This is a genomic window from Microbulbifer maximicatervae (SeqCode), from assembly GCF_052468155.1.
This window is the reverse complement of sequence record NZ_CP174335.1, coordinates 4945001-5002337: the sequence shown is the minus strand read 5'-3', so window position 1 is coordinate 5002337 and position 57337 is coordinate 4945001. Positions and strand designations below refer to the sequence as shown.

Here is a 57337-nt window from a genome sequence, read left to right as displayed (position 1 = left end):
CGCTCGGCAGCCAGGTCGCTGGAAGCGGAGATGGCTTCGAAGCTGATCGCTTCCATGGTGTTGTCGGCAAAGGCGACGGCTTCATCGCTAGCGTAGGCGATGCCGGCTTTGTACAGTGCGTCCTGGAAGCCCATCAGGCCCATGCCCACAGGGCGGTGACGCATGTTGGACTGACGTGCACTTTCAACTGCGTAGTAGTTGATGTCGATAACGTTATCGAGCATACGCACCGCAGTTTTTACGGTATTGGCCAGCTTGGTGCGGTCGAGTTCACCGTTCTCACCAATGTGTTGAGCCAGGTTGACGGAGCCCAGGTTACACACGGCGATTTCGTCGTCGGCCTTGGTGTTGAGAGTGATCTCGGTGCACAGGTTGGAGCTGTGAACCACACCGGCGTGTTGCTGCGGGCTGCGCAGGTTGCAGCTGTCTTTAAAGGTGATCCAGGGGTGGCCGGTTTCGAACAGCATGCCCAGCATCTTGCGCCAAAGGTCTAGTGCGCGGATCTTCTTGAACAGACGCAGCTTGCCTTCGGCAGCCAGTTGCTCGTAGTGGTTGTAGCGCTCTTCGAATGCGGTGCCGAACAGATCGTGCAGGTCCGGGCAATCGGCCGGGGAGAACAGGGTCCACTCTTTATCTTCGAACACGCGCTTCATAAACAGGTCGGGGACCCAGTTGGCGGTGTTCATATCGTGGGTGCGGCGGCGGTCGTCACCAGTGTTTTTGCGCAGCTCTAGGAATTCCTCGATATCCAGGTGCCAGGTTTCCAGGTAGGCACAGACAGCGCCTTTGCGCTTACCGCCCTGGTTGACGGCTACTGCGGTGTCATTGGCCACTTTCAGGAAGGGCACAACACCTTGGGACTTGCCGTTGGTGCCTTTGATATAGGAACCCAGGGAGCGCACCGGCGTCCAGTCATTGCCGAGACCGCCTGCCCACTTGGACAGCATGGCGTTATCGCGGATCGCGCCGTAAATGCCGTGCAGGTCGTCCGGTACCGTGGTCAGGTAGCAGGAGGACAGCTGCGGGCGCAGGGTGCCGGCGTTGAACAGGGTCGGGGTGGAACTCATGTAGTCGAAAGAGCTCAACAGGTTGTAGAACTCTACCGCGCGCTCGTTTTTGTTCTCTTCATTGATGCTGAGGCCCATGGCGACGCGCATAAAGAAGATCTGCGGCAGCTCGAAACGAATATCGTCGCTGTGCAGGAAGTAGCGGTCGTACAGAGTCTGCAGGCCCAGATAAGTGAACTGGTGATCGCGCTCGCCTTTTAGAGCTTCGCCGAGTTTTTCCAGGTCGAAGGTGGCCAGCGCAGGGTCCAGCAGGTCCAGCTCGATACCCTTTTTCACGTAAGTGGGCAGGGTAGAGGCGTACAGCTTTTCCATCTCGTGCTGGGTGGCGCGCTCGGCAACACCGAGGAAGCGCAGAGCTTCGGAGCGCAGCTTGTCCAGCAGCAGGCTGGCGGTAGCGAAGGTGTAATTGGGCTCCTGCTCAACCAAGGTGCGCGCAGTGATTACCAGCGCGGTATTGATATCGTTTTCGGAAACACCGTCGTACAGGTTTTTCAGGGCTTCGTTAAGAATTGCCGCGCTGTCGACATCTTTCAGGCCTTCACAGGCTTCTTTGACAACGGTGCGCAGGCGCTCCATATCCAGAGGTGCAAGGCTGCCATCGTCCTGCTTTACACGGATGCTGGGGTGGGCATCGACGGCTTGCTCGGCAATTTGAGCAGTTTTTTCTTTCTCTGCGCGCAGGCGGGCGTGTTCTTCGCGGTAGAGTACGTAGTCGCGGGCAACCTTTTGTTCACCGGCGCGCATCAGGGCCAGTTCTACCTGGTCCTGGATCTCTTCAATGTGGATAGTGCCGCCAGAGGGCATGCGGCGTTTGAAGGTGGCACTGATCTGGCTGACCAGTTCTTCAACTTGCTCGTGGACACGGCTGGAAGCAGCGGCGGTGCCGCCTTCAACAGCGAGGAAGGCTTTAGTCACGGCGACGGCTATTTTGCTGTCGTCGTAGGGTACAACGGTGCCATTGCGCTTGATTACGCGGATCTGGCCCGGTGCAGTAGCGGCCAGAGTCGTGCCGCCAGTCGCCTGGTCGCTGGAGGTGCCTGATTTTTCCGCAGGCACGGCTTGAGAGCGCCCTGTCTCTGTGTGCATGTAAATCTCCGAAAGGTTTGTTCTGTTGTCTGTCCGCGTGCGTTCAAAAGAACGGCGGCCACATGACTGTGTGGCATGGCGGAGCGTGTCCTTCGCTTTGCCAGTGTTTATCCACAGCTGTGGACACTGGAAACAGGCGGCTTGTCACCGGCTATCTGAAAAGGTTTGCCAGCTGCTGCCTGTGGCGGAAATTCCATTCCGCCCGCTTACCTCTGATTCTGCTTTGAAAAAAGCAGCGCCTGACGCCCACCGCCAAAAAGTGTGGTGGTGCGCCGGAATTTGCCCCACATAATGGGGGTGCTCTTGAGCCTCTACCCCAATATATAGGGGGTCGGCCTCGAGTGCGCTACAAGATAATGCGGTAGGCGGGTCAGTTCAAGGCGAATAACTATGTAGTTGTTTGTGGATAAATTGTGGGTAGAGGTGCTGAGTCAGTAGCCACTTTCGCGGCAGAGCCCGCCAGCCCTGGGCTGCAAAGGAGTGGGTGCCGGGAAAGAACGCTGGGTACAGTGTCTTACAATTTTTTTTAATAGCTAGAGCGCTGTAAATTAACAACGGCAATAACCATTTGCAAATGGCTGCTCTTTGAGCAAAGTGGTACTCAATTGCTCAATTTACTGACGCTTATTTAACTCGGACATCTTGGCTGGCTGTAAATTAGTCGTTGGCGCCGATTGCTAAATTTAGTGATCTCTTGGATTTTTTGTCGCCAATCGCATCTTTTATACGTTGTCGGGAGGAGAGGAGCAGGGGAGTGAGTACAGGTAGCAGGGTACAACCGCAGGAGTGGCTGTACCCTTTTAGGGTTTATCGACTGTGGTCTTGGAGGAATTCCATCAGGGCTTTTTGCGCGTGAAGGCGGTTTTCAGCCTCATCCCATACCACCGAGATGTTGCCATCCTCTAAAAGTTCGGCACTCACCTCCTCTCCACGGTGGGCGGGCAAGCAGTGCATAAAGATGGCATCGCTATTGGCGTGGCTCATCAGCTCATGGTCCACCAGGAAGCTCTCGAAGGCTTTCAGGCGGATCTGTTGTTCAGTTTCCTGTCCCATGGAAGCCCACACATCGGTGGCCACCCAATCGGCCCCTTTAACAGCCTCCACCGGATCGTGTACTACGGTGACCCGATCACTTGCCGAAGCGAGGATATTGGCGTTGGGCTCGTAGCCGGGCGGGCAGGCTATACGCAGCTCAAAATTGCACAGGCGGGCAGCATTAATATAGGAGTGGCACATATTGTTGCCATCGCCGACCCAGGCGACCACCTTGCCCTCAGGGCTGCCGCGGTGCTCCACAAAGGTTTGGATATCTGCGAGCAGCTGGCAGGGGTGGTAGCTGTCGGAGAGGGCATTAATCACCGGTACCTTTGAATATTCTGAGAAGCGCTCCAGTACCTGGTGGCCAAAGGTGCGAATCATCACCATATCCACCATGCTGGAAATTACTCGGGCGCTGTCTTCAACGGGCTCCCCGCGGCCTAACTGAGTATCGCGGGGAGATAGGAAGAGGGCGCTTCCCCCCATCTGTGCCATACCGGCCTCAAACGAAACGCGGGTGCGAGTAGAGGATTTTTCAAAAATCATCCCCAGCACTTTGCCGCGAAAAAGGTCGGTATTTATTCCTTGAGCGCGCAGTGTTTTGAGTTCGATCGCGCGCTCAATAATTTGCTTGAGCTCTTCCGAAGACAAGTCTGTAAGGGTGAGAAAATGTCTGATCGCCATAAGCTGTTCTCCTTTTTTTGCATCAGACTGCTTGCAGTGCAAACTGGTGAATCAGTGAGCTGACATCGTTTGCCAATTGATGGCACTCGTCGTCGCTGAGTGTGAGTGGGGGGAGCAGGCGTACTACATTGCCGGCGGTAACATTAATCAGCAGTCCGCGCTCGCGGGCTATGTCCACCAGTTTGGCACAGGGCTGCTGCAATTCTATTCCGATCATCAGCCCCAAGCCCCGCACCTCTTTGACCTGGTCGCAATCGGATAACTGTTGTTTGAGTTGATGCAGCAGGCGTTGCCCCAATGCCTCGGCGCGCTCTAACAGCCATTCACTTTCCAGCGTATCGATCACTGCCAGTGCGGCACTGCAGGCTAGAGGGTTGCCGCCAAAAGTGGAGCCGTGGGTGCCCGCAGAAAATAATTGAGCGGCAACTCCCCTGGCCAGGCAGGCTCCGATGGGGACACCGTTACCCAGTCCTTTGGCAGTGGTCACCACGTCGGGCAATATGTCCGCATGCTGGTAGGCAAACATTTTGCCGCTGCGGCCGTTTCCGGTTTGCACTTCATCCAGCATCAGGAGCCAGTTATGTTGATCGCAGAGTTCGCGCAATTGCCCCAGGTAGTTGGAAGTGGGCACGCGTACACCGCCCTCTCCCTGAACCGGCTCAACCAGCACTGCGACAATATCGTTGCGCTCACCTGCGAGCTTTTCGATGGCTGCAGTATCGTTAAACGGCACACGCAAAAAACCCTCGGGCAGAGGACCGAAGCCCTCTTGGATTTTTTCATTGCCGGTTGCTGTCAGGGTAGCCAAGGTGCGGCCGTGGAAAGCGCTTTCCATTACCAGGATTTGAGGGGTCTCAATATTGCGGCTATTGCCTAGCCGCCGCGCTAGCTTAATCGCTGCTTCATTGGCCTCAGCTCCGGAATTGGAGAAAAACACATTGTCCATGCCGGATAGCTGTACCAGCTTGTCTGCCAGTTTCTCCTGCGCAGGGATATTGTAGAGATTGGATACATGTAACAGGGTCCGAATCTGCTCGTGCAGGGCCAGGGTAACTTTGGGGTGGCAGTGGCCAAGGCCGCAGACGGCGATTCCAGAGATTGCATCCAGGTATCGTCGGCCCTGATCATCCCATACATAATTGCCTTCACCCCGCACCAGTGTGAGGGTTCGATCGCCATAGTTTTGCATGAGTGTCGGGGTGGCCACCGGGGCATCTCCTTAAATATTGACTATTTAGATTGTTTATTTTCCGCAGAAAATTCTGTTTAAGCTTTTTAATCTGCACTTTATATCGATTGGAGCAATGGTAACACAGCCTTTATAAGCTGTGTGCTATCTGGCTGGCTGAATTTTCAACATGGTATCCGGTGTTGTAGATCTGCGGTTTTTGCTTTCATCGAGGGGATGGTGTACTTATTGCCGGCCCCACTGGGGTACAATGGATGCCGGTGCGCTATATCAGATGATGGTATGGTGCCTGTACACTTACTTTTTGCTTCGACCACCTGAGGTTTTTCACGCTTATGGATACACTGGAGAACATCAAGCAGCAGATCGCTGATAACACCATTCTGCTTTATATGAAAGGTAGCCCTAATGCCCCCCAGTGCGGCTTTTCCATGCGGGCCTCCCAGGCGATGATGGCTTGCGGTAAGCGCTTTGCCTACGTTGATATTCTGGCTAACCCGGACATCCGCGCTGAGCTGCCTAAGTACGCGAACTGGCCGACGTTCCCCCAGCTGTGGGTTAAGGGCGAGCTGATCGGTGGCTGTGACATCATTATGGAAATGCATGAGAACGGTGAGCTGAAAACCTTGATTGATGAGGCATCAGCGGAGAGCGAAGGCGAGGATTAATTTCCGCTTTTGCTCCAATATGTCTGCTGCTATAGATGGTAGGCATACTGTAGAAACAAAAAAACCGCAGCGGAAGCTGCGGTTTTTTTATGCCTGTGAGAGGACTTAAGCTACTTGCCAGAGTGGCCGGCTGCAGTTTCCATTTGAGTTTGCAGGTAGTTTTGAATGCCAACTTTGTCGATCAGCTCCAGCTGGGTTTCCAGCCAATCTACATGCTCTTCCTCAGACTCGAGGATTTTCTCCAGCAATTCACGACTGCCGTAATCCCGAACGGACTCGCAATAGGCAATGGCTTCACGCAAGTCGGGAATGGCCTTGGATTCAATTTTCAGGTCGCACTTGAGCATCTCTTCGGTATTTTCGCCGATCAGAAGTTTGCCCAGATGCTGCAGGTTGGGAATACCTTCGAGGAAAAGAATGCGCTCGATCAGCCAATCGGCGTGCTTCATTTCATCAATGGATTCGTGATATTCCTGTTTGCCCAGCTCTTTTAAACCCCAATTGTCGTACATGCGGGCGTGTAGGAAATACTGGTTAATAGCTACCAGTTCATTACCCAGTACTTTATTTAAATGCTCAATTACCTTGGGGTCGCCTTTCATAGCCTGTGCTCCTGAAGCCCTGCCAACTCAATAAGGTTTGCAGAGAGTTCCTATTTGTTAGTCGCTAGAGATTAGTTGATATTTTTAGTTACTAAAGTTTATTAGTCACTAAAGTCTGCGGCTGCCTGATTTACCTAATTTTATTTTAGGATTTCAGCTGCAATCGGGGCCGAGTTTGCGTTGCGATTTGCGGCAAGTCAAGGAAAAATTTTTCTTGCAGAATGCAGAAAAAACAAGGGTTTTAACGCAAATTTAGCCGAAAATAGCAACGAAAATAATTCTCATTTAGGTTGCAGGACTATATTTCAGCTTTTTAGTTTTTCTCTAATAAAAACTAATTTGTCATTAATGATTTGTTGATCGATTTTGCTTTTTATAAAAACTGAGTTATCGTCATTCAGGCGCTTTAAATAGTCCTTTAATGCCTGTTTATCTGTTTTCCTATGGCAAACCTCAACAAGTGTTTCTAGTGCGTTGAGTAAATGGCACATAAATACACTACTTGATCTGCCGTGTTCGACAATTTCGTCGAGAGAAGCTTGGAGCAGTTGAGAAAACTCAAGCTTACTGCAAATTATTCGCAATTCCCCCGATGAGTCGGTAAAACAATTTGCGGGCTCAGGTCGATATAATACAGTACCAAGCCCCTCAATCAGGCGATCAACGCAGGAATAAGCAGTAAATGGGTCATTAATGCCTGGAGATAAAGCTCGCACAGCAATTTGTGAAAGCTGCTGGATAGAAAAGACCACATCTTGTTCTGCCGTTGGCTGGGTGCCGATCTGTATTGCAGACTGAATTGCAGGAATTACTCTTTCTGGGTTATTTGCCGGATAAACCTGGCCGATCATCTCCCAGTGATGCAGGTAGCTTCCCGGGTGGCAGTTCAGCTTTAGGCAGCATTGGAAATTCTGGGTTGTGCGAGTAATTCTTTGCTTATCGATAAATTGGACATAACCGCCCTTTGGGGTGGGGATGTCGATCCAACTTGAGCCGAGGTCCAGGCGTTTAGTATCGAATACTTTTTTGTTCGTAGATTCATGGCAATCTGGATATTCACGCTCTATCGCCTGCTGAAACTCGAGATTAATACGGTGGGTAATGTTATCGACCTGAATTGACTGTGCGACATTGTGAATAAAGTAAATAAGGTAGATAACACTGATTAAAGTCAGCACCAAAGCCGTGAGCACGCTAATGCCATAGTTAGCTATTTCGTTTTCCGCTGTGCCAATCGAACGCATAGTGACAATGGCATAGACATAGGTCGCCAGGAAAATCCCGAGGGATATCTGGGTCGCTCGGTCCCGGATAAAATTTCTGATCAAATGGGGGCCGAATTGATTAGAGGCGAGGGAGAGGGCAACCATTGTTATTGAGAATACCGTTCCGGCTACCGTGATAGTGGAGCCAGCAATGACTGACAAAAGGGCTCGAGCATTTTCGATATTACCCAAATTAAACCACTGCAAACTGCCCCGGAATAAAAGGGGAGGAGCAGGAAGTGCTGTGTCCAGGTGAACGGTAAGGGCGCAGAGCGCTAGCGCCGCTAGGATCATAATCAGCGGGACGCTCCAGAAACTGGAGTGGAGGCGTTCATAGAGGTGTATAAGATACTGCTTCATAGATGGAGAAAGGCACGCCAGCGTGCTATCAGCTTAGTCTATGAGCTTTAGAGGGAGCATTCGGGAAGGTAACTTAGTGGTTATAGATTGTGGTAGCCGGGATTCGGGGTCAGCTTGTGAAGTAGAATCGGCGGTAGTTAGCTGAGTAGACCATACTCCCGCTCATGGTCTATTCGATAAGCTCATTCGTTTATTCGGCCTCCCGCACAGGGATGAGACCGCCAACTGGTGCCCCAAGGCCCTTACTGAGATAGCACCACCATAGATTATCTCTTTGGTCTGGCGGTCTGCTAAGAACTTACAAATACATATTTCTGGTTCAGTTCACTGCACTTGTTGTTGTCAGTGGGCGGTACAAAAATGTATGGATCAGGAATATTGCTATATCTAAATACAATCGTTTTTGTGTGTAGCAGGGAAAACTGAGGCACCATTTTTGAATTTCAGTTGAACCGCGCTAAGCCGTTAAAGGGAAGAGCCTGACTCAACTAGCAGGTGTTGAGTGGAAGCTGAGATATAAGAAGAGGGGAGGCGATCGCCAGGGACACGATCGCAGGTCAAAAGCCAAAATCAGCTGGCGGAGTAGAAGAGGCCGTTGTTGGCAGAGGATACCATCCCACCGCTCATGGTCTCATCGATGATCTCCTTGGTCTGCTCGGCACAGCGTCCACATTGAGAAGAAACGCCCAGCTGGCGTCTCAACGCCTTCACCGAAGTGGAGCCATCATAGATCGCCTCTTTAATCTGGCGGTCAGTTATGCCCTTACAAATACATACATACATGGCGGTGGCTCTGTTCAACTCTTACTCAATAGTAGTCAGGTAGGAATCCTATTGCAATTGAGAATGAGTGTCAATAAGATTCCGGAGTGGTCGCATTTTACCCTCTTTGTTTGCTATTTGTACATTTTTGCGGGTAGGTCATCCTATTTTGGGTGTTAGTTCACGCATAGCCGTTCTGCTATCAGCCTGATTTAAAAAATTTATGGGCCTGAAATAAGTGGGTGTGTATCATAGCGGCCCACTATTAATTCCCATTCGATTTATAGCTGTTGCTCATAAATTGAACACTCTACGTATCATCAACAACCCATCATTGGATTGAGGAGGTTTTCATGGCAGTTCTGGTAGGCAAGCCGGCTCCGGATTTCACCGCTGCAGCGGTATTGGGTAACGGCGAGATCGTCGATACTTTTAACCTGAAAGAAGCAATCAAAGGTAAGAAGGCTGTAGTTTTCTTCTACCCGCTGGACTTCACCTTCGTATGTCCTTCTGAGCTGATCGCTTTCGACCACCGTTTCGCTGAGTTTGAAAAGCGCGGTGTTGAGGTAATCGGTGTATCCATCGATTCCCAGTTCTCTCACAACGCATGGCGTAACACCTCCGTCAACGACGGTGGTATCGGCCCGGTTAAGTACACCCTGGTTGCAGACGTTAAGCACGAAATCTGCCAGGCGTACGACGTAGAAGCTGACGCTGGTGTTGCTTTCCGCGGTTCCTTCCTGATCGACGAAGAAGGCAATGTACGTCACCAGGTAGTTAACGATCTGCCGCTGGGCCGTAACGTTGACGAAATGCTGCGCATGGTTGACGCTCTGGCGTTCCACCAGGAGCACGGTGAAGTTTGCCCCGCCGGCTGGCAGGAAGGCGACAAAGGTATGAACGCTTCTCCGGAAGGTGTAGCGGCTTACCTGAGCGAGAACGCTGAGAAGCTGTAAGACGCTTTTTGCGCTGGGGTCTCCGGACCCCAAAAAGAAGAACCGCCGCAAGGCGGTTTTTTTGTTTGTACAAGCCTTGTTGCGCTGACCTGCGCTGATTGGCATGGCCGTCCCCGCGCCGGAGAAAAGTGCAGACTAGAATTCAGCGGTCAGTCCTGCGTGGCGCCTAAATAGAGTTTTTGCCCGCTGGCTGCTAGTCTTATCTGCAACTACCGGATTGCTTTGGCGGCTCGATTTGCTTATGAGACCTGCAATTCTTTCAAATATCGTCTACGTCATGCGCGCCTCTATGGCACGTTTTTTTCTCTTCCTGGTGATTCTGGGGAGTCTGTCCCTGCCTGCGCAAGCGGCTGATATAGACGACAGGGCCAAACAGTTTGGCCGATACTTCAAACAGATGATGGCGGGTAAATCTATACCCGGCGGCGCCTATGTCATCGTGGATGGCAACCGGGTGGTCGCGATGGATACCTATGGCGTCAGGGTCAGGGGTAAATCCGGCAAGGTGGATCAGGACACGGTGTTCCGTCTGGCCTCGGTATCCAAGACCTTCGCTGCCAGTATGGCCACTATGTTGGAGCATGAAGATCGCTTCAAATGGGATGACAAGGTGGTCAACTATGTGCCGGACCTGAGCTTTAAGACGCCTTCACTGTCTCGCCAGCTTCAGGTGGAGCACCTGCTCAGCCATTCCTCGGGCCTGACCCCCAACGCCTACGACAACTACCTTGAGGACAACAAGCCTCTCAGCAAGATATTGCCCAAGTTTGCCAATATCGATCCGCGCTGCACGCCGGGAAAATGCTACGGCTACCAGAATGTGTTGTTCAGCCTTATTGAGGATGTGATTTTTGAGGCGACCGGGGTTTCCTTTGCCAGCCAGCTTAAGAAGAGAATTTTTGTCCCGCTGAAAATGCAGAATGCATCGGTTGGCTGGGAGAGCTTTATGGCCTCCGACAACCGTGCGGCACCCCATATCCAGACTGGTAGTGGTTGGCGCCCAGTGAAAGTGGAGAAGGAATACTACTTTGCTGCACCGGCGGCGGGAGTGAATGCCAGTATCTCTGATATGGCCCAGTGGCTGAAAGCCCAGATGGGCTACTACCCGAAGGTACTGTCACCGGAAGTGATCGCCGATATGACTACAGAGCGAGTCGCTACCCAGCGCCATATGCGCCATCGTATCTGGAGAGACTACCTGTCTCATGCAGGCTACGGCTTGGGCTGGCGCCTCTACACCATCGGTGATGACCGCATTATTTATCACGGCGGTTGGGTTGCGGGCTTCCGTGCGGCGGTGGCCTATTCGGAAAAGTTGAAAGTGGGTATTGCCATCCTGATGAATGCGGAGTCCCGAGTGATCTCAGATCTCACAGCCAATTTCGTGATCGATATTACAGGCAAAGGTAATCTCGCTACCGCTCAAACCAGTGGAGATCGCTGATCTCCACTGGTAAGTGATTGTCCTTCCCCCCTTGAAACCTGCTGGCTGATCCCAATATTTGCTCCCTGTTCCGATTGACGTTTACGGGGAGACCGAATAGATGACCGTTGAGGCCCAAAAAGAGAGCCATGGATTCCAGACGGAAGCCAAGCAGCTACTGCACCTGATGATCCACTCGCTCTACTCCAACAAGGAGATTTTCCTGCGCGAGCTGGTATCCAACGCTTCTGATGCCGCCGACAAGCTGCGTTTTGAATCGCTGTCCAAGCCCGAATTACTGGGTGAAGATGCAGACCTGCGCATTCGCATCGAGTTTGACAAGGAAGAGGGCACGCTCACCATTACCGATAATGGTATTGGTATGAGCCGCGATGAAGTTATCGAAAACCTCGGTACTATCGCCCGCTCCGGCACCTCTGCATTTATGCAGCAGCTGACCGGAGACCAGAAAAAAGATGCGCACCTGATCGGCCAGTTCGGTGTGGGCTTTTACTCCGCCTTTATCGTCGCTGACAAAGTGGACGTATTCACCCGTCGCGCCGGCTTGAATTCCGACCAGGGTGTGCACTGGGAGTGTCACGGTGAAGCGGAATACTCCGTAGAGACTGTTGAATGGCCCCAGCGCGGCACTCGAGTGGTTCTGCACCTGAAAGAAGAAGCAAAAGAGTTTGCCGATAACTGGCGCCTGCGCTCCATCATTAAAAAGTACTCCGATCACATCGCCATTCCGGTGGAGATGTTGAAAGAGGAAATGCCGGCAGCGGAAGAGGGCGAAGAGCCGAAGGAAGAGAGGGCGCCTGAGTTTGAAGCAGTAAACGCTGCCCAGGCCCTGTGGACTCGTCCCCGCTCCGATGTGAAATCTGAGGAGTACAAGGAGTTCTACAAGCATATCTCCCACGATTTCGACGATCCCTTAACCTGGAGCCACAACCGCGTAGAGGGCAAACAGGATTACACCAGCCTGCTTTACATCCCTGCGCGCGCACCGTTTGATCTGTACCAGCGCGATGCCGCTCGCGGCCTCAAGCTGTATGTGCAGCGCACTTTTATCATGGACGATGCGGAGCAGTTCCTGCCGCTGTACTTGCGTTTCGTGAAAGGTGTTCTGGACTCCAATGATTTGCCGCTGAACGTATCCCGTGAAATCCTGCAAAAAGATCGCAATACCGATGCGATCAAGAGTGCGCTGACCAAGCGTGTTCTGGATATGCTGGATAAATTGGCGAAAAAAGATGGAGATGAATACCAGAAGTTCTGGGATCTGTTCGGCAATGTATTAAAAGAAGGTCCGGCTGAAGATTTCTCCAACAAAGAGAAAATTGCCAAGCTGCTGCGCTTCGCCAGCACCCATACCGATACCGAGAAGCAGGATCAATCCCTGGAAGACTATGTGGGTCGCATGAAGGATGGCCAAAAGGCGATCTACTACGTGTGTGCCGACAACTTCGCTACGGCCAAGTCCAGCCCCTACCTGGAAGTATTCCGCAAGAAGGGTATCGAAGTGCTGCTGCTTACCGATCAGGTGGACGAGTGGTTCGTGGGCCATATGAACGAGTTCGACGGCAAGCAGTTCCAGGACGTGGCCAAAGGTGCGCTGGATCTGGGTGAAGCCGAGAGCGATGAGGACAAGGCAGAGCGCGAAAAAGTTGAGCAGGAGTCCGGTGCCCTGGTTGAGCGGGTACAGGAAGTTCTGGAAGGTCGCGTTGAATCCGTACGCGCAACCACTCGCCTGGTGGACTCCCCAGCGTGTCTGGTGGTGAGCGAACAGGATATGGGCCCGCAAATGCGCCGCATCCTGGAGCAGGCCGGCCAGGCCCTGCCAGATGCCAAGCCGATCTTTGAAATCAATCCGTCCCACCCACTGGTACAGCGTCTGGACCAGGAGGCGGATGAAGATCGCTTTGCGGATCTCACCAATATCCTGATGGACCAGGCTAATCTGGCTGCCGGTAACCAGTTGGCAGATCCGGCGGATTATGTGCGCCGCCTGAACACGCTGTTGCTGGAAATGCACGGCTAAGTCAGCGCTATTGATTGGTGCTAAGCGATGGCCAGTGGAGTTGTTTTAGACTTTGCTGGTCCCAGAAGCGGCCCCTGCCGGATCGAACGGTGTTTTATCGGTTGGTCAAGGCAGAGGGCCGTTTTTGCTATTTACTGTGCCGTTTCGCACAATTGGCAGAAGTTTAAAACAAATTGACCCCATTGGGCTCAGCGGGTCATGCCTCTATAATCCGCAAGTCTTATAAGAAGCTTTATCGGTGTGACAATGCAAAAAGAAACTTCCAACCCCCTCGCTATTGCCGTATTGGGCGGCGGCAGTTTCGGAACCGCGATTGCTAACATTGTGGCGGGCAACGGCCACGACACCCGCCAGTGGATGCGCAATGCGGAGACGGCGGCTGAGTGTCGCGACACTCGAGAAAACCATAAATACCTGCCCGGCGTGCCGCTGCACCCGGAATTACAACTTACCAGCGACCTGGAGCAAGCGGTCGATGGTTGCAGTATCGTTTTTGTTGCGATACCCAGTAAGTCCTTTCGCGAGGTGGTAAAAAAAGTAGCCCCGTTGTTGGCGCCGGGCACCATGCTGATCTCCACCACTAAGGGAATCGAGCATGACAACTTCCACTTAATGAGCGATATCCTGCGCGAGGAAACCACCGACATGCGTGTCGGGGTCTTGAGCGGACCAAATTTTGCAAAAGAAATTGTTGCGGGGCACTACACTGCAACGGTGGTGGCCAGTGAAGACGAGGCACTTTGCAAAGCGATTCAATCGGCACTGCACTCGGAGACTTTCCGGGTTTATTCCAGTAGCGATGTGTTTGGAGTAGAGCTTGCCGGTGCGCTAAAAAATATCTACGCGATCATCACTGGTATGGCTGCGGCACTGGAGCGCGGGCAAAATACCATCAGTTTATTGATCACCCGCTCCCTGGCAGAAATGATGCGTTTTGCCGAAGCGATGGGTGCCGATCCCATGACGTTTATCGGTCTAGCTGGTGTCGGCGACTTGATTCTGACCTGTTCCTCAGACCTCAGCCGAAATTATCGGGTGGGGTATATGGTCGGTAAAGGCAAGCCGCTCGATCAGGCTGTCGCAGAAATCGGTCAGGTGGCCGAAGGTGTGAATACGGTTCGTCTGATTAAACAGAAAGCTGACGAAATGGGTGTCTACATGCCCTTGGTTTCCGCGATTCACGCCATATTATTTGAACAGCGGCCGATTCCTGAGGTGATTCGCAATTTGATGTCGGGCGCACAAACTTTTGATGTGGCCTACTCGGCCAAGCCTTAAATGGAAGCCTCATATGAAAAATGACGATCTAAAGCGCAATCTTACTTCCGGCAACCAGTGGGTGCGCCTTATCTATATGGTGCTGTTTGCAGTGTGCCTTCAGGTTGCCGCGTGGTTACTGATGGCGGTAGTGATACTGCAATTCCTGTTTTCGATTATCAGCGGGAAATCCAACGATAATCTGCGTCGCTTTGGCGATCAGCTCGCCTCCTATGTTTACCAGGCGATCCAGTTCCTGATCTACAACTCCGACGAAAAACCTTTCCCGTTTGCCGAGTGGCCTGAATCTGAAGTAGAGGATTTGTCCGGTTACGAGGGCGCCGAAGATGTTTCTGCAGAAGTGGTTTCTACAGAAGTAAAGCGTGAAAAGGACAAGACTGAAGACGAAGCCGAGGATGCCATTATCCTGGGTAGCTCCGAGCCCGAGAGCAGTGAAAAGCCCGAGTTGGTTGAGGAAAGTGCCGACGACGCCGACAAACCTGTCGACAAGAACTAATTGCTTTTCCTATCGCTAATTTATCCGGTGCCTTATCCATGGGTACCGGATAAATATCCGCAGCCCTCCCTACGAATATTCCCGCAGATATCGATAAAGTAACAACCCATCCTTGAGGAAGCCCCATGCAGCTGTTTATTTTGCGTCACGGTAAAGCGGAGCCCATGCTCGCCAATGATGCAGAGAGAGCCCTGACAGAGCGCGGGCGCAGGCAGGTTGCACAGGTTTGTAAAAAGCGCGCCGAGGAACTGGCGGCGGTAAAGGCTATTTGGGCCAGCCCATTTGTACGCACCCAGGAAACCGCTGAGATTGCTGCCGCTCAACTGGGGTTGCCTGTTATTACCGAACCGCTGCTGATCGGCAATACCCACCCACAGCAACTGCTCGACCATTTGCAAACCCAGGATACCTTCCCGCTTCTCCTGGTTAGTCACCAGCCTCTGGTGGGCAGCCTGCTCAATGGCCTCTGTGGCAGCGGTAACGAACACCCGATGGGCACTTCCAGCCTCGCCTGCGTTAGTGCGGATGTATGGGCTAATGGCTGCGCTGACCTGGAGTGGTTGCAGCACGCAGAGTAATTTTTCCGGTCGTGTCTGCCAGTAAATCCCTATTGCGCTGATCACAACTGTCATTGCGGATGTTGTTGGTGGGCCGCACCATTTCACCACCTGTTTTAGTCACTATCCGGTGGATATCACTTTGGCGATAAATCAAATCACTCCCCGTGAAATCACCCTTGAGTTTGATCACAAGTCGATTGCCGCACGCCAGTGGGGCGACCCGGAGGGAGAGCCGGTAATTGCTCTTCACGGCTGGTTGGATAACTGTGCCACCTTCAGTCGGCTGGCTCCCCTGCTCAGCGGAATTAATCTGGTAGCGATAGATATGCCGGGCCACGGACACAGCTATCACCGCTCACTCGATGCCAACTACAACATCTGGGAAGAGGCGGAAGATATTTTGGGGGCGGTGCACGCGCTGGGCTGGCGCAAGTTCTCCATTGTGGCGCACTCCCGAGGTGCTATTGCCGGGGTGATTACCGCTGGTGCTTTTCCCGATCGGGTAAAGCGCCTGGCACTGATCGATGGCCTTGTGCCCCCCTCCACCGAAGATGAAAAAGCTCCGGAGAACCTGGCCAAGGCTATTGCCCAGAGAGCCCGTTATGGCACGCGCAAGCTGCGGGTTTACGGTACCTTCGAAGAGGCGGTCGAAGCGCGCAAAAATGGCATGTTCCCGCTAACTGAGTGGGCAGCGCAGGTATTGACCGAGCGGGGCACCCGGGAAGTGGAGGGAGGTTATATGTGGAGTAATGACCCCCGGCTGATGGCGGCTTCCACAGCCAAGCTCAATGAGCCACAGATTAAAGCTTACTTATCCCGATTGAAGATGCCGGTGCAGCTGGTTCTCGCTGAAGACGGTATTGCAGATATGCTCAAGCGCCTACGCCCTGTACTGCAAGAGTTTCCGGGTATTGAGGCGCGTGAGATTCCCGGAAGCCACCACTTACACCTGGAGGAGAGTGGTGCCCGGGCGATTGCAGAGTGGTTTGGGCCTTTCTTGCGCGGTGAAACCGCTTAGAAGGGAACCCGTTTGGAATAGCAGCTGGCATCCATCTCCCGCACCTCTACCGAGACTGCGGGAACTCCTTCGGCAAATTGGCACAGGCTGTTAAAAACCGCCGAGCTCAATGCCTCCCTTTCCCGCGTAGAGCGCCCTTCAAGCAAGCGGATCTCTGCGTGGATAAAGCTGTTGCCATTGTCCCCAGCGATAAATTGGTCGTAGGACTTGGCGCGGGTCTTGATATTGTGGGAGGCGAACAAACCGGAACGGTGCATCGCCTCCTGAGCCGAGCTGACCAGTGCAGCGACAGAAATCTTCTCTTCCAGATTTTTCGCATACTCTATGATCAGGTGAGGCATAGCGGTCACTCCTCGGTCAAAGCGGCCCTGGCGGCCGCTGGGTACCTGTGGCGTTTACTGGCGCAGCAGGGAGAGGAACTCGTTGCGGGTGGCCTGGTTGCTGCGGAAAGTACCGAGCATAGCCGAAGTCTTCATCACAGAGTTCTGTTTTTCCACACCGCGCATCATCATGCACATATGCTTGGCTTCGATGATCACGCCGACACCGGCAGCACCGGTAACGTTTTGCAGGGTCTCGGCGATCTCTACGGTCAGCTGCTCCTGGATCTGCAGGCGGCGCGCAAACATATCCACAATGCGTGCTACCTTGGACAGGCCAACGACCTTGCCATTGGGAATATAGGCTACGTGGGCGCGGCCGATAAACGGCAGCAGGTGGTGCTCACACAGGGAGTAGAGTTCGATATCCTTAACCAACACCATTTCGCTGCAGTCGGACGGGAAGAGCGCGTCGTTGACTACATCTTCCACGGTCTGTTTATAGCCGCGGGTCAGGTATTCCATGGCTTTGGCGGCGCGCTCCGGGGTGTCTTTGAGCCCAGGGCGTTGCGGATCTTCGCCGATTGCTTCAATAATTCGCGCGTAATGTTCGTTCATGCTGCTCTTTCCAACATCTCAGCCCGAAGGGCGGGTGCGCTACCCTAAGCGTTTGTAACCCGAGAGTAAAGATCCACGCGGCCCGAGGAGCTTGTTAGCTGTTATTTGACGACCACTGACGAAGGCTATTTTGTTAGCAGGGCGGAGCGAAGTTGGGCGGAAAAATGGCTTAGGGCCTTTAGGTAGCAGCTGTAAAATGGCCACTTAACCTTACTCGTCGCTTATTTGGTGTGAGCAAACTACACTCCCCGGGCATTGACTGGCCCCTCTGCAGCAGCAACAGAGGGCACCCGCTAGTGACAGTGGGCCCCGACGAGATACAAAGCACTTAAGGATAGATTGATGATAGAAAGGCGTGAAACAAGCCTCCACGAACTGACCACGGTTTTGGACTATATCCGCTGGGGGACCAGTCGATTCAATGAGGCCGACCTCTACTACGGCCATGGCACCGACAACGCCTGGGACGAGGCCGTTTTACTGGTAACCCACGCCCTGCATCTCCCCCCTTACAGTAAGCCGGAGATACTCCAGGCCCGTTTGACCATGGAGGAGCGCCGCGACGTACTCACTATCCTGGAGCGGCGCTTTAGCGAGCGGGTACCGGCGGCCTACCTGACCAAGGAAGCGCACTTCTGCGATATGACATTTTATGTGGACGAGCGGGTACTGGTACCCCGTTCACCGATTGGCGAGATGATTCGCCACAACTTCCAGCCCTGGCTCAATGTTGAGCCCCTAGCGATTCTGGACCTCTGTTGTGGTAGCGGTTGTATCGGTATCGCCTGTGCCGAGGCCTTCCCGGAAGCGCGTGTCGATGTGAGCGATATTTCCGAGGACGCGATCGAAGTTGCACAGATCAATATCAATCGTCACGAGTTGAACGAACGCGTGCGCGCAGTGCAGTCGGATCTATTTTCCGGCCTGCACGGAATGAGTTACGAGTTGATCGTGTGCAACCCGCCCTATGTCGATGCCCGCGATCTGGCCGAAATGCCCAAGGAATACCACGCTGAGCCGGATATAGCCCTGGGCTCTGGCGATGACGGTCTCGATTTTACCCGTCGCTTGCTGCGCGAGGCTGCCAACCACTTACAGCCTGATGGCCTGTTGATCTGCGAAGTGGGTAATAGCTGGGAAGCCCTGGAAAAAGCCTTCCCTGAGGTGCCGTTTATGTGGCCCGAGTTTGAGGATGGCGGTCACGGTGTTTTTGCCATCAGCCGGGAAGAACTGCTCGCCTACCAACCCTACTTCGAAAAGGAATAATTCCTTTTGCCTCCCCGGCAATCTCGGTTGCCGGGTTATGGGCACATGCCCGGTTCTGCGGACACTTGTGCTTTTTGCCCCAGTCTGCGCACTGGGGCGGGCAGATCATTTATAATGCGCGCCCCTATTGTGGGCCATCCTGTTTTACTACCTACTAGCTGGAAAAGTCGTCTATGTCGGGCAATACCTTTGGCAAGCTGTTTTGTGTCACCACCTTTGGCGAAAGCCACGGCCCCGCGCTCGGTTGTATCGTCGATGGATGCCCTCCGGGTCTGGAGATTAGTGAAGAAGAAATTCAGCGAGAGCTGGACCGCCGCAAGCCCGGCACTTCCCGCTATACCACCCAGCGCCGCGAACCCGACCAGGTAAAAATCCTTTCCGGTGTTTTCGAAGGAAAAACCACCGGCACGCCCATTGGTCTGTTGATTGAAAATACCGACCAGCGCTCCAAGGACTACAGCAATATCGCTGAACAGGTAAGGCCAGCCCATGCCGATTTCACCTATTGGCAAAAATACGGCATTCGCGACTACCGTGGGGGTGGTCGATCCTCCGCCCGTGAAACTGCCATGCGGGTTGCCGCTGGGGCCATCGCCAAAAAATGGCTAAAACAAAAATATGGCATTGAAGTGCGCGGTTATCTCTCGCAATTGGGCCCGATCAAAGTACAAAAGCTGGATTGGGACCAAGTAGAGCAAAACCCCTTCTTTTGCCCGGATGCTGATCGGGTCCCCGAAATGGAGACCTATATGCAGGAGCTGATCAAAGAGGGGAACTCCATTGGTGCGCGTATCTCAGTACACGCCAGCGGCGTCCCAGCCGGACTGGGTGAACCTATTTTTGATCGCCTGGATGCAGATCTGGCCCACGGCTTAATGAGCATTAACGCGGTAAAAGGCGTGGAAATTGGAGCTGGCTTTGACAGCGTGGAGCAAAAGGGCACTGAGCACCGAGATGAGATCACTCCAGAAGAGGGGTTCCTGTCGAATAATGCCGGTGGTGTGTTGGGTGGTATTTCCAGTGGCCAGGATATCATTGCTCATATCGCCCTGAAGCCGACTTCCAGTCTGCGTATTCCCGGCCGCAGCGTTGACCGCTCCGGCAATCCCATTGAAGTCGTTACCAAAGGCCGCCACGACCCCTGTGTTGGTATTCGAGCAACGCCTATCGCAGAGGCCATGATGGCCCTGGTTCTGATCGATCACGCACTGCGCCATCGCGCGCAGAATGGCGATGTAACACCGGGATAATTCGATCGGCTTTTTTCTATTAGATACCGGCGGGAGCCGGTATCCGGTCTCCGCACTACTAAGATGCAGCCAATAAGCTAAGCCCCTGTACTTCCCCAACTTTACTCCCAACAAAATAGTTAGCTCCATCCTCCTCAATTTTATTAATGTTGCGCAGTCGATCTGAGGGGCTTAAAACGCCTTTATTTCCCCGATTTACGACATGGGTATAAATTTCAGTAGTACTAACATCCGAATGCCCTAGCAACTCCTGAATCGTACGCAAGTCATAACCCGCTTCGAGCAAGTGAGTCGCAAAGCTATGGCGAAATGCATGGCAACGAGCCGGCTTGTTGACTCCCGCTAGCTTGACAGCTATACGAACCTGGCGCGCTAAAGTTGACGCGTGCATATGGTGCCTTCTGTTTTCACCGGAGCGAGGACATTGGCCGATGGTGCTGGAAGGGAAAAGGTATTGCCAAGCCAGTTGTCGGCTTGCACTTGGATACTTTCTTTCCAAAGCGTTAGGTAAATAAACCGAACCAAAACCAGCCAAAATATCTTGTTGGTGTAATAGGGAAACAGTCTCTACCTGCCTATGTAGCTGCACAATTAACCCGTTAGGTAATATCGTAGTGCGATCCTTATCCCCCTTACCACCTCGAACAAAAATATTATTGCTGTCGAAGTCTATATCCTTTATACGCAAAGAAAGCAGTTCGGCGCTGCGAAGGCCACTACCGTACATTAGCTCAACCTGTAATCTGTAGGTGCCTTCAAGGTGATCCAAAATTGCTGATATTTCTCTACGGCTATAAACCACGGGCAAGTACTTTTGTTGTTTTGCCAGTTTAAAGTCCAGAGCCTGAATATCCCTACCTAAGAATCTCTTGTACAGATATATCAAAGCGTTCAGAGCTATTCTCTGTGTATTTGCGGAGCAAAGACCCTGAACTGCAAGGTGAGAGAGAAACGTCTCAATCTCAACAGCTCCCATATCGTCAGGGTGCTTCTTTTTATTGAAATGAATGAAACGTTTAACCCAATGGGTGTAAGTTTGCTCTGTTCGGTACGATAGTCCCTGCTTTCGAATGTGAAATCGCAGATTGTCCATAAATCGTTCAGGCTTACCTGGGATTTTGTGGCGAATGTCGTCCATGATATTGCTCTTAGACTGTTTTTATATACAGTATTTACTCTTTTGTCCTGCTGTCAATATCAGAATTCAAGAGAAGCTTCTCCTATTTCTGGGGGGTGGCGATCTATCTCTTTGATTTTTATAGGGTCGGTAATGTTATAAAGAGCAGAAAAAGCAGGTAGATATATAGCGCCTGCTATATATCTACCTGTTGAGAAATATGCCAAATTTCTTAACTTTTTGATATTATTGGGTTTTTGAGGTTATCTTGAAAGAAGTGAGTAGAATTATATAGAAGGGTGATATAAAGACGCTTCTTTTGAATTAACTGTTATGTGAGCAGGAAATAGAGCATATGGACATCGCGATACAAATGATTGATCAAGCTTGGCAATTACTTGTGCGTATTCCATTTTGGTTGTTGTTGTCCACACCATTGATAATCGCTCTCTACTTTTATGCAAAGAAAATCAGAAGCGTGCAGTGGAATATGGCAATAAAACTGTTGCTTTTTGTTCCACTTTCGGCCGTCTTACTTGCTCCAATGCCGGTTGGCATGTTCATAGCACTCGTGCCTAATGGTTTTTTGCTCTTTAGTGGCCTTGAGTACTACAGTAGGGTTTTTGCCTGGTGTGTTTCATCCATACTCATATCAATGATAGTTTGTTACTTCGTAGGCAAGAAATACCTGAGACCCACATAACAAGGTGCGGCAGCTGACATCTTACTTTGTGCACGGCGTTAGAAATATATGAAATTTATACCAATAACACTAATTCTAGTTCTCCTAAGTGATGCGGTATTTTCTGTAGATCTATCAGCTCTTGTAACACCTATATCTGTCAAGTCTTCGAACTATTCTGAAGGTGAGACATGCGCCCCGGAAGATGAGTGTATGCAAATGGGTTGGTGGAGAGAGTATGAGGTTACAAACATTAAGCCAATCTATGGCTCTATAGATGAAAAGACCATTTCGGTATTACTATTTAGCCACTCAAATTGGTATTACGAAGAAAAAGATCAAATGCAGTGGTATGTAGAGCTGGAACGTATGCCGGAAGCAAAAAACAAATTTATAGTGATAAATTGGTCTATCGAGCAGTCTATCATCTGCGTGGGTCATAAGATCGACAATTACGATGTTGTTGCGCTTTCTAGTTCGGAAGGTACGCAGTTTTGCTACGATACTTACGATTTTGGTGGAGAATAGAATTTCTAACAAAGCCATCAAAAATCGCGCTTTCAGCGCTGGACTCGCAACAAGTTGCTCGCCTTTTATGGCGACGTTAAATTATGAAGCCAAAATCTGCACTTATTACTTGTATTTTTATGCTTTCTGGCTGTGTTACCACTGTAACCTGGGATGGATTCACCCCCTCTAAAAGCTACGAAATTACTTTTAAAGATCAAGATGCAAATCCCGTTGCCGGAGTAGGTGCTAGTTGTAACGGAAATGGGGTGTGGCCAAGTGAAAAAATTGCCCAAGAAATTAATGAAACCTACCAAAAGTCCGACCAAACTGGATTGTTAAAGCTATCACATGGTGGGTACGAGATGGGCGGGACCTATAAGGAATTCGGGCCATTTACTTGGGGTGGCAATGAACACTGGAAGGTGTATTGCACATTCATACATCGCGGTTCAATCATCGAGTCCCGGGAGTTGGCCAAGTTCAATCAGCCAGTAGAGATCACGGTGCCAAGACCAATTTAACAAAGCAATGCAGCCGACGTCTTACTTTGTGCACTTTTTGCACGGTCGTTGCGCTCCTATTTTCGTGCAAAATGCACACAAAGTAAGCCGCTGCTGATTGCGGCGTTATACGCAACCAATATGAAATACAGTGCAGCCGAATACAATGTTCTCAGCTATCTCTTGAAGAAGCATGTAATGTCTTACGAGAAAGCTATTGAGTGGGCGTACTCCCAACACACCGATGAAGGTGTTGATCCATTTATTGAGAGCATATCTTTGGCAGCGGATGTTTCTGAGATACTTGAGTTAATAAGCAGCGAATTCCAAGTTTATGGAGAGCCAAGTCAAGACTTTATTGCAGGAGAAGCTGCGAGTAAATATTCAAAAGAACAATTGTCTTTGTACGATGCTATAGCACGAATTCTCTTTGACCTTGACTTAGGGTTGCCCGAAGAAGAACTGCAGAAACTATATATAGCTGAAGACTATTTTGGCTGGCACGACCAAGCAGAGAAAGAAGCGGTTAAGCATGTGCTACCAATATTTAGTAAATACAGGCCCGTTTATGAGCACGCTGTTGCAAAGTTCGGCGTATAACAAGCGCATGTTGTCGCCCTTCGGGCTGGGACGGCTTACGCTGCGCTTCAGCCGCCCCAAATGCGGGCGTTAGGTGCACAAGGAGTATGAGTGTTATTTAAGTATCTTCCGAAAGAGAGAGTTGATGTTTTAGAAAATCTAAAGATACGGTTTTCTCCGCTTAGATCACTCAATGATCCTTTTGAGTCTTTGCCGTTAATAGATATCGAAGATAAGGTTGAGACTGCTGTAGAGGATCTTTTAAAAGAGCTTGATCAAATTTGGGAAAGAACTCCTATATCTGAAAGGACTCCTGAGAATAAACAGCTACTAGAGGAAAATAGGCAGGCAGTTTATGATGGGGCACGATCTGCCATGGAACCATCAGTAGTTGGCCAAGGACTAATGGACATCATTAGTGATAACCTTGGAGTTCTATCACTATCGAGATCAAATACTAGCTTACTAATGTGGTCTCACTATACGGGCAGTAGCACGGGGTACGTTATTGCTTTTGATGAAAGCCATGACTTTTTCAGGCAGCATGACCTTAAAGGAAATATAGTGAGGCCTAGGCCTGTAATATATACAGAAAAAAGATCTTACGTAAGTGAAAAACACCACAACTGGTATCAAAAGCTGTTATGTGAAAAGCCACTAGAATGGGCCTACGAAGAAGAAGAGCGTTTATTTCTTACCCATATAGATAAAAATTCATCTATCGGAAAAGATGAATACGAAATGGATATCATATTGACTAGTTTTCCTAAGGAAGCCATATCATCAGTGTACTTGGGCTATAACTGCTCACCGGATACGCAAAAAAAGATAGAAGCAGCTTTAGATAGCAATAATATTGACAAGCCAGTATATAGAGCTGCGATGTCAAAAAGGGAATATAAAATTGAGTTTGAAGCAGTGCAAAGCACCTAACAAGACGCTCAAGCGGGACAAAGTGCTGCGCACTTCGCCCCTTAGCTGAGCGCTAAGTTTTATACACAAGTTTTTTTAAGTTTTATTATGTAAATCAATAAGTTACAGTTTAGCCCAGTAAGAACTACAGATTTGGCTGGATTATTATGCAGGACTGGGTCATGGACGAAGTAAAAAATCAGGTTATGGGTGATACACGCTTGAATAAGCGCTTGTCTAATATTCTCAGTAATTTAAGTTCAGACCCAAACAATAGCATTCCTTGTGCAAACAAAACTTGGGCAGAAACGTTTGCAGCTTATCGCTTTATAGAAAATGATAAAGTCAACTTTGACTCTATTATGAGCGGTCATAAATCGGCAACTCTTGAGAGAATCAAAGCGCAGCCTGTTGTTCTTATCCCACAAGATACTACCTTTCTAAATTTTGCCACTGACCTAGAAAGTAAAGAGATGGGAACTCTTAGGCGTAAAGAGACCAACCAACAACTCTTGCACACCTCCATCGCGATAACACCATCCAGAGTTAATTTGGGTGTTGTTGAAGGTAGTATGTGGCAGAGAGATAAGGAATCAAGTTCTAATTCCCGCTATACCAAGTCGATAAAGGATAAGGAGAGTCGACGCTGGCTAGACCATTACGAAACGGCTTGTCAGATACAAGAGCACTGCCCTGAAAGCACAATTGTGAGTATTGCTGATAGAGAGGGTGATATTCATGAGTGGTTTCAGCTGGCTGAAGAGCAAAGTGAACAGCGGCGGGCGAGCTATATCGTTCGAGCTAAGGCCAATCGCACTTTAGAGCTCGATGGAGAAGAAACGGTTTTGCTTTGGGATCATATGAACGAGCAGAAATCTATTGGTCTATACGCGGTAGACATTCCCAAACGGAATGGGGAACCTGGAAGAAAAGCCAAAGTCAGCGTATCCACTACTGAGATACGGCTACTTGGAAAAGGAAAATCTAAACGACCACTTTCTCTCTATGCTGTATTGGCTAAGGAATTAAACCCACCAGAGGGTGAAAAAGGCATTGAGTGGATGCTGTTAACTGATCTTCCAGTTGAAGACTATAAGCAGGCGAGAGTCATCATTGAGTGGTATCGAAGCCGGTGGGAAATTGAAACCTATTTTCGGGTGGTAAAAGGCGGATGCCAGATAGAAAGTAATCGTTTTAGAACAGAGCAGCGAATGTTGAACTGTATTGCGATCTATATGATTATTGGATGGCGACTACATTCGATAACTACACAAGCAAAAAGTCTTCCTGATGAACCATGTACGAGTGCTTACTCTGAAAAAGAATGGCGCATGGTATGGATGATGCGAGATAAAAGTTCCCCACCGAATATACCTCCAAGCATGAGAGATATAACGCGTATGCTGGCAGGTCTAGGAGGATTTCTAGGGCGTAAAGGCGATGGCGAGCCAGGGGTTAAAACTGTTTGGCAAGGATATGCTAAGTTGCTCCATTATGTTGAAGCAGCAGAGGTTTTAAATGGACTTAAATAATGTGTATAAAACACAGGCTGAGCGTTACGTGTCATCGAGATCGAGTGAGATATTTAGGTGAATCCAAAATTTGAAGTACAACCGAAAATTGGAATTGGCCCTGTTAAATTAGGTATGGACCGTACTTCTGCAATTGCAAGCATGGGCCTCGAACCGAATAGCTTTATGAAAACACGAATTAGTCAGCATCCAACTGATTCGTTTTATGAGGCAGGCTTTCAAATATTCTACGAAGGCGATGAGCCAAAAGTAGAAAGTATCGAGCTATCTCGCGGTTGTAGCTTCGAGGCTATGTTTTCTGGCGAAAACATCCTTAATCTATCGGTCCCTGAAGCGCTTTTAAAAATAGAGAGTACAACTGGTCTCAAGCCAGAAACAGAAGATGATGGCTATACCTATGAGATCCCAAGTCTCGGTCTGTGGCTTTGGCGGCAATCAAATGAGGCAAATGATGAAGAAGGTTTATATTTTTCAACAGTCGGCGTTGGTACGGTCAACACGTAACAAGTCAAAGCACTCGGGCTTGGTAAAGCTGTCACCTTTTTTGTTCCAAAAAAGCCGCCAACTTCACCAAGCCGGTGTTTGAGGCGTTAAATTTCAATATGACCAAACCACTGATAAAAACTGCTAACAAGAGTAACGCCAGAATTTTGCTCACAATAGTTATATTGGGAGCGCTACATTTTTTCATGCTAGGAAAGTTGTACTCTCATTTTGGCCCACAAGAAGCGGGCAAGTTTATAGCTGGCGTTGTTCTTCTATTGGTGTCTTTCTTTTCAATGATTTCGGGCATCAATAATTTCAGGTTTAAGCGATTTAATTGTCCAGATTGCTTGGTTCGTATAGGAAGAATAGAGCCACATGGAAAAGAGCCTGGCACTCCGTTTTACCAATTCTGCAGCAGCTGTAATATATTGTGGCTAGTAGGGAAAGCCCCCAAAAGAATGCTGGCTGCAGGAGACGGTATCTCTGATTCTGGGGCTGATGGAGAATAAATTTAACAAGGCGAGGCAGTTCGTTCCGGCCCTGCGGGCCTCCGCCAGACAGCTTACTTTGTGCACTTTATGCGCAAGTCGCTTCGCTCCCATTTTCGCGCATAAAGCGCCCAAAGCAATCTGCCGCTGCTCGCGGTGTTAGCTCACCAAGTATTTAGAAAATGAAGTTAACGGATAGATTAAGAAAAATATTTAGAGAGTCAGAAGAAGCTTTTGGCCATTCAGATTCCGCTGGAACGCCTTGCTTGGTTCCGTATTGTGAGCAGATTGTTGAGTTATACCGAGCAAACTCGATGGAGAAGGGTAACGTAGAAAAAGCATTCATTGATGACTTTGAGCATCATCATGAATGCACCTGGGAGCTTGCCCAAGTTTGTATGTACCATTTAAAGCTTCCCAAGTATAAAGATTATCTGCAAGAAAAACTAAAAGTTGCTCACGACAAAAACGACTGGCGCAGTACGGCAGTGATATCCAATATCCTGAATGCTTATGAGGAGCCTTTTGAAGATAAGGCGTTGTTTTATGGAGCACAAAGCTAACAAGTTGCTCAAATTCGTTCCGGCCACAAAAGGCGTGGCCTCCACCGGACAGCCTACACTACGTTTCGGCTGCCGTTTAGCAAAGCGTTATGTGCAAGAGAGAATCAGATGAGTAGAACGGCAAAAATAGTGGGCTCCATAATTTTCTTGGTGATCTTGTTCTGCATGCCGCTTGCACTTTATGCATACCAATTTGGCTTCGGTATTTGGGAGAATCATGGTGAGTGGGCGGAAATGGGTTCAGCATTATCTGGTATCTATTCACCGATTATTGCTCTTCTAGCCTTCATTATCTTGGTTGGCCAATTTTTCTCCCAATATACGATGAATAAATTTCATTTCGACCAGTCATTTATTCAAAAGAGTCAGGAAGAGTTAAACTTTTATATAGAACAGCTCGATCATTATCTGAATGATGAAAGCGAAAAAACTGAATCGGTGAGAGAGTTGCTTCGAAGATTTTCAGCATTGAGTGAAGCAGAGCTCAGATCAGATCTTGGAAAGCGTGTAGTTCAAGAGTTCATTGGTGAGCATAGAAAAATTCATGATATATGGGTGGCGATCTATCCATCGCTCAAAGGATTGGGCGTGCACGATCACTATCCCTATGTTAATAGCTACCAGGGTTCCAAGGTGAAGCTAATGGCTGTACTTTCTCTGAATACATGTATTGCGCTAGATAAAGTCTACTTCTCCTCTAATTCAAAAATTGATAGGGGAGAAGCTCAAGTTCTGGGGCCCGGAACGCACATAACAAGTGACTATGGTTGTTCGTCAAGTTATTAAGCCATACTTTCATCCCAGTAGGTGTTATTTTTCACCATCGTATTCAGGATCGTAATCTGCTTTCTCATGCAGGCAATCAGAGCGACCTTTTTAGGTTTGCCAGCGTCGACCAATCGCTTGTACATCGGCTTTAGTTTGGGATGATGCTGTATAGCCGACATTATGGAAACAAACAAAACCGTTCGTACACGATGCCTTCCACCCCGAATATATCTCTTTCCCTGGAAGCTGCCGCTATCACGGTTCATCGGGGCGATACCGACAAGTGCAGCGATTTCTTTACGGTTCAATTTTCCTAGCTCGGGAAGTTCACTCATCAACGTATAAGCCAATACATTTCCGACCCCTTTAGCACTCAACAATAGGTCGCGCCTTTGCCGCCACTCAGACACACTGTTAACCAGTTTATCCAGTTGCTTGTCGATACCTTGTAGCTCTTTTTTGATGGTGTTTAGAATGGTCTGTATAGGTTTGTGTACTGATTTCGGCATTCTCTGAAGCCGATTCTTTTGCATTGTGCTCATCTCTAAACACTGACTTCTTACCGCCAGTAAGTCACTGATCTCCCTAAGCTTTTCTGGCTTTAGCTCCGATAGTCTTGGCTTCATGGCCTCACCAAAATGTGCAATATCCATTGCATCTAGCTTGTCAGTTTTGGCGAGTCGCCCTGTGGATTTAGCGAAGCTCCTTATCTGTGAAGGGTTGCAAACAACAACAGGTAATCCTGCTTTGTTAGCGGCGCAAACAAACTCTAATTCGAGTCTTCCTGTAGACTCTATTAATACTCTTTGAGGTTTAAGAGGTTGTAATTGTTTAATGGCATTCTTAATGCCATTTTTATCATTGGCAACACTAAAGAATTGGCCAGTAGGTCTCACATAAATATCGAGTTGTTTACTGCTGGTATCGATACCGACATTGATCTCTTGAGGTTCCATAAGATAAGCTATCTCCGCCTTGCTATTCGGGCTCGAGGCCCACATGACTATTCGAGTTATGCCTAGTGAGTGTCTGTCACTTTCCTACTTGTTAACAGTCTTTATAAACAGGCGCAGCAACGAACTGTGACAAACAAGGCCTTCGGTGGCCGCCGAAGGTGGGTCTCAATTTACCCGTTAGCGAAAAGGATTTTCAACATCAGAATCAGGCAAGAACAACCATACAAGTGCCGGCACAATCGCGCACTGGACTCGCAACAAGTTGCTCGCCTGTGCGGCAGGCGTTATGTGTAATTAGTAATGAACACTGAAACTATACAAAAAGAAATTGATAAGCTTGATAGCCATCAGAAGTCCGTACTTCTACTCACATATGGCCACCAATTAACGGTTATGGCTAGAGATGCGTACGAATTTCAGGGGCCAGGCGTAGACAAGCCTCGTTTACTACGCGATTCCAACGAAATAATGCATAGGGTGTTTCAAGCACTCAGAGAATTAGAAACAAAGTCAGACAAGTGCTTTTCATTGTCAAGCATTGCCCATTGGATTTCCTGCGAAGAAAAAGAAAGCGATATTGTTAATGCTAGCAAACAGGCTTTTTCTATGGCGGTTCAAAAGTGCAACACATAACAAGCAAACCAACATCGCCTTGCAGGCTGGACACGCTAACGCGCACCGTTGCTTTGGGTGTTAAGTTCCGGATATGAAAAAGCAATTAATTACATTTCTGGCAATGCTTTGTTGTTCGTTGTCCGCAAGTGGAGTAGAGAAATTGGATTGGCCATTTGATCAAGCAAAGAATGTTGCCGCGATAACGACCAAGCAGGTCGTTAAGGATTCACTCCCAGTATTAATGGTAGTGCACTACGCGGATGATGATTCATGGGCGTTCACATGCGGTACCACTAATAAATCAGAAGATCTAATGATTATGAGTATGGGCGAGATCACATCGCTTGATCCTACTTTGTATTCAATCGCAGATTTACCTCCTGGCTGGAGCGCCACAAGAACATCAATGAAGTCTCAGTGGGTTCGTACTAGAGAGGAGTGAATTTAACAAGCGCAAGAAGTTTGCTGCGGCCCTTCGGGCCTCCGCGGGCGTTAGAGCAATATCGAATTCAAGCCGTCTTATATAGAAGCGTAGAACAAGGAATCGTATGAGTAACGTTACAGAAATACTTAGTTTATTTAAAGAGCAGCTCAACAATCAGATCAAAGCATTTGTTGCAGATGAATCTTTCGAAAACGAAGGGTATGGATTCGCATATTGGTATTTTAGAAACATTAGAGCTATGACCAGTATTGAATCAAAAGATCAAATCTGTGACGGTAGCGGAGATCTTGGTATTGATGCTATTGAAATACAGGATGAAAAGGTTGTTTTTTATCAATTTAAGAACCCATCCTCGATAGATAAATCCGTTGGCGCCAGCGAAATTGATAAAATGTTATCTGGCCTTAGCTTAATCTTGAGTCGCAAACACAATGAAATAGCGAATCCAGAGCTGCTTTCTAGACTAGATGAAATCTATTCTTTCACTCCCACCGGCTATAGGGTAGTTATAGCGTCTTCAAGCCTTGCAGAACTTCCAGAAGATGCAAAAGTGAAACTTTCTAGTTTTTGTGAGAGCAACAGCGGCGCAGCGAAAGATCTATTTCAGTGGGAATACATAAGTCTTAGTGATCTTCATAATAGGTTTTATGCAGCGCATCTACCTACTCTTGATGCAACTATCGATTTTAATTTGGTTCGCCCTCCTTACATGACAAAAATTGGAGATCACGAAACCTATCTTTTCGACTTAAGTGGAGAATATCTAGCCCAACTATACGAATCACATGGAGAGAGTTTGCTTCAGCAAAATGTCCGTATGTTTGAGGGAGACAAAGGAACAAATCTAGCAATTACTCAGACAGCATCTAGTGAAACAGAGTCAAAGAACTTCTTTCATTATAATAACGGAATTTCGTTAATCTGTGATTCAGCGAACTATCAACCATTTAACAATGCGCTAAGTCTTGAAAGACCCCAAGTTGTTAATGGTGGGCAGACAATGCGAATTCTACATAAGTGTTTTAAGCTTGGAACGCTTAAGAATAACGTCCACACGGCAGTGCGCGTAATTACAACGGGAAAAAACAAAGACTTTGCTGCTAATGTAGCAGTAAACTTAAATAATCAAACCCGAGTGGATAATACGTTTCTACGTTCTAATGACCCACGTATAGTACAGCTCTTACATTCGCTTACTACACATGGATATTATTTAGAGCGCAGAGCTGGCGAAATTGAGGCGATGCTTCCTGACGAAATAGAAGATCTGGAAAATAGGTTTGGCTCCCCATTAGCAGCTCATGTGATTCCATTGAAAGATGGAATGCAAGCTTACGTTGCAACTTACTATGGTGACCCTCAGCTCGCTAAAAAGGATCCTGCAAAAATATTTACCGATGATGGTGGTAGCTTTTCAAAAATACTTCAATCTGATTTAACTGCTGAAAAGTTTAGGAATGCCTTTATTCTAAGCAAGATTGTGTCAACCGAGGTTGATGAATTCAAAAAACTAAAAAGAAAGCGATATTCAGACGAGGAGGAGAGGCGAACCGCTTATTCTACCAATATAAGCTCATTTGTTGCTCCTGTATTTAATGATATCGATGCTGCTGTTCCACAGATTACTGTATTTTCGATGGCGTTGATTTATGAAAAATACGTAAAAATATTAGGGTTTGAGTTTGAGCTTACTATAGAAGCATTGCAAGCAAAGCCAGAGCTAATTTGGAAGTCCTTCATCGATATAATCAATGCAAAAAATGAAATGAAAATAGAAAAAGGGTGGCCAACAATTCTTAAATCCGGCTCATTTTATAGAGATGTTATAAAGCATATGGAAAGCAGATGGATGAAACAGGGAGACGCTGAGCTAAGCGTTTGATGACTAAAGCTCTAACAAGCAAAGGCAGCGGATGCTCCGCACCGCTGCTTTAGGCGTTATGTGTCATGAGGTCATGTAGATAATTATGAGTGCAGGTATACCACTGTTTATTTTGAGTGCTTTAGCCACATTCATTCTTGTGCTCTGGTCTAGCGGTGGAGCTGGCACCAAAAGCAGTAGAGTTAAAATAACGGTTATTACTTTGGCTATTTTGGTTGCATCATGGGTGGCTTTATTATCTTTTGGCGTGTTCCATCCATTTGGTTCATGGGGCATGAGCGTAGGCTTTATCGTATCAATAGCCGCTTTTTTCGTGCCCGTGATTTACAACAAGGTACGCAGCAATGAAAACACATAACAAGGCAATGAAAAATTGCCCACAAAAAACGTGGGCTGGACTCGTTGACGCTCGCCTTTTACTGCGGTGTTAGGTGCAAGACTTACCCACGTTTAGTAGACACCCTGTATAGTTAGGTTTAGGCCTAACACGGAGGTGTATCATGGGTAAGAAAAGAACTCAGGCGTATACGGAGGAGTTCCGTAGAGAAGCAGTTAAGAAAGCGGAAAAGCCTGGAGCAACAACGGCTTCTGTGGCGCGAGAGCTAGGCGTCAGTGCGTAGCAAAATTGTATCTGGCAAGTTTATTTTAAGAGGCTATTTGATGTGTAATTCAATGGCATGGATCATATTGAATATTCGAAGTGATAAATAGCTGAGGTTTACTAATAAAAAGGACGTATTTAACGTTACCTTGATAAAGTCCTCTATCCTATATGATTCACGAAGAGAGTACAACGGTATACCTGATACACTCGGTATATCAGTCATTATACTACTTAGAGTTTAAAGATTTTCAATGGATAAAATTTTCACTTTGGTATGCCTGGAAGGGCCTTTGTGGATTTATTGACTTTTTATTATCACAATGAATGATAAGCTCTGATGGTCAGCATAAAAGATAAGATATATGCTACCGTCGGTAGCATCTTTAGTTAGATTAAGTATGGAAATATTGAGTCATGGAAGTAGACATAGTTACATTTATTTCTTCATTGGGGGTTTCTTCTTTTACTGCTGTCTGGCTAACAAAATTACTTGTTTCTCATCGGCTTAAAAAAGATTTGCAAGTCCATAGGGTTAAGCTTGAAAAATCACTTGATGCATTTAAAGGTGAGCAAGATGGTCAGGTTAGGAAAGATGTTGAACTATATTTAAAACAGCATGACGCAGATATTAAGTATAATTTTGAGGCCAGGGCTCGTCTTTATCACGCTATTGGGCCATTAAAATTTCAGCTTTTGTTGGCTGCTCGAGACTTTAAAGTCAGGGTATCAGAGATGCCAAGAAATCCATATAGTATTAATTTGGGTGGGCACTATGGTAAAAGTACCATATATCGTTTGGCTAGACTTCTCTGTCTTGCAGAGCTTATAGAAAGCAAGGTCGCGTATGCTGATTTCGCTGTAGATGATTCATCGATTAAGTTACTAGAATTTAAGAAAGCTTTGTTTGTTATGCTGTCTGGCTCAAAAGTTATTTGCCATCACCCTAAGGCTAATTGGAAAACACAAAAAGAACATATATTTTTTGATGTACTGTCGAATATTGGTAATGCTCTAGTTGTTCACGAAGGTCAGTCAATAATGCGATGTATGTCTTTTTCAGAATTTTCTGACGAGCTTGTGAATGTTGATTTTGTGAATAAACTTTCGCCCCTTGTTGATGTCATGTCTGGGTTTTGTCTCAAGGATACACCAATTCTTTGGGTTAGATTATCTTGTATTGCCGTACTGTGTAACAAATTAATCGATGAAATTGGCCGGCCAGTTGGGTTTAAATATACTTCTATTGATTTGGTTTCTCTTTTAAAAAACAGTGATGATAAATATATTCATTGTAAAGCTGATAAGTATGTAAGATTATGTCGTGAAACAATGAGTGAGGGACTTTAGTCGGGTACATTATAGTAGGCTCGTGTATGATGTTTTCTAAATATGATATGAGTGTTATTTAATATTAGGTTCTGCCTATGCTGCCAGATAAAATCTATTTAATTGATAAATCCAAGGAGCTTGTGAAAGATTGGAGTGAAGTATTCGAAGATGTTGAAATTATAGACGTTATAGAGGGTGATTTCTTCTCCAAGTCAACTGATGTAATGGTTAGCCCTGCTAATAGCTTCGGAATTATGGATGGTGGGTTGGATTTGCCATTTAGGGATAGGCTCGGTTTTAAAGTAGAGGATCAGGTGGAAGAGCGGATTGAATCTGACTTTCATTGCGAACTTCCGGCAGGATCAGCAGTAGTAGTACCTACCTCCCATGAGAATTGGCCATATTTAATATCAGCTCCAACTATGCGAGTGCCGGAAGAGGCTTCCAATACGCTAAATGCATATTACGTTTTTCGAGCAATCTTAAACTCTGTGCAGCTATTTAACCGATCAAACTCCTCGGAGAGAATTAACTCGATTCTATGTCCTGGCCTGGGAACAGGTATAGATAGCTTATCGGCTAGGCGTTGTACAGGCCATATATGAGCAGCCTATAACTCCTTATCCAAGCCTTTAAGAATACCCAATTATACAGGAATACATGCAACACATAGAGGGCTGTAATTAGCTTACTAGTGCATAGCAAGTATCTTTATAGAAAGTGAGTGAAAAATAGTCAGGAAAGCCTTAAGCTGCGTTGAGTTGAGAAGTACATCTTCTTTTAGCAGATTAAGACTTTAGGCATAAGTACCAGTACTAAGGGGATACTCTATGGCGTTTGATTACGGCTCGATTGATTTGGGCCTGAAGAACCCTTTTAAGAAAGAAGGCCGGGTTACCGCAATTAGGGGGGGAGTTCAGTTTCTTGTTGCCCTAATCTTGCTGTTTATCGCTGCTGGCCAAGTGAAGTCGGACCCCGTAAGTGGTTGGGTGCTTGTCGTAGTGGGGGCAATCCTGCTGGTCGGCGGTATAAGGGCTCTATCAGGCGGCATTTTGGCCTTATTGCGCTTCTTTGTTGGTCGAAATCATCCCGTATCATTAGCTTTTAACCATTCTAAATCTGAAACGAGTACGGCATCAGAAGAGAAAAATGAAGTGGCTTATACCGCTTCCGGCTTAGAAGAGATGTTAGTTGGCCGGAAGAATCCAACCTTTCTAGAGCCTAAGGGCTTCTTGGCTCGGGTATTACACAGTATCTTCCCTAAATTGCTTTATATGCCATACCCCATTCGAAATATGGCTCAGGCACAGTTTGGCGCATGGGTAAGTACATTAACTGTCTTGCTCTCTTATGTCATTGTCGCTTTTATTTGTCTCAGTGGTTTTGCTGGTGATATGGGAGAAAAGCTATTCCCGATGTACTCTGCCATCGCTTTACTTTATACATTGATTGTATGGCACTCTGCGAGTAAAGGTATTTCACGGGAAGCCCAGAAAAGTGTAGCGAGCCTTACGGGGGGAAGTATTGCAAAAACGATATTATTCTCGATTGTGGTGCCTCTGTTGCTAGGATTGGGGTTAAGTTTAGGCGTTGAGGCTTTTAAGGGGGAAGGTACTACTTCCCTAGATGAAATAATCAGTGTGTCCGGTGTATTGACTGAGGCTTTACCAAGCTTTAGCCCGTTCTTGTATATTCTTGGGGTTATATTTGTAGGCGCTGCTTGTAGTTTTGCTGTTGTCTATATGCTGCGCTTTAGAAGCGAAATTGCAAACCCGGTCACTGAGGTTTCTGAATTAAGGGATAACTGGCAGGAATCGGTTCACCCGAAGGAAATCTTTATAAACTTGGATAACCTTGTGATGGCAAATCGTCGTTATAAGGAAGTGCCTAATCGTATTTACAGAGAGCTTGATCCAAAACTTGAAGAGCAAGTGGATGGTAAAGGTTCATTCAATGGGGAAATGATCCAGGAAGTACAACCTACCGTTCGCCCTGTTGATTTGGGTGATAAATTCAAGCTGATTCGCGATATTAGTCTTTTCGCAGGTAATGCGCTCTATATCATTGTTACTGCGCTAGCTATTTGGCTTGCATATTCTTTGATTGATGTTATTCACTTCTTTCAGCCGGAATCTCTTACAGCCATTAAACAGGAGTTTGGCGCCTTAGACGAGGAAGCTGGCCGCTTAGCTCTGCTAGAACAGTATATTTCAGCAGGCGGCGCTCTCTGTATGACGCTAATTCACCTGCTATTGATAGGATTTATTCTTAATACATTTGCTCGCTTGTTGGTCAATGCGGCACATATCTTCTTTGCTGAGATGCAGTTTGAATCACTATTGGTGTATTTTAAATGCGAAGGGACATTCACTGAATCTAAGATCTCAACGGGCACTGGAATACATGACAGTACTCGTTCTGAAAATGTACTAGTCAGAAGTTCGATTACGCCTTGGGTGATAGTAACCAGGGTTGTCTCAAGTACATTTGCCGCATCTGGCATGAGAAACTTGGAGTATCCAAGGCATATACTTGAAATGCATAAGTCTGAACGCGACTTATCTGAAATCAGGGATGACGTAATTAGTTTCTTGAAAGATAGAGAGTCTATTGCCTCCATTACAAGCAGTAGAGACTTGGAAAACACTTCGAATATTCATGCTATTAATCAGCAAAGTCGTGCTCTGCCAATGACAGAACAGGGACAATTAGCTCAAGATGAAAATGCGGCTGGTTATTTGAGGCAAGAGGATAAGGACACGGTTGAGTAGGATTTACAGCCTTTTCTTTGGCTCTACTGTCACTTACCTTGAGTGAAAGTGATAAAAAAAGCTGGCAAGGTTCGGAGTCTCTGGACCAGAAAGAGAATTCCTGGTACCCCTTGCCAGCTGAGGGTACTAGGCTAGCAAATTACGTATTTTTAGTAATACTGAGCCCCTAAGATTGACCGTATTTGCTGGTAGAATTACAGAAAAGTACTGTTTTATCTTTATTGTTAGGTACACAAGACCACTTTTGTTGGTATTTAACAAGCTAGGTTATTATTCTGGAAGCAGCTCTAGCACTGTGTGAGACTCTTCTTTTGTGACTTTCAGGTTATAAGATTTACTCAGACAGAGGACGGTATCTTCTATATGATTCAGGTCATAAACCCCACTAACAAGTAGTCTACTAGTGTTCTGGTCTCTCGTCACAAGTGGTGTATTTGTAAAGCGATTTAGCGATATTAGAAGTTCTGTTAATCTGATGTTATCAGCCTTTGTAAATCCACTTCCCCAATCCTTATAGCTGGAAACCTCAAAACCTTTGATTGCACCGGTGTTGTGCTCAGTTACTTTGAGCATCTCACCCTTCTTTATTTCGGCGCGATTTTTATTTTGTTTTATCGGGCTGACAGTGATATTCCCTTCGAGAACAGTGACTTCTGTTATTCCATATCGCTGGTCAATATTGAAAGTGGCCTTATGTGTACGGATCAATGCTTGTCGTGATTCTACTATAAATGGCCAGGTTACCTCTTTACAAATGCTTATTTGGGCCTCCCCATTTAATAGACGTATGCGTCTGCGTGTCTCTGAATAATTGACGAGTACTTTAGTTGTGGCACTCAACTTTATATGGCTGCCATCGGGGAGGGTTTGTTTAGATATTTCCTTGGGCGCTGTTTGGTAACGGCATTTAAATGGCTCCCGTGTCTTTAAATCTTCCATACTTTTCCCCTCGGCTTGGCTCGAAAGCAGAATTGGTCCTTATAGGTGGGACCTTAGTCCGTTTTATATATTTTATTGTGAGCGCCTGACTTTTTATTATTCCACCTGATTGGGGAATTAATAGGGCATGCTTGTCTCCGATACTGGCTCTTATCTTGCGACGCTTTCTTTTCTTTTTTAAGGGGGATTTGTTGTGGTTTTATTAAATGGTCATGACTAGAGAGCTATTTTGCTGTGTTTTACCGTACTACGATAAATTTTATCTGCTTGGAGGTAGGTTATCTTGGCCTGAACCGGGGGATTGTTGCTTTTTTGTGAAATAAACAGGGGGCTTATTAGGGTGGCCTGGGTTACTTCGTGATAGACGATTCAGAGAGTCTCCACGGGAACACTTACTTTTTCGATGTAAAAGAGCTTTAAACGCCATCAGGGGCTAAAGTTGGAGACGTATGAGTTTGGTACATATGTGATATTTGGCATAAAGATTGCTCCTTTTATCTTGTGGGTAGAAGTTCATATTGTGGGAATCGTAAAGGAATTGTTCATCAAGGGAGCTGAAAATGTCGTCACTCTATTTTTCATCGCATGCCATGCCACTTAGAGTCCCAAGTTACTGCTGCTTTGAACTTGGGTCCTGTTCGGACATAGAGTATGAAAGTTACAAAATAGCCCTGTTTAAAAAGGGGATTGCGCTTATCCATCTCAAATTTTCTGATGATTCTGCTGAAGTGATGGAGGATATTGTCAATACCATTGGGTTGGTACATGAGCATGATTCTATGGGGCGAACGGTTTGGGATGTGAGGATTGGTGGTGAGACAGGCGATGAGGCATTGGCTATATCTCATAGTGATAGAGAATTCTTCTTGCACAATGACGGTGCTTTTGAATCGGAGATGCCTGGCTACTTTGGTCTCTTCGTTGTGCACGCTGATATGCATGGAGGCGGAGAAAATATTCTTGTCTGTGCTGACAGGATAATCGAGAGCCTCTCCGATAAAACTTTCCAGGTGCTTTCAAGTAGTAAGTTTAAACTGCGTGTTCCTGAAGAGTTTCGCAAGTCGTCTGAGTTTATAGAGGCATCCTTAATTGATGAGAGCCATGGTTTCAGATACAGGTATGATATTATCGAGCGTGAGTATTGCTCTTCAGATGAGCTTGATGCTTTACGTGAGCTGGAGCTAAAAATATCGTTGCCACATAATATGTTTAAGGTTAGGTTGAATAATAATCAGATATTGTTATTGGATAATCGACGATACCTTCACGCAAGAACAGGAATTAAGGATAGGAAAAGGCACCTTAAACGAATACGTTTTAATATGCCTGCTATATCGAGGGTTGCTTAACGGGTGGTCATAGAGATAGTTATAGTTGGGTTGTTGCTTATTTTGGTAGCAGGTATGGCTCACGGAGCATTGGGATTTGGTTTCCCAATGCTTGCGACGCCTATTCTGGCACTTGCTTATGATTTGAAAACGGCAGTGGTGTTAACCATCTTGCCGTCGCTTTTGGTAATTATATCCAGCCTTTATAAGTGCCGAGATTATAGGATTAATTTTTCTAAATATAGTTTAGTAATATTATTGGTGTCTCTTGGAAGCCTTACCGGAACATGGCTGTTAACCTGGGCAAACCCGGATATTCTCAAGTTGTTACTAGCGGTATCAATCTTGATTTACCTGTTTTCCAATCGTTTAAGGGGTTATCTGTCCAAATTCTCCAGTCGGCCAGTACTTTTTCCTGTCATTATGGGCGGCTTGGCCGGGGTGATTGGTGGCGCAACTAATGCGATTGCGCCTCTACTGATGATTTACTTATTGGAAGTTGCCAGATCATCAAAGGAAGTAATCCTTATTTCCAATATTTGTTTCTTGATTGGCAAGCTGATACAGCTTTCTGTACTTTCAGTTTACTTGAGTTTTGATGATTTGGAGTTGATGTCGCTATCTGCAATTACCGTATTTGCATATTTTGGACTAATTATCGGATTTAAGCTTCAATCGAGGATTGATGAAGAGCGATATCGATCGATTATTCGATATGCCTTATCAATTTTTATGTGCGTGCTGACCTATCAGGGGGTTTCTAATTTGATATTTCCTGATGGAGTAATTGTTTAGGCTCTCTGCTTGAGGTCTCACTGATTGTGACTATCAAATGCCCTAAGTTGGCTCTACTGAATAGCTCTGCTGTTGCAGGCTAATCATCTTTTCAAATGGTTGCAGAAGCTTGGAATACTCATTTTTATCTTCAAGCTGAGCCATAGCCAAGGCAATACTTTCAATGGTTGACAGACCATCCGCAACGGTGGTTTTCCGAATAGCGTAGTTGGATTTCAAGTCCCCACTGAGATTGACTCTTGGAAGCTGTTGTAGCTTGGGATTCAGGTGAAGAATCTTTTTTGATTTTTTCCAAGTCGCATCAATAACAATTAGCTGTTCAATCTTTTCCAGCTGATTCTGGTGGCTAGGGGTATTGTTCTCTTCAGCTAATAGGGGTGTTTGGGGTAGCCATGATAGTGACGGATAGAGTAGAGCGCTGGGTGTATCGAGTAGCCTTTCCAGCTGTTGATTAGGAAGAGTTTCAGAAATAAGCATTTCACTGTTATTTAAACACAGGTTCGCCATACGCCCGGTATTGAACGGGTGCTTCTCTTCATGTGGGTGCTGTATGATCACCACTTTTATGGTATTAGCCAAGCTCACCAACGCACTGCAGTAGCAGACATTAGGCGGGCGCAGGCAGGTGCTACAGGTCTCTCTGGGCATTTTTCTACTTCAGGGGTACAGGGGCAGGTTTATGGCGAAAACGCAGCCTTCTAATAGTGTTCAGTGGCTGGCAGATATAGAGATTCCGCTAGCGAACAAATTTTATCGCATGTATGGATTTCGTGGCAAAGCCAAACGCCATGAGGACTGCGGGATAGTACGCGGCGAACGGGGGGAGGTGATTGCCTGCGGTTATTTGCGGCGCTATGAGAACTTTAAGCTCCTGGCCGGAGTTGCTGTTGCACCAGATCATCAAGGGCAGGGTGTTGCAAGGCAGCTGTTGATGCTCCTTGCTGAACGTTTTGATAGTGACACCTATACATTTCCCTACGACCACCTAGAGCCTTTTTACTCCTCTTTGGGGTTTGAGAGGGTTGAAGTGAATGAGTTAAGTGGCCCTGTTGGGGATTTATTCCGCGGTTACGTAAAGCAGGGGCGCTCGATTCTGGCGATGGTCTACCGTTAGCCTTGGGAAGGTTATTATTTTCAGGTTGGCTTTGAATTAGAAAGAATTACTGTGCAAAGGTGTGTAGCACCTCTAGCTTTGGAATTTTAGTTCTTTCGGGGGCAGATTATAGGTAGGGCAGCACTGTAAAAGTGCTGCCCGAGTTGCTACTACCAGCTGCTATTAGTAAGTACTAATCTCCCAAATGGAGTAGCCGTACACGGTATTGCGTTCGGTGCAGTCAATCTTCAGGTAACGGTAGTTTCCCTCTACGGTGATTGCGTCGGTGCGTTCACCGGTTCCCATTCCGGAAAATGACTCAACAGTTGTCCAGTTGCTACCATCGGTACTGCCGAGCAGAGTGTAGGCAGCCGCATTGGCAGTTTCCCAGTCGATATTGAGGGTGCCAATGGACTGTACAGAGCCCAAGTCATAAGTCAGGCTGACATTGTCCACACCGTGGGCGCTCTCCCAGCGGGTATTGCTATCTCCGTCGATTGCCAGTTCAGCACTTTGCAGTTCAGAGGTTGCAGAGATACTTGAAGCCTGACCGTCGCCACCAGTTAAGCCCAGCTCCCAGATGGAGTAGCCATAGCTTGTGCTGCGCTCAGTGAAGTACAGGCGCACATATCGATAGCTTCCACTCAGGGAGTGCTCATCGGTTCTCTCTCCGGCGCTACCACCACTAAAGTTGGCCAGTGTGGTCCAGGAAATAGTGTCGTTACTGCCTTGTACCGTATAGGTCGCAGCGTTGGCTGTTTCCCAGTCGATTGTCAGGGTGTTCAGAGCTTCTGCCTCACCCAGGTCCAGTAGTACCCATACGGAGTCACCGCCATGGGCGCTTTCCCAGCGGGTGCTGCTGTTGCCATCAACTGCATTTGCGATGGGCTGGATTTCGTTGCTGGCGGTGACGGTAGCCTGTGCAATCAGGTCCTGGCTGCCAGCTTCACCGCTATCGCCAGAGTCTTCGCTGTCGTCCTCGTCGCCTCCACTATCGGAATCGTCACCGGAGTCATCGTTGCCGCCAATACCACCGGAGAAGTAGATATTGTCGATCTCGATATCGCTGATTTCTCCATCTACGCCTAGAAGCTCGAATAGTTGAACCACGTTAGACATGTCTACTTCGTCACTGAAGTCGCTTACGGGGATAGAGATCTGGTGCCACTGGCCATCCCGTGCGAAACCGTAGGGATCGGCGCCATTGGCAAAGTCAATCCACTTTTGTTCTACATCGTCAATGCTGCCGCTCTTCATGCCGATCTTAAAGGTCGTGGTGGAGCTGCTTTTCAAAGCAAAATTGAGCGTGGCGGTATCGTTGTCGAAGGCTGACATGTCGTAGTAATAGTCAGAAGTGAAAGCCATACCAAACCAGCCAGCACCTGCTGAGGTGTAGGACAGGGATTCAGAGCCTTCGTAGGGGGAAGGAGAAGTCTCGATCAGGGTTTCGCCCCAGATATAAAGATTGCCATCAGTACCCAGTTCGAAACTGGAGTCGGCCTCGGTGTTTTCACTGTATAGGGAGAAGGTGCCGCTTGGCGTGGTTTTTTCGACGCTCTCACTAAAGTAAATATCGTCAATGGAAAGGGTAAAGGCTTCTGACGGTCCATCGCCGCGTACCATAAATGCCTGGCTAATGGTGTTGTAGTCCACCCCAAATTTGCTCAGGGGGATACTCACCTCGTGCCATTGCCCATCCCGTTCCAGGCCAAAAGTATCGCCTTCTACGCTCAGGTCCACCCAGGACTCACCACCGCTGGTACTGTTGATACCGATGCCGATAGTCTCTTCGCTAGTGGTTTTCATGCGGAAGTTCAGGTGACCATTTTGATAGTTCATCAAATTCAGGTCGTAGTGCATCCATACACCCATGCCATACCATTCGCCGGTATCGATTTGGAACTCCAGGGCATCACTCTCGTCGACGCTGGATTGGCTTTCCATATTGTTCCAGACGTAGAGCTCGATATCAGTTCCAAACGTCAGGGATTCGGAAATATCGCTGCTGTCCCCGAACACGCCCAGGTTGCCGCTTTTTGCGGTATCGGCAGCCAGGGAGAAGCTCGGTGCTGTAGCTGCTGTCATCGTTGTCGTAGATACGTACGTAGTCAACATACATCTTGGCGGGCATTGGGGCAGTGATCTCGCTGTTGTCATAGATCTGCGGGAAGATGCCGCCTACTGCTAGGTTGAGAATTAAAAAGTTATGCTGGCGAAATTCATCGAAGGCGGAATCACTGGTATCCGTCAAAGCTGCGATTTGGTTGGATTCGTCGTCCACCCACATAACGATGCTATCGGGCGTCCAGGTCATGCCGAAGATATGGTAATCCTCAGTGAGGTCGGAGCTGGAGCCGAAGTCCTCAACCAGATTTTGCGATACACCATAATCTGCCTGCCCGGTGTAGTCATCGGACTCGTGCCACCAGTGGAAGGCTCCGGAAATTTCAGAATTTACGACGCCGGCTTCTAGCGCTTCGGCCATACCCGCTTCGAGAATATCCAGTTCGCCACAGGCAGGCCAGCCGGCTTGACCGTAATCGCTGCCCAGTTGCCAGAATGCTGGCCATAGTCCCGCGTCCAAATCCGGTAATTTAATGCGAGCTTCAATGGTTCCGTATTTATAGGACAGGCGCCCGAGAGACTTTAGGCGAGCAGAAGTAAAGCTGCCGTCGCTTTCCTGTACGGCCTGAATAATCAGGTTGCCGTCTTTGACATAAGCGTTGTCGCTATCATCGGTGTAATTTTGTAACTCGTTGTTACCCCAGCCGGAGTTGCCAACATCGTAGGTCCAGACGGAAGTGTCGATAGTGTCTCCGTCAAAATTATCTTCCCAGACCAAAGTTTTTGCATTGGCTATTGAGGACACAAAGGTGCCGACAATAGCTGCGGCTATCGCTGATTTTTTAATAATCATAATTTTCTTTCGTTGTTAATTATTTATAAGAATAAAATGCCTGATAGGAATGGTGTGACTCAGTCAAATGTTACTTGTGGATTTAATGAATGCAGATTACTTAAATTGTAATTGCCTAAAATTCACGCGAAAAACAGGCGCTGGTCACGGGCAAAGCCTAGCAAAACGATTGTTCCACAGGAAAGCGAATCTGGCCCCCTTATCGTAGTTGTAGTCCTGCTTGTCGCATACACTTGAAAAATTATTTTCTTGTAATTTTTTTACAAAAAAATAAATTCCTTTTTGTGTTTTTGTTTGCAAGTGTTTTGTGCGGGAATTCTGTTTTTGATCTTTCTGTGTTGGGCAAAAGTGCAAGCAAATTTAATCTGGATTTATTGTTGTTGTGCTTCCCCTCACACAGGATCATATCTTTAAAAGATAATATCTGCTGGCAGACAGGGCGGGCTTTGATGCTGGTGAAAAAATTGGGTGGCGTAAAAAAGAAAAAGGCGCTGCTATTTAGCGGCGCCCTTGTATTTTTAATGTCTACGGGGTCCCTGTGCGCATCGTGCAGGTGGGGTGCAGTTTCCATGGTGATGCTTGTGCCTTTTATGATGAGGGTGGCACTTATGGGAGTGTGGGCGACAGTTGTCATTACTATCGCTGTCTGAGCTTCCGCCGGAGAAATAGATATCGTCAATTTCAATATCGCTGATATCTCCATCGACGCCCAGTAGTTCAAATAACTGAATAACATTTGACATATCTACCTCGTTACTGAAATCAGTAACGGGGATTGATATCTGGTGCCACTCGCCATCCCGCGCGAATTCATAAGGATCGGAGCCGCTGGCAAATTCAATCCACTGCTGGCCAATATCGCTGACGCTACCGCTCTTCATGCCAATCTTAAAGGTGGTTTCTGAGCTGGTTTTCAGGGCGAAATTCAGCGTTGCAGTATCATTATCGAAAGCGGATAGATCGTAGTAGCTGTCGGCAGTAAATGCCATTCCAAACCAGCCGGCCCCGGAGGAGTAATAGGAGAGGGATTCTTCACCTTCGAATGGGGTTTGAGTGGCCTCCAGCAGGGTATCGCCCCAAATATACAGGTTGCCATCAGTTCCCAGTGTGAAAGTTGAATTGGCCTCTGTAGTTTCGGTGTAGAGAGAAAAGACACCGGTCGGGGCTGTTTTCTCAACACTTTCGCTAAAGTAGATATCGTCAATGGACAGAACAAAATCTTCAGAGGCGGCATCACCTCGAATCATAAACGCCTGACTGATAGTGTTGAAGTCCACTCCCAGTTTGCTCAGGGGGATACTGACCTGATGCCATTCGCCATCGCGCTCCAGGCCGTAGGTATCATCACCATCCACCAGATCTACCCAGGCATCTCCGCCACCAGTACTGGAAATACCAATGCCGATAGTCTGGCTGCTGGTGGTTTTCATTTTGAAATTGAGATGACCGTTTTCGTAGTTCATTAGGTTTAGGTCATAGTGCATCCAGAAGCCCATGCCGAACCATTCACCAGCGGTAATATCAAACTCCAGGGCTTCATCACCCTCGGCAGCTTCGGCGCTGACAGTAGCTGACATGCTGTTTTGGTTCCAGACATACAGCTCGGTATCGGTGCCAAGCTCCAAGGATTCGGAGAGGTTGCTGCCCTCGGAAAATACGCCGATATCACCTGTTTTGGCGGTGTCTTCAGCCAGGGAGATTTCTGTGCTGTAGCTGCTTTCGTCGTTATCGTAGATGCGAACATAGTCCACATACATTTTGGCGGGCATCGGTGCGGTGATTTCACTGTTAGCGTAAATCTCTGGGAAGACGCCACCTACCGCTAAGTTCAGGATCAGGAAGTGGTGTTGACGGAACTCGTCAAATGCGGGGTCTTCACTGCCGATGCTAATAATTTCATTGGCTTCGTCGTCGACCCACATGACGATGCTATCCGGTGTCCAGGTCATACCGAAAATATGGTAGTCCTCAGTGAGGTCAGTGCTGGAGCCGAAGTCATCAATAAGGTTTTTCGATTGACCGTAGTCCGCCTGGCCTGTGTAGTCATCGGATTCATGCCACCAATGGAAAGCGCCGGAAACTTCCGAGTTGACCGTGCCGGCACTGAGAGCGTCGGCCATGCCCGCCTCGAGAATATCCAGTTCGCCGCAAGCGGGCCAGCCCACTTGGCCGTAGTCGCCACCCAGCTGCCAGAAGGCAGGCCACAATCCGGCATCCAGGTCAGGTAATTTAATGCGGGCTTCAATGGTGCCGTATTTATAAGTCATACGACCCAGGGATTTCAGGCGGGCGGAAGTAAAACTGCCGTCGTCGTTTTGCAGTGCTTGAATAATAAGGTTGCCATCTTCAACATAGGCATTGGCGCTATCATCGGTGTAGGTTTGCAGCTCATTGTTACCCCAGCCTGAGTTGCCCACATCGTAAGTCCAAACGGACTTATCAATACTGTCGCCGTCGAAATTATCTTCCCAGACCAAAGTTTTTGAATTGGCAAGTGAGGACACACAAGCGCCTACAATAGCAGCCGCGATCGCTGATTTTTTTAAATTCATGATTTTGTCTTTCTTTAATTATCTATGGGGGTGCCAACTTCATTGTATTTTTATAATGGCGGTGATCTGCCACGATGATTAATGCTTGTTGGGCTTGGGGATTTATCTGCTTTTTTATTGTGATATTTATATATTCAGTACAGCAGTAACAGACTAACAAAAAGCCGATTGTTGCATAGGGAAAGCCCGGGCCCTTTATCGTGAGACTGGTCCAACTTATCGCATATACAAAATTTTTCTGCTTCAAAATTAGAATCAGCCAGTGCGTATTAATGTGTTTTTACATTGTTTACGTTTTTATTTTTAAATTGGCTGTTGCTTATTGGATTGCCCGCTTGAAATTATTTGCTGAATTAAGGCCCCTTTTAAAATTTAAATTCTAATTTGAAGGTGGGCCGGCGGCGGAAATTAGAATTGGCAACCCGGCTCCCATAGGTAGTTTTATTTTCTAGAGTGCTGCCGCCGCTTGCGAGCGCTTCGGCAGCGTGAGATTTATCTTTTGGTGTCGGCACCAGTGTGCAGCCGGCGTGGATTGATTTTTTGAAGGGGTTGTGGCTTCACCACTGAGAGGCGGTTGTATATTTGGTATGGGGCAGCTTACTTAAAGTGGAATTTGTAAGCTTGCTGCAGGTCGGCACCCAGAATAAGAGCCCACTTCTGTGCTGTAATATTTGGTTGTGGCCCAGGAGCGGTTGAATAGGAAGAAACGGTGGAATACAGAGAGATAATTGAGCTTGCCAGAGAGTTGGGCGGGGAGCTGGAAAAGAGAGATTGGCGTGTGACGTCGGCAGAATCTTGCACCGGTGGTGCGATTGCGGCGGCTATTACCTCTATAGCGGGTGCTTCGAATTGGTTTGATGGATCGATCGTGAGCTATGCGAATCGTATCAAGAACGGTGTTCTGGGTGTCGACAGCAATGATCTCAAGCAGTTTGGGGCAGTGAGTGAGCCGGTCGTCCGGCAGATGGCTTGTGGGGTTCTGGCGATGATGGATGCCAATCTCGCCGTTGCGGTCAGTGGTATCGCAGGGCCTGATGGTGGCACTGCCGAGAAGCCGGTAGGTACAGTTTGGATCGCCTGGGCCCATGCGGAGGGGCAAGAGCCAGTGCAGATTGATGCGAAGTGTTTTCTGTTCAGTGGTAACCGGGCAGAGGTGCAATCGCAGACGGTCGTTGAGGCGCTGAAGGGAATGTTAAAGGTTGTCCGTGAGCACCCGGTTTGAACCTGTCCGCCGGGTCAATCTTTGTTCGTTTGCTCCAGCTTCAGACTTCTTTTTGAAGCGAGGCTCGCTCAGCCTGAAGCTGGTACTCAGTATGAGGAATTACTGGTTGCCTATACAGTAATCCTTCGTTAAGCTTGCCACCACTCAATTCAGCTCAGAAATACGGGAATGGTCATGGATTCCAATAAAGACAAGGCATTAAAAGCGGCGCTATCTCAGATTGAACGTCAGTTCGGTAAAGGCACTGTGATGCGTATGGGAGACAAGGAGCGCGAGCGTATTCCTGCGATCTCCACCGGCTCCCTCGGCTTGGATGTGGCCCTGGGTATAGGCGGCTTGCCGCGTGGCCGTATCGTTGAAATCTATGGACCAGAATCCTCCGGTAAAACCACCCTCACCTTGCAGGTGATTGCCGAGGCCCAGCGCAATGGTGGTACTTGTGCTTTCGTGGATGCTGAGCACGCCCTCGACCCTATCTATGCTGAAAAACTGGGTGTCAACGTCGATGAGTTGATCGTATCCCAGCCGGATACCGGTGAGCAGGCTCTGGAAGTTGCCGATATGCTAGTGCGCTCCGGTGCCGTTGATGTGCTGGTAGTTGACTCCGTTGCGGCCCTGACCCCGCGCGCTGAGATCGAAGGTGAGATGGGTGATTCCCACGTGGGCTTGCAGGCTCGTTTGATGTCCCAGGCTCTGCGTAAGCTCACTGGTAATATCAAGAACACCAACACCCTGGCGATTTTTATCAACCAGATCCGCATGAAGATCGGTGTTATGTTCGGCAGCCCTGAAACCACCACTGGTGGTAATGCCCTCAAGTTCTACTCTTCTGTACGCTTGGATATCCGTCGTATCGGCTCCGTTAAAGATGGCGATGAGGTGGTGGGTAACGAAACCCGAGTGAAAGTGGTTAAGAACAAGGTAGCTCCTCCGTTTAAGCAGACCGAGTTCCAGATCATGTATGGCGAAGGCATTAACATGATTGGTGAAATCGTCGATTACGGCGTGAAGATGGGACTGGTGGATAAAGCTGGGGCTTGGTACAGCTACAAGGGCGACAAGATTGGCCAGGGCAAGGCGAACGCTACCAAGTTCCTGCGCGATAACCCCGACATTCGCAACGAGATTGAAGGTCAGTTGCGTGCGCAGCTGCTCGGTGATTTAGTGCCTGCGACCCCTGAAGAGGCTGCGGAATTACCGGAAGAGTAAATGCCGTACTCAAAAGCGGATTTTTCCGTTGATCCAGCTCAAGCGCTTTTCAGCGCGGCGCTTGAGCTGTTGACCCGCCGCGAGCACTCCCGCCATGAATTGAGGCAAAAGCTCGCGGCAAAATTCCCCAGCGCCGATTTCGACACGCTTTTTGAGCGCCTACACGAACTCAACTATCAATCCGATCAACGCTTTGCCGAAGTTTTTGCCCGCTCCCGTGTCCAGCGCGGTCAGGGGCCGATGCGTATTCGCCAGGAGCTACAGCAGCGCGGCGTGCGCGGTGAACTAATTGCCCAGGCGCTTGATCAGTTGGAAGTGGATTGGTTTGAGTTAGCTGCGGAAATGCTTCAGAGAAAATACCGGGCCCCTATGAGCGCAGAGCTTCCACGTGATCAGTGGATGAAGGAGCGAGCGCGGCGCCAGCGATACCTGGCTTACCGGGGCTTCCCCACGGACGCGATTAGCTGGGCGCTGGACGGCAATTAATCGGGCTTATACTCTGACTACTACCTGAATGACTGGTCGATAGGTTTCGGCCATTTTTCAGGTACAGAAAGAGACTAAAAGAATAAGCGCGAGAACCCTATGATCCTGTCTATTGACCAGGGCACCACTGGTACCACAGCTTTTATCTTCGATAGTAAGGGCCACCTGATTGGTCGCAGTTACTCGGAAATTCCCAATCGTTATCCCCAGCCTGGCTGGGTTGAGCAGGATGCGGAAGAGATTTGGTCGGTAACTCTCCGGGTCTGTGCCGCAGCACTCCAGCGCGCTGGTGTTCGCGCGTCGGATATCACCGCAGTGGGAATTACTAACCAGCGCGAGACCACGATCGTCTGGGATAGGTATACCGGCGAGCCGGTTTTTCCTGCGATTGTGTGGCAGTGCCGGCGCTCGGCGGAGGTATGCCGGGAGTTGGGGGAACTCGGCAGGTCTGATTGGTTGCGAGAGCGCAGTGGCCTATTGCTGGATGCTTACTTTTCCGCAAGTAAGTTGACTTGGCTGTTCCGCCGTAACCCGGATTTACTAACCCGAGCTCAAAATGGCGACCTGTGTTTCGGCACCGTAGATAGCTGGTTGATCTGGAAAATGAGCGGTGGCAAAGCCCATCTCACCGATCACACCAATGCCAGTCGTACCCTCCTGTACAACATAAAAGATAAAGCCTGGGATAGTGAGCTGCTGGATTTTTTCCAGTGCCCTGAATCCATTCTTCCCAGAATTCTACCGTCGGCTGGCCACTTTACCGATACAGACCCCCACGCTTTTCTCGGCACATCGGCTCCGATTTGTGGTGTTGCCGGGGATCAGCAGGCAGCACTGTTTGGCCAGGGTTGTACCGAGCCCGGTAGTATAAAAAACACCTACGGAACTGGCTGCTTTATGCTGGCTTTTGCCGGCGAGGATCGCCCGGAGCTACCCCAGGGGTTGCTGGCTACAGTGGCCTGTGATGCCCAGGGTAATCCGGCCTATGCCGTAGAGGGTTCAGTTTTCACAGCGGGCTCCGCTATACAGTGGTTGCGGGACGAGATGGGAATGATCCAGCAGGCGGTGGATACCGAAATTATCGCCCAGAGTATTCCTCATACCCGCGGCGTTTATCTTGTGCCTGCATTTAGTGGGCTGGGTGCGCCGCACTGGGACCCATCGGCACGGGGGACTATTTGCGGCTTGAGTCGGGGGGCTGGTCGAGCTGAGGTGGTGCGTGCCACTTTGGAATCTATAGCTTACCAGAGTGATGAGCTGGCCCGCTTGATGGAGCAGGCCCTGGGCTTGCCGATTACCCATATGCGTGTGGATGGGGGTGCTTGCGCGAATAATTTCCTGATGCAATTCCAGGCGGACATTTCCTCTTTGCGTGTTGAACGGCCCCAGCAGATTGAATCGACGGCTATTGGTGCTGCGTTGCTGGCTGGTATTGGCAGTGGAACTTGGCGACCAAGGGAATTACCGGAGTGTTTGCAGGAAATTGAACGGGACTTTATGCCGGCAATGACTCAGGCGGAGAGGGAGCAGTTGTTGGCTGGTTGGCGGAGGGCGGTAAAAGCCTGTAAAGCTTTTTAGGCTGGACCGCCTATCCTCTTAGCGTAATAACCTAAGGGAGGGGTAGAGATGTCACATATCGATATGCTGGAGGAAACTGTAGCAACATTGGTCGATGGTCAAAGAGGCATCCTGGCTGCCGATGAGAGTGGCGGCACTATTGCAAAGCGCTTTGCCACGATTGGAGTGGATTCCACTGAGAAAAACCGGCGCGACTACCGTGCTGCGCTGCTGTCCTGTAAGGGGTTGGGTGAATGTATCAGTGGCGTTATTTTGTTCGAGGAAACTCTGGGGCAAAAAGATACTGAGGGCCAGCCCTTGCCCCAAGTCGCTGCGTTACAAGGGATAGTGCCGGGCATTAAGGTGGATAAGGGCAAGGGCCCGCTGCCTGGAGCGCCTGGGGATATGATCACCTACGGGCTGGACGGGTTGTCTGAGCGCTTGCAGCAATATAAAAAGCAAGGAGCTCGCTTCGCCAAGTGGCGTGAAGTCTATCCTATTGGCCATCACAACCCCACGCGCCTGGGGCTTACCGCAAATGCTGAGATGTTGGCCCGCTATGCAGCGGTATGCCAGGCCGAAGGGGTGGTTCCTATTGTCGAGCCAGAGGTTCTGATGGACGGTGAGCACGATATAGAGCGCAGTGCGGCGGTAAATGAGCGGGTTTGGCACTATGTGTTCCACGCCCTCCACCAGCACGGGGTAATACTGGAACTGATGTTGCTCAAGCCCAGTATGGTAACCCCAGGTGCGGAGGCGGAAACGGCTGATCCTGAGCAGGTGGCCGAATACACCCTGCGCAGCTTGCGGCGAACGGTCCCCGCAGCAGTGCCGGGAATTAATTTTCTTTCCGGGGGGCAGGGACCAGAAGAGGCCACGGCCAATCTCAATGCAATGAATCAGCAAGGTGGTGGCCCCTGGCAGTTGAGCTTTTCCTATGGGCGCGCACTACAAGAGCCAGCACTCGCTGCTTGGCAGGGGCGCCCGGAGAATGTTGAAGCAGCCCAGGAAGCGCTACTTAAACGGTCCCGCATGAATCATTTGGCCATGCTGGGCAGGTACCGCGAAACCCTGGAATAGCGATTAGCTAGCAAAATAATAATCAATAAGGAAATTGCAATGGAGTTTGTCACCAGGGGAGTGACGCTGTATTACCGGCGCTGGTGGGTAGAAGAAGCCGTGGGTGTAGTAGTTATATCCCACGGGTTGGGAGAGCACAGTGGGCGTTACGGTGAGCTGGCGGAGGACCTCAATCGAGCAGGGTACAGTGTTTATGCCCTAGACCATTATGGCCACGGATTGTCGGATGGGAAGCGTGGGGATATTGAGGATTTTGCACTTTATAGTGAGGATCTAAATGAATTTATCTCCTTGGTAAAAAGTGGAAACTCCGGACTTGGGATACATCTTCTTGGCCACAGTATGGGAGCTGTTATCGCCTGTGGCTGTGCTATTCGATATAAGTCTGTCGACAGTTTAAATCTTTCCGCACCGGGCTTTCGCGGCAAAAGTGAGCCAAAAGGCCTTCTGTTATGGCTCGCGCTATTTTTGGCTCGCTGGTTTCCGGGGTTGGCTCTTTCCAGCCAGATAAATAGTCAGTGGATATCTCGTAGTCCGGATGTGGTCAAGCGGTATGTCAGTGATGAACTTGTGCATCACAGCATCTCTCTGCGCTGGTTTAAGACTTTTTTGCAGGAGCGGGAGTTTTTATCTGGCCGGTTGGATGGGATATCCATGCCTTGCCTTCTGTTATTGCCGGAATCAGACCATATTGTCGATGTGGAACTCAGCCGCAAGTGGTTTGGACAGATGGGGTCAAAAAACAAGCAGTTGCACTGTTTCTCAAGGTCTTACCACGAGGTATTTAATGAAATAGAGGAGGGGCGTTTAGCCCGGGAGTTGTTACTTAGCCATCTCAATTCTGTTTCAGTAGAGACTGCTTCTGTCGTATAAGGGTAAAAAAGCGCAAAGCCAGCAGGTGGCGCAGCAGAAGCTATGGCGAATACCGTGTAAAAGCGTATGAAGCATTGTATGATACGCGGTCATTTTTGCCCATCGGAAGTATTACCGAGGGAAAATAGTGGGGTGGAACATGGATAAAAAGTTGCTGAGCCTGTTGGTATGTCCGGTGAGTAAAGCGCCGCTTGAATACCGGGAGGACACACAGGAGCTGGTCTGCAAGGCCAGTGGTCTAGCCTATCCGGTGCGAGACGGTATACCGGTAATGCTGGAATCTGAAGCGCGGCAGCTGACAGCCGAGGAGAAGCTGGAAAAGTAAACCAATGGGTGAACCCAGCGTTTTCAGTCAAATTATCTCGGGAGATATCCCTGCTGAGATGATCTACGAGGACGACCAATGTGTCGTTATTGAGGATCGCGCGCCACAAGCGCCGACCCATCTCCTCATTATCCCACGCAAACCCCTAGTGAATTTATCCGCTGCTCAGGCTGAAGATAAATCCCTGCTCGGCCACCTTATGTGGCTGGCGGCAGAACTGGGGCGCAAGCTGGGGCTCGAGGGCTATCGACTGGTAGTTAATAACGGTCGAAGCGCAGGTCAAACCGTATTTCACCTGCATGTTCACCTGCTTGCCCAAAAAAGAATGCCCGAACAAGGGCTGGCACAGTAGTAGAACAGAAGTGACACCGTGTCACTGACGCCAATCAAATAAAACTCAACTAACGAAGTGGAATTACGCCGGATGAAAAGCGCACAGATTCGCGACGCCTTTCTGAATTATTTTGCTGAGCAGGGCCATGCTATTGTGCCCTCCAGCTCCCTGGTTCCGGGCAATGACCCGACGCTGTTATTCACCAATGCCGGCATGGTGCAGTTTAAGGACACCTTCCTGGGGCAGGAAAAGCGTTCCTACAATCGCGCCACCAGTTCACAGCGCTGTGTGCGTGCAGGAGGCAAGCATAACGACCTCGAAAATGTCGGTTACACCGCACGGCACCACACGTTTTTTGAAATGCTCGGTAACTTTAGCTTCGGCGACTACTTCAAGCGCGAAGCGATTCGCTTTGCCTGGGAGTTCCTGACCAAAGTATTGAATTTGCCAGAGGAGCGTCTTTGGGTAACCGTACATATCAGCGATGATGAAGCCGCTGATATTTGGCTGAAGGAAATGGGAGTGAGTGCCGAGCGCTTCTCCCGTCTCGACGAGGATAACTTCTGGCAGATGGGTGATACTGGGCCCTGCGGTCCAAGTTCTGAGATTTTCTACGATCACGGTGCCGATGTGCCCGGCGGTCCTCCCGGTTCCGATAATGACGACCTTGATCGCTATATCGAGATCTGGAACCTGGTATTTATGCAGTATGAGCGCACCGCTGATGGTGAACTGCACCCACTGCCCAAGCCCTCAGTGGATACCGGCATGGGGCTGGAGCGTATTGCCGCTGTAATGCAGGGAGTACACTCCAATTATGAAATTGACTTGTTCCAAGCGCTGCTGAAGGCGGCGGGAGAAGTGGTTGGCTGCAGCGACCTGGAAGAGAAATCCCTGCGAGTGATCGCCGACCATATCCGCTCTTGTTCATTCTTGATTGCCGATGGCGTAATGCCTTCCAACGAAGGCCGTGGATTTGTACTTCGCCGCATTATTCGCCGCGCAGTGCGCCATGGTCACAAACTTGGGCACAAAGATATCTTCTTCTACAAGCTGGTAGAGGCGCTCGCCGAGCAGATGGGTGACGCATACCCGGAGCTGCGTGAAAAGCAGCAGGTGATTGAGAATGCGCTGCGCAAAGAGGAAGAGCAGTTTGCGAAGACTCTGGATAAGGGAATGGCGCTGCTAGAAGATGCCCTGGCTTCCCTCGAAGGCAGTGAGATCCCCGGTGAGTTGGTATTTACTCTGCATGATACTTACGGCTTCCCGACAGACTTAACCCAGGATATTGCCCGTGAGCGCGGTCTATCCCTGGATATGGATGGATATGAAGCTGCTATGGAAGCCCAGCGCCAGAGAGCTCGCGCTGCCGGTAAATTTAAACAGGACTATACCGATGTCCTCGAACTGGAAGGGGCTACAGAGTTTCTCGGTTACAACGCGACCGAGGCAACAGGCAAAGTGTTGGCCATCGTTAAAGGTGGTGAGCAGGTTGAACGCTTGGAAGAAGGTGAAGAGGGTGCAATTGTTCTGGATCGGACTCCCTTCTACGCAGAGTCCGGTGGTCAGGTAGGTGATAGTGGCTATTTGAGTTCCGGTGATGCCCGCTTTGAAGTGCGCGACTGCACCAAGCAGAGCGCGCATCATTTGCATACTGGTAAGTTGTTGAAGGGAAGTATCGCTGTGGGCGAAACCCTTGAGGCAGTCGTATCAGCAGATGTTCGTCAATCCACCGCCCTGAATCACTCTGCAACCCATCTATTACATGCCGCCTTGCGCAAAGTGCTGGGCGAGCATGTCATCCAGAAGGGCTCCCTGGTGGACTCCGAGCGCCTGCGCTTTGACTTCTCCCACCCCGAAGCCGTAACGGCAAAGCAACTGCACGCGATTGAATCCCTGGTTAATAGCCAAATTCGCGCAAATACCCCAGTTGAAACTCACGAAACCGATATTGAGTCTGCAAAAGCGATGGGCGCTATGGCTCTATTTGGCGAAAAGTACGGCGATACTGTACGTGTACTTTCCATGGGCAAATCCGATGACAAGGCTTTTTCCGTTGAGTTGTGTGGCGGTACTCACGTGAAGCGCACCGGTGATATCGGTTTGATTCGCATTGTTGGGGAAAGCGGCATTGCTTCCGGCCAGCGTCGAATCGAAGCGGTTACTGGCGCTCACGCAATGTCTCTGTTCGATCAGGCACAGCAGCGTCTGGAGCATGTAGCGACTCTGCTTAAGGCGCGTCCGGACTCCTTGGCTGACAAAGTTGAACAGCTGCTGCTTAACAATCGAAAGCTGGAAAAAGAGATTGCCCAGTTAAAAACCAAGTTGGCCAGCGGTGCTGGCGGAGACCTTTCCACTCAGGCTATTGAATTGGCGGGCTTTAAGTTGCTGGCAACCTCTATTGACGGAGCTGACCCCAAATCACTGAGAGATTTGGCGGATCAAATGAAGAACAAGCTGGGCAGCGGCGTGGTGCTGCTGGCGGCTCCGGGCGATGAAAAGGTGGCTTTGGTTGCCGCAGTGACCCAAGACCTGACAGATCGGCTTTCTGCGGGTGACCTTATGCGCTTTGCTGCCGGGAAGCTGGGCGGCAAGGGTGGCGGTCGAAAAGACATGGCCCAGGGTGGTGGAACCGATGTGTCCGCGCTCCCTAATATGCTGAAAGAAGTGCCAAATTGGATTGAGCAATCCTTAAACTAGTTAAGTTTTGTCAAATTCGTGGTCTGAATTCGTAGTTGAGTTGATTTCGCAGAGGTTTGGTGATTAAGTGCGCGCCTGCACGAGTTGGGCAGGAAGCGTACTTATTGTGGAGCTAAGGAAACACAGTAAGTTATGAGTTTGTTCGTGCAGAAGTATGGCGGGACTTCAGTTGGCTCAATTGAGCGAATTGAAGCTGTGGCCGATAAAGTCGCCGCGTTTCGCGCTCAGGGACATGACATGGTTGTCGTTTTGTCTGCCATGAGTGGTGAAACTAATCGCCTGATTGATCTCGCTTATCAAATCCAGGAAAAACCAGACCCCAGAGAATTGGATGTTCTGGTTTCCACAGGAGAGCAGGTCACAATTGCCCTTTTGAGCATGGCTCTGAAGAAGCGTGGCTATGACGCCTGTTCCTACACGGGTGGGCAGGTAAAAATTCTTACGGATAATGCTCATACCAAAGCTCGCATTCAAAGTATCGATGTGGAGCGAATGCGCACCGATCTCGATGAAGGCAAAGTCATAGTTGTGGCTGGTTTTCAGGGGGTGGATGACGACGGCAATATCACCACACTTGGGCGCGGCGGGTCTGACACGACGGGTGTGGCGTTAGCTGCGGCGTTAGATGCTACCGAGTGCCAGATTTATACCGACGTGGACGGGGTCTATACCACTGACCCACGAGTGGTCGACAGTGCACGCAGACTCGATCGAATCACATTTGAAGAAATGTTGGAAATGGCCAGTCTTGGCTCCAAGGTTCTGCAGATCCGCGCCGTAGAGTTCGCCGGTAAATACAAGGTTCCCCTGCGCGTGCTCTCAACTTTTGAAGAGGGTAACGGAACCCTGATTAGCCTGGATGAGGAAGATAACGATATGGAACAGCCAGTTGTATCCGGTATCGCGTTTAATCGCGATGAAGCAAAACTGACAATTCGTGGAGTGCCGGATACCCCTGGGGTTGCATGCCGAATCCTGGCACCGGTCGGCGCTGAAAATATCGAAGTCGACGTTATTGTTCAAAATATCAGTGCTGTCGATGGCACGACTGATTTCACCTTCACTGTTCACCGCAATGATTTAGGTAAGGCTCGTGATGTTTTAGAGCGAGTTTCTGCGGAACTTGGTGCGCGAGAGGTGATCACAGACGACAAGATCGCCAAGGTTTCTATTGTTGGCGTAGGTATGCGTTCACATGCAAATGTGGCAAGTCGTATGTTTAGTGCCCTGGGTGAAGACAA

At 48.7% G+C, this 57337-nt stretch carries 56 protein-coding genes (2 of these 56 cut by a window edge); 41 read left to right on the top strand and 15 right to left on the bottom strand.

The features are described 5' to 3' along the window. The 3 genes from ACJJIY_RS21555 to ACJJIY_RS21545 all read right to left on the bottom strand — a co-directional run. Positions 1-2153, bottom strand: the 5' portion of a protein-coding gene (locus ACJJIY_RS21555; RefSeq protein WP_444907549.1) for a ribonucleoside-diphosphate reductase subunit alpha. 787 nt of this gene lie to the left of the window's left edge; 2153 of the gene's 2940 nt are visible here — the first part of the coding sequence; the start codon lies at positions 2151-2153; the stop codon falls past the left edge of the window. An 807-nt stretch (positions 2154-2960) separates the two neighbouring features. Further along, complete coding sequence (gene argF / locus ACJJIY_RS21550; RefSeq protein WP_444941010.1) at positions 2961-3875, bottom strand: ornithine carbamoyltransferase; 915 nt, start codon at positions 3873-3875, stop codon at positions 2961-2963. A 22-nt stretch (positions 3876-3897) separates the two neighbouring features. Continuing rightward, positions 3898-5082: an acetylornithine transaminase gene (locus ACJJIY_RS21545; protein WP_444914446.1), complete on the bottom strand. Its 1185-nt coding sequence runs from the start codon at positions 5080-5082 to the stop codon at positions 3898-3900. 317 nt (positions 5083-5399) lie between these two features. On the opposite strand from ACJJIY_RS21545, the gene grxD reads away from it, so the two are divergent. Next, positions 5400-5732: a Grx4 family monothiol glutaredoxin gene (grxD, locus tag ACJJIY_RS21540; RefSeq protein WP_282933784.1), complete on the top strand. Its 333-nt coding sequence runs from the start codon at positions 5400-5402 to the stop codon at positions 5730-5732. 110 nt (positions 5733-5842) lie between these two features. Here the strand turns inward: grxD and bfr are convergent, their stop codons facing one another. From bfr to ACJJIY_RS21525, 3 genes are all read right to left on the bottom strand, one after another. Beyond that, a complete protein-coding gene (gene bfr, locus ACJJIY_RS21535) occupies positions 5843-6334 on the bottom strand; it encodes a bacterioferritin (protein WP_020412720.1) in 492 nt (163 codons plus the stop codon). A 305-nt stretch (positions 6335-6639) separates the two neighbouring features. Further along, positions 6640-7959: a DUF2254 domain-containing protein gene (locus ACJJIY_RS21530; protein WP_445358801.1), complete on the bottom strand. Its 1320-nt coding sequence runs from the start codon at positions 7957-7959 to the stop codon at positions 6640-6642. 570 nt (positions 7960-8529) lie between these two features. Continuing rightward, on the bottom strand, positions 8530-8760 hold the full coding sequence (locus tag ACJJIY_RS21525; RefSeq protein ID WP_413662956.1) for a bacterioferritin-associated ferredoxin: 231 nt from the start codon (positions 8758-8760) through the stop codon (positions 8530-8532). A gap of 314 nt (positions 8761-9074) precedes the next feature. On the opposite strand from ACJJIY_RS21525, the gene ACJJIY_RS21520 reads away from it, so the two are divergent. From ACJJIY_RS21520 to ACJJIY_RS21490, 7 genes are all read left to right on the top strand, one after another. Further along, on the top strand, positions 9075-9677 hold the full coding sequence (locus ACJJIY_RS21520) for a peroxiredoxin (protein WP_143730920.1): 603 nt from the start codon (positions 9075-9077) through the stop codon (positions 9675-9677). Between the two features lie 241 nt (positions 9678-9918). Then, complete coding sequence (locus ACJJIY_RS21515) at positions 9919-11121, top strand: serine hydrolase domain-containing protein (RefSeq protein WP_413662955.1); 1203 nt, start codon at positions 9919-9921, stop codon at positions 11119-11121. 100 nt (positions 11122-11221) lie between these two features. Beyond that, the gene (gene htpG / locus ACJJIY_RS21510) at positions 11222-13141 is read left to right on the top strand and encodes a molecular chaperone HtpG (protein ID WP_445358800.1); all 1920 of its coding nucleotides are present in this window, start codon (positions 11222-11224) and stop codon (positions 13139-13141) included. Positions 13142-13387: 246 nt separating this feature from the next. Continuing rightward, positions 13388-14419 carry an NAD(P)H-dependent glycerol-3-phosphate dehydrogenase gene (locus ACJJIY_RS21505; RefSeq protein WP_413662953.1) on the top strand — a complete coding sequence of 344 codons (1032 nt, stop codon included), beginning with the start codon at positions 13388-13390 and terminating at the stop codon, positions 14417-14419. Between the two features lie 13 nt (positions 14420-14432). Further along, the gene (locus tag ACJJIY_RS21500) at positions 14433-14915 is read left to right on the top strand and encodes a DUF4389 domain-containing protein (RefSeq protein WP_445358799.1); all 483 of its coding nucleotides are present in this window, start codon (positions 14433-14435) and stop codon (positions 14913-14915) included. A gap of 125 nt (positions 14916-15040) precedes the next feature. Continuing rightward, positions 15041-15493, top strand: coding sequence for a phosphohistidine phosphatase SixA (gene sixA, locus ACJJIY_RS21495; protein ID WP_282933778.1), 453 nt, complete (start codon positions 15041-15043; stop codon positions 15491-15493). Between the two features lie 121 nt (positions 15494-15614). Then, complete coding sequence (locus tag ACJJIY_RS21490) at positions 15615-16493, top strand: alpha/beta fold hydrolase (protein ID WP_445358798.1); 879 nt, start codon at positions 15615-15617, stop codon at positions 16491-16493. On the opposite strand, the gene ACJJIY_RS21485 is transcribed toward ACJJIY_RS21490, so the two are convergent. Next, positions 16490-16834, bottom strand: a complete 345-nt coding sequence (locus tag ACJJIY_RS21485; RefSeq protein ID WP_282933776.1) for a 5-carboxymethyl-2-hydroxymuconate Delta-isomerase — start codon at positions 16832-16834, stop codon at positions 16490-16492. The genes ACJJIY_RS21490 and ACJJIY_RS21485 overlap by 4 nt on opposite strands. 54 nt (positions 16835-16888) lie before the next feature. Then, positions 16889-17431 carry a GTP cyclohydrolase I FolE gene (gene folE, locus ACJJIY_RS21480; protein WP_282933775.1) on the bottom strand — a complete coding sequence of 181 codons (543 nt, stop codon included), beginning with the start codon at positions 17429-17431 and terminating at the stop codon, positions 16889-16891. 342 nt (positions 17432-17773) lie between these two features. On the opposite strand from folE, the gene prmB reads away from it, so the two are divergent. Beyond that, entirely contained in the window at positions 17774-18697 is a 924-nt protein-coding gene (gene prmB / locus ACJJIY_RS21475) for a 50S ribosomal protein L3 N(5)-glutamine methyltransferase (RefSeq protein WP_444907556.1), read from the top strand. Positions 18698-18870: 173 nt separating this feature from the next. Continuing rightward, positions 18871-19947, top strand: coding sequence for a chorismate synthase (gene aroC / locus ACJJIY_RS21470; protein WP_108734111.1), 1077 nt, complete (start codon positions 18871-18873; stop codon positions 19945-19947). A gap of 58 nt (positions 19948-20005) precedes the next feature. On the opposite strand, the gene ACJJIY_RS21465 is transcribed toward aroC, so the two are convergent. Next, entirely contained in the window at positions 20006-21085 is a 1080-nt protein-coding gene (locus ACJJIY_RS21465) for an integron integrase (RefSeq protein WP_444914441.1), read from the bottom strand. A 334-nt stretch (positions 21086-21419) separates the two neighbouring features. Between ACJJIY_RS21465 and ACJJIY_RS21460 the strand changes: the two genes are divergently transcribed. The 10 genes from ACJJIY_RS21460 (at position 21420) to ACJJIY_RS21415 (ending at position 28102) form a co-directional block, all read left to right on the top strand. Further along, positions 21420-21767: a hypothetical protein gene (locus tag ACJJIY_RS21460; RefSeq protein ID WP_444913509.1), complete on the top strand. Its 348-nt coding sequence runs from the start codon at positions 21420-21422 to the stop codon at positions 21765-21767. A 48-nt stretch (positions 21768-21815) separates the two neighbouring features. Further along, positions 21816-22274, top strand: coding sequence for a hypothetical protein (locus ACJJIY_RS21455; RefSeq protein ID WP_444911051.1), 459 nt, complete (start codon positions 21816-21818; stop codon positions 22272-22274). Between the two features lie 83 nt (positions 22275-22357). Continuing rightward, positions 22358-22777, top strand: coding sequence for a hypothetical protein (locus ACJJIY_RS21450; RefSeq protein ID WP_445358797.1), 420 nt, complete (start codon positions 22358-22360; stop codon positions 22775-22777). Positions 22778-22897: 120 nt separating this feature from the next. Beyond that, positions 22898-23356 (top strand): hypothetical protein, encoded by a 459-nt coding sequence (locus ACJJIY_RS21445; protein WP_445358796.1) that lies wholly within the window; start codon positions 22898-22900, stop codon positions 23354-23356. Between the two features lie 90 nt (positions 23357-23446). Next, on the top strand, positions 23447-24268 hold the full coding sequence (locus ACJJIY_RS21440) for a DUF2971 domain-containing protein (RefSeq protein WP_445358795.1): 822 nt from the start codon (positions 23447-23449) through the stop codon (positions 24266-24268). Positions 24269-24429: 161 nt separating this feature from the next. Then, positions 24430-25779, top strand: a complete 1350-nt coding sequence (locus tag ACJJIY_RS21435; RefSeq protein ID WP_445358491.1) for an IS4 family transposase — start codon at positions 24430-24432, stop codon at positions 25777-25779. A gap of 57 nt (positions 25780-25836) precedes the next feature. Next, positions 25837-26283 carry a hypothetical protein gene (locus ACJJIY_RS21430; RefSeq protein ID WP_445358794.1) on the top strand — a complete coding sequence of 149 codons (447 nt, stop codon included), beginning with the start codon at positions 25837-25839 and terminating at the stop codon, positions 26281-26283. 98 nt (positions 26284-26381) lie between these two features. Beyond that, positions 26382-26774 carry a hypothetical protein gene (locus ACJJIY_RS21425; RefSeq protein WP_445358793.1) on the top strand — a complete coding sequence of 131 codons (393 nt, stop codon included), beginning with the start codon at positions 26382-26384 and terminating at the stop codon, positions 26772-26774. A gap of 161 nt (positions 26775-26935) precedes the next feature. Further along, a complete protein-coding gene (locus tag ACJJIY_RS21420; protein ID WP_445358792.1) occupies positions 26936-27316 on the top strand; it encodes a hypothetical protein in 381 nt (126 codons plus the stop codon). Positions 27317-27424: 108 nt separating this feature from the next. After that, positions 27425-28102 (top strand): hypothetical protein, encoded by a 678-nt coding sequence (locus ACJJIY_RS21415; protein WP_445358791.1) that lies wholly within the window; start codon positions 27425-27427, stop codon positions 28100-28102. Here the strand turns inward: ACJJIY_RS21415 and ACJJIY_RS21410 are convergent. After that, a complete protein-coding gene (locus tag ACJJIY_RS21410) occupies positions 28099-29040 on the bottom strand; it encodes an IS110 family RNA-guided transposase (RefSeq protein WP_445358790.1) in 942 nt (313 codons plus the stop codon). The genes ACJJIY_RS21415 and ACJJIY_RS21410 overlap by 4 nt on opposite strands. A 300-nt stretch (positions 29041-29340) precedes the next feature. Between ACJJIY_RS21410 and ACJJIY_RS21405 the strand changes: the two genes are divergently transcribed. The 8 genes from ACJJIY_RS21405 to ACJJIY_RS21370 all read left to right on the top strand — a co-directional run bounded on the left by ACJJIY_RS21405 (position 29341) and on the right by ACJJIY_RS21370 (position 36686). Beyond that, a complete protein-coding gene (locus ACJJIY_RS21405) occupies positions 29341-29673 on the top strand; it encodes a hypothetical protein (protein WP_445358789.1) in 333 nt (110 codons plus the stop codon). 73 nt (positions 29674-29746) lie between these two features. Further along, positions 29747-30097, top strand: coding sequence for a hypothetical protein (locus ACJJIY_RS21400; protein WP_445358788.1), 351 nt, complete (start codon positions 29747-29749; stop codon positions 30095-30097). A gap of 106 nt (positions 30098-30203) precedes the next feature. After that, the gene (locus ACJJIY_RS21395) at positions 30204-31982 is read left to right on the top strand and encodes an AIPR family protein (RefSeq protein ID WP_445358787.1); all 1779 of its coding nucleotides are present in this window, start codon (positions 30204-30206) and stop codon (positions 31980-31982) included. A gap of 85 nt (positions 31983-32067) precedes the next feature. Beyond that, on the top strand, positions 32068-32340 hold the full coding sequence (locus tag ACJJIY_RS21390; protein WP_445358786.1) for a hypothetical protein: 273 nt from the start codon (positions 32068-32070) through the stop codon (positions 32338-32340). Positions 32341-32482: 142 nt separating this feature from the next. Further along, positions 32483-32602, top strand: coding sequence for a transposase (locus tag ACJJIY_RS21385; protein WP_444941040.1), 120 nt, complete (start codon positions 32483-32485; stop codon positions 32600-32602). 398 nt (positions 32603-33000) lie between these two features. Continuing rightward, positions 33001-33933 (top strand): hypothetical protein, encoded by a 933-nt coding sequence (locus tag ACJJIY_RS21380; RefSeq protein WP_445355892.1) that lies wholly within the window; start codon positions 33001-33003, stop codon positions 33931-33933. A 77-nt stretch (positions 33934-34010) separates the two neighbouring features. Then, positions 34011-34520, top strand: coding sequence for a macro domain-containing protein (locus ACJJIY_RS21375; protein WP_445358785.1), 510 nt, complete (start codon positions 34011-34013; stop codon positions 34518-34520). A 225-nt stretch (positions 34521-34745) separates the two neighbouring features. Next, complete coding sequence (locus ACJJIY_RS21370; RefSeq protein ID WP_445358784.1) at positions 34746-36686, top strand: hypothetical protein; 1941 nt, start codon at positions 34746-34748, stop codon at positions 36684-36686. A 270-nt stretch (positions 36687-36956) separates the two neighbouring features. Here ACJJIY_RS21370 and ACJJIY_RS21365 read toward each other — a convergent pair whose 3' ends face one another. Next, a complete protein-coding gene (locus ACJJIY_RS21365) occupies positions 36957-37625 on the bottom strand; it encodes a FecR family protein (RefSeq protein ID WP_413662894.1) in 669 nt (222 codons plus the stop codon). Between the two features lie 560 nt (positions 37626-38185). Between ACJJIY_RS21365 and ACJJIY_RS21360 the strand changes: the two genes are divergently transcribed. Both ACJJIY_RS21360 and ACJJIY_RS21355 read left to right on the top strand, forming a co-directional pair. Beyond that, the gene (locus tag ACJJIY_RS21360; RefSeq protein ID WP_282933761.1) at positions 38186-38974 is read left to right on the top strand and encodes a TauD/TfdA family dioxygenase; all 789 of its coding nucleotides are present in this window, start codon (positions 38186-38188) and stop codon (positions 38972-38974) included. Positions 38975-39028: 54 nt separating this feature from the next. After that, a complete protein-coding gene (locus ACJJIY_RS21355) occupies positions 39029-39748 on the top strand; it encodes a sulfite exporter TauE/SafE family protein (protein ID WP_445358783.1) in 720 nt (239 codons plus the stop codon). A gap of 42 nt (positions 39749-39790) precedes the next feature. Here ACJJIY_RS21355 and ACJJIY_RS21350 read toward each other — a convergent pair whose 3' ends face one another. Further along, positions 39791-40396 carry a tRNA-uridine aminocarboxypropyltransferase gene (locus tag ACJJIY_RS21350; RefSeq protein WP_445358782.1) on the bottom strand — a complete coding sequence of 202 codons (606 nt, stop codon included), beginning with the start codon at positions 40394-40396 and terminating at the stop codon, positions 39791-39793. A 31-nt stretch (positions 40397-40427) separates the two neighbouring features. Between ACJJIY_RS21350 and ACJJIY_RS21345 the strand changes: the two genes are divergently transcribed. After that, positions 40428-40862 (top strand): GNAT family N-acetyltransferase, encoded by a 435-nt coding sequence (locus ACJJIY_RS21345; RefSeq protein ID WP_445358781.1) that lies wholly within the window; start codon positions 40428-40430, stop codon positions 40860-40862. 162 nt (positions 40863-41024) lie between these two features. Here the strand turns inward: ACJJIY_RS21345 and ACJJIY_RS21340 are convergent, their stop codons facing one another. From ACJJIY_RS21340 to ACJJIY_RS21330, 3 genes are all read right to left on the bottom strand, one after another. Continuing rightward, positions 41025-42926, bottom strand: coding sequence for a discoidin domain-containing protein (locus ACJJIY_RS21340; RefSeq protein ID WP_445358780.1), 1902 nt, complete (start codon positions 42924-42926; stop codon positions 41025-41027). After that, positions 42811-43758: a glycoside hydrolase family 16 protein gene (locus ACJJIY_RS21335; RefSeq protein ID WP_445358779.1), complete on the bottom strand. Its 948-nt coding sequence runs from the start codon at positions 43756-43758 to the stop codon at positions 42811-42813. Before ACJJIY_RS21335 ends, ACJJIY_RS21340 begins: the two co-directional genes overlap by 116 nt. Positions 43759-44276: 518 nt before the next feature. Beyond that, complete coding sequence (locus ACJJIY_RS21330) at positions 44277-46310, bottom strand: glycoside hydrolase family 16 protein (RefSeq protein WP_445358778.1); 2034 nt, start codon at positions 46308-46310, stop codon at positions 44277-44279. A 709-nt stretch (positions 46311-47019) separates the two neighbouring features. On the opposite strand from ACJJIY_RS21330, the gene ACJJIY_RS21325 reads away from it, so the two are divergent. The 10 genes from ACJJIY_RS21325 to ACJJIY_RS21280 form a co-directional block, all read left to right on the top strand. Continuing rightward, the gene (locus tag ACJJIY_RS21325; protein WP_413662887.1) at positions 47020-47532 is read left to right on the top strand and encodes a CinA family protein; all 513 of its coding nucleotides are present in this window, start codon (positions 47020-47022) and stop codon (positions 47530-47532) included. Between the two features lie 174 nt (positions 47533-47706). Further along, positions 47707-48741: a recombinase RecA gene (gene recA, locus ACJJIY_RS21320; RefSeq protein WP_108735301.1), complete on the top strand. Its 1035-nt coding sequence runs from the start codon at positions 47707-47709 to the stop codon at positions 48739-48741. Beyond that, positions 48742-49227 carry a regulatory protein RecX gene (locus ACJJIY_RS21315; protein WP_413662886.1) on the top strand — a complete coding sequence of 162 codons (486 nt, stop codon included), beginning with the start codon at positions 48742-48744 and terminating at the stop codon, positions 49225-49227. A 99-nt stretch (positions 49228-49326) separates the two neighbouring features. Next, positions 49327-50805 carry a glycerol kinase GlpK gene (glpK, locus tag ACJJIY_RS21310; protein WP_444896478.1) on the top strand — a complete coding sequence of 493 codons (1479 nt, stop codon included), beginning with the start codon at positions 49327-49329 and terminating at the stop codon, positions 50803-50805. Between the two features lie 48 nt (positions 50806-50853). Beyond that, complete coding sequence (locus ACJJIY_RS21305) at positions 50854-51864, top strand: class I fructose-bisphosphate aldolase (RefSeq protein ID WP_444933884.1); 1011 nt, start codon at positions 50854-50856, stop codon at positions 51862-51864. Positions 51865-51903: 39 nt separating this feature from the next. Then, positions 51904-52737 (top strand): alpha/beta hydrolase, encoded by an 834-nt coding sequence (locus ACJJIY_RS21300; protein WP_445358777.1) that lies wholly within the window; start codon positions 51904-51906, stop codon positions 52735-52737. Between the two features lie 139 nt (positions 52738-52876). After that, a complete protein-coding gene (locus ACJJIY_RS21295; protein WP_108734085.1) occupies positions 52877-53062 on the top strand; it encodes a Trm112 family protein in 186 nt (61 codons plus the stop codon). 4 nt (positions 53063-53066) lie between these two features. After that, positions 53067-53414, top strand: a complete 348-nt coding sequence (locus ACJJIY_RS21290) for a histidine triad nucleotide-binding protein (protein WP_413662882.1) — start codon at positions 53067-53069, stop codon at positions 53412-53414. A 72-nt stretch (positions 53415-53486) separates the two neighbouring features. Beyond that, positions 53487-56096, top strand: coding sequence for an alanine--tRNA ligase (gene alaS, locus ACJJIY_RS21285; protein ID WP_445358776.1), 2610 nt, complete (start codon positions 53487-53489; stop codon positions 56094-56096). A 132-nt stretch (positions 56097-56228) separates the two neighbouring features. Then, on the top strand, positions 56229-57337 hold the 5' portion of the coding sequence (locus tag ACJJIY_RS21280; protein WP_413662880.1) for an aspartate kinase. It continues 124 nt past the right edge of the window; 1109 of the gene's 1233 nt are visible here — the first part of the coding sequence; the start codon lies at positions 56229-56231; the stop codon falls past the right edge of the window.

Coding starts and splice junctions, on each gene's coding strand:
- argF (WP_444941010.1), bottom strand. CDS start 3,875: ATGGCGATCAGACATTTTCTCACCCTTACAGACTTGTCTTCGGAAGAG.
- grxD (WP_282933784.1), top strand. CDS start 5,400: ATGGATACACTGGAGAACATCAAGCAGCAGATCGCTGATAACACCATT.
- bfr (WP_020412720.1), bottom strand. CDS start 6,334: ATGAAAGGCGACCCCAAGGTAATTGAGCATTTAAATAAAGTACTGGGT.
- ACJJIY_RS21530 (WP_445358801.1), bottom strand. CDS start 7,959: ATGAAGCAGTATCTTATACACCTCTATGAACGCCTCCACTCCAGTTTC.
- ACJJIY_RS21520 (WP_143730920.1), top strand. CDS start 9,075: ATGGCAGTTCTGGTAGGCAAGCCGGCTCCGGATTTCACCGCTGCAGCG.
- ACJJIY_RS21515 (WP_413662955.1), top strand. CDS start 9,919: ATGAGACCTGCAATTCTTTCAAATATCGTCTACGTCATGCGCGCCTCT.
- htpG (WP_445358800.1), top strand. CDS start 11,222: ATGACCGTTGAGGCCCAAAAAGAGAGCCATGGATTCCAGACGGAAGCC.
- ACJJIY_RS21505 (WP_413662953.1), top strand. CDS start 13,388: ATGCAAAAAGAAACTTCCAACCCCCTCGCTATTGCCGTATTGGGCGGC.
- ACJJIY_RS21500 (WP_445358799.1), top strand. CDS start 14,433: ATGAAAAATGACGATCTAAAGCGCAATCTTACTTCCGGCAACCAGTGG.
- sixA (WP_282933778.1), top strand. CDS start 15,041: ATGCAGCTGTTTATTTTGCGTCACGGTAAAGCGGAGCCCATGCTCGCC.
- ACJJIY_RS21485 (WP_282933776.1), bottom strand. CDS start 16,834: ATGCCTCACCTGATCATAGAGTATGCGAAAAATCTGGAAGAGAAGATT.
- folE (WP_282933775.1), bottom strand. CDS start 17,431: ATGAACGAACATTACGCGCGAATTATTGAAGCAATCGGCGAAGATCCG.
- prmB (WP_444907556.1), top strand. CDS start 17,774: ATGATAGAAAGGCGTGAAACAAGCCTCCACGAACTGACCACGGTTTTG.
- aroC (WP_108734111.1), top strand. CDS start 18,871: ATGTCGGGCAATACCTTTGGCAAGCTGTTTTGTGTCACCACCTTTGGC.
- ACJJIY_RS21465 (WP_444914441.1), bottom strand. CDS start 21,085: ATGGACGACATTCGCCACAAAATCCCAGGTAAGCCTGAACGATTTATG.
- ACJJIY_RS21460 (WP_444913509.1), top strand. CDS start 21,420: ATGGACATCGCGATACAAATGATTGATCAAGCTTGGCAATTACTTGTG.
- ACJJIY_RS21455 (WP_444911051.1), top strand. CDS start 21,816: ATGAAATTTATACCAATAACACTAATTCTAGTTCTCCTAAGTGATGCG.
- ACJJIY_RS21450 (WP_445358797.1), top strand. CDS start 22,358: ATGAAGCCAAAATCTGCACTTATTACTTGTATTTTTATGCTTTCTGGC.
- ACJJIY_RS21445 (WP_445358796.1), top strand. CDS start 22,898: ATGAAATACAGTGCAGCCGAATACAATGTTCTCAGCTATCTCTTGAAG.
- ACJJIY_RS21435 (WP_445358491.1), top strand. CDS start 24,430: ATGGACGAAGTAAAAAATCAGGTTATGGGTGATACACGCTTGAATAAG.
- ACJJIY_RS21425 (WP_445358793.1), top strand. CDS start 26,382: ATGACCAAACCACTGATAAAAACTGCTAACAAGAGTAACGCCAGAATT.
- ACJJIY_RS21420 (WP_445358792.1), top strand. CDS start 26,936: ATGAAGTTAACGGATAGATTAAGAAAAATATTTAGAGAGTCAGAAGAA.
- ACJJIY_RS21415 (WP_445358791.1), top strand. CDS start 27,425: ATGAGTAGAACGGCAAAAATAGTGGGCTCCATAATTTTCTTGGTGATC.
- ACJJIY_RS21410 (WP_445358790.1), bottom strand. CDS start 29,040: ATGGAACCTCAAGAGATCAATGTCGGTATCGATACCAGCAGTAAACAA.
- ACJJIY_RS21405 (WP_445358789.1), top strand. CDS start 29,341: ATGAACACTGAAACTATACAAAAAGAAATTGATAAGCTTGATAGCCAT.
- ACJJIY_RS21400 (WP_445358788.1), top strand. CDS start 29,747: ATGAAAAAGCAATTAATTACATTTCTGGCAATGCTTTGTTGTTCGTTG.
- ACJJIY_RS21395 (WP_445358787.1), top strand. CDS start 30,204: ATGAGTAACGTTACAGAAATACTTAGTTTATTTAAAGAGCAGCTCAAC.
- ACJJIY_RS21390 (WP_445358786.1), top strand. CDS start 32,068: ATGAGTGCAGGTATACCACTGTTTATTTTGAGTGCTTTAGCCACATTC.
- ACJJIY_RS21385 (WP_444941040.1), top strand. CDS start 32,483: ATGGGTAAGAAAAGAACTCAGGCGTATACGGAGGAGTTCCGTAGAGAA.
- ACJJIY_RS21380 (WP_445355892.1), top strand. CDS start 33,001: ATGGAAGTAGACATAGTTACATTTATTTCTTCATTGGGGGTTTCTTCT.
- ACJJIY_RS21375 (WP_445358785.1), top strand. CDS start 34,011: ATGCTGCCAGATAAAATCTATTTAATTGATAAATCCAAGGAGCTTGTG.
- ACJJIY_RS21370 (WP_445358784.1), top strand. CDS start 34,746: ATGGCGTTTGATTACGGCTCGATTGATTTGGGCCTGAAGAACCCTTTT.
- ACJJIY_RS21365 (WP_413662894.1), bottom strand. CDS start 37,625: ATGGAAGATTTAAAGACACGGGAGCCATTTAAATGCCGTTACCAAACA.
- ACJJIY_RS21360 (WP_282933761.1), top strand. CDS start 38,186: ATGTCGTCACTCTATTTTTCATCGCATGCCATGCCACTTAGAGTCCCA.
- ACJJIY_RS21355 (WP_445358783.1), top strand. CDS start 39,029: ATGGCTCACGGAGCATTGGGATTTGGTTTCCCAATGCTTGCGACGCCT.
- ACJJIY_RS21350 (WP_445358782.1), bottom strand. CDS start 40,396: ATGCCCAGAGAGACCTGTAGCACCTGCCTGCGCCCGCCTAATGTCTGC.
- ACJJIY_RS21345 (WP_445358781.1), top strand. CDS start 40,428: ATGGCGAAAACGCAGCCTTCTAATAGTGTTCAGTGGCTGGCAGATATA.
- ACJJIY_RS21340 (WP_445358780.1), bottom strand. CDS start 42,926: ATGACAGCAGCTACAGCACCGAGCTTCTCCCTGGCTGCCGATACCGCA.
- ACJJIY_RS21335 (WP_445358779.1), bottom strand. CDS start 43,758: ATGATTATTAAAAAATCAGCGATAGCCGCAGCTATTGTCGGCACCTTT.
- ACJJIY_RS21330 (WP_445358778.1), bottom strand. CDS start 46,310: ATGAATTTAAAAAAATCAGCGATCGCGGCTGCTATTGTAGGCGCTTGT.
- recA (WP_108735301.1), top strand. CDS start 47,707: ATGGATTCCAATAAAGACAAGGCATTAAAAGCGGCGCTATCTCAGATT.
- ACJJIY_RS21315 (WP_413662886.1), top strand. CDS start 48,742: ATGCCGTACTCAAAAGCGGATTTTTCCGTTGATCCAGCTCAAGCGCTT.
- glpK (WP_444896478.1), top strand. CDS start 49,327: ATGATCCTGTCTATTGACCAGGGCACCACTGGTACCACAGCTTTTATC.
- ACJJIY_RS21305 (WP_444933884.1), top strand. CDS start 50,854: ATGTCACATATCGATATGCTGGAGGAAACTGTAGCAACATTGGTCGAT.
- ACJJIY_RS21300 (WP_445358777.1), top strand. CDS start 51,904: ATGGAGTTTGTCACCAGGGGAGTGACGCTGTATTACCGGCGCTGGTGG.
- ACJJIY_RS21295 (WP_108734085.1), top strand. CDS start 52,877: ATGGATAAAAAGTTGCTGAGCCTGTTGGTATGTCCGGTGAGTAAAGCG.
- ACJJIY_RS21290 (WP_413662882.1), top strand. CDS start 53,067: ATGGGTGAACCCAGCGTTTTCAGTCAAATTATCTCGGGAGATATCCCT.
- alaS (WP_445358776.1), top strand. CDS start 53,487: ATGAAAAGCGCACAGATTCGCGACGCCTTTCTGAATTATTTTGCTGAG.